The 46,172-nt window shown below is 59.2% G+C and carries 47 protein-coding genes, 1 tRNA gene and 1 pseudogene (1 of these 49 cut by a window edge); 34 read left to right on the forward strand and 15 right to left on the reverse strand.

The annotated features are described in order from the left end of the window. The 12 genes from bamC to JQF37_RS04365 all read left to right on the forward strand — a co-directional run. Window positions 1–161: the 3' portion of an outer membrane protein assembly factor BamC gene (gene bamC / locus JQF37_RS04310; RefSeq protein ID WP_130208594.1), read on the forward strand. Its footprint begins 955 nt before the window's first position; the window shows 161 of its 1,116 coding nt (coding positions 956–1,116); the start codon falls outside the window, past its left edge; its stop codon occupies window positions 159–161. Window positions 162–165: 4 nt separating this feature from the next. After that, the gene (locus JQF37_RS04315) at window positions 166–924 is read left to right on the forward strand and encodes an MBL fold metallo-hydrolase (RefSeq protein WP_047526792.1); all 759 of its coding nucleotides are present in this window, start codon (window positions 166–168) and stop codon (window positions 922–924) included. Between the two features lie 28 nt (window positions 925–952). After that, a complete protein-coding gene (gene purC / locus JQF37_RS04320) occupies window positions 953–1,666 on the forward strand; it encodes a phosphoribosylaminoimidazolesuccinocarboxamide synthase (protein WP_090467683.1) in 714 nt (237 codons plus the stop codon). Window positions 1,667–1,749: 83 nt separating this feature from the next. Further along, window positions 1,750–1,839, forward strand: a tRNA-Ser gene (locus JQF37_RS04325). Window positions 1,840–2,180: 341 nt separating this feature from the next. Next, on the forward strand, window positions 2,181–2,492 hold the full coding sequence (locus tag JQF37_RS04330; protein ID WP_130208592.1) for a hypothetical protein: 312 nt from the start codon (window positions 2,181–2,183) through the stop codon (window positions 2,490–2,492). 169 nt (window positions 2,493–2,661) lie between these two features. Continuing rightward, window positions 2,662–4,881 (forward strand): EAL domain-containing protein, encoded by a 2,220-nt coding sequence (locus JQF37_RS04335; protein ID WP_130208590.1) that lies wholly within the window; start codon window positions 2,662–2,664, stop codon window positions 4,879–4,881. A gap of 45 nt (window positions 4,882–4,926) precedes the next feature. Continuing rightward, window positions 4,927–6,504, forward strand: a complete 1,578-nt coding sequence (locus tag JQF37_RS04340) for a PAS domain-containing methyl-accepting chemotaxis protein (protein WP_130208588.1) — start codon at window positions 4,927–4,929, stop codon at window positions 6,502–6,504. A gap of 167 nt (window positions 6,505–6,671) precedes the next feature. Further along, window positions 6,672–7,709, forward strand: coding sequence for an extracellular solute-binding protein (locus JQF37_RS04345; RefSeq protein ID WP_130208586.1), 1,038 nt, complete (start codon window positions 6,672–6,674; stop codon window positions 7,707–7,709). Next, on the forward strand, window positions 7,706–9,430 hold the full coding sequence (locus JQF37_RS04350; RefSeq protein WP_130208584.1) for a diguanylate cyclase: 1,725 nt from the start codon (window positions 7,706–7,708) through the stop codon (window positions 9,428–9,430). Before JQF37_RS04345 ends, JQF37_RS04350 begins: the two co-directional genes overlap by 4 nt. A gap of 244 nt (window positions 9,431–9,674) precedes the next feature. Next, window positions 9,675–9,866 (forward strand): DUF1508 domain-containing protein, encoded by a 192-nt coding sequence (locus JQF37_RS04355; RefSeq protein ID WP_130208582.1) that lies wholly within the window; start codon window positions 9,675–9,677, stop codon window positions 9,864–9,866. Between the two features lie 190 nt (window positions 9,867–10,056). Further along, entirely contained in the window at window positions 10,057–10,983 is a 927-nt protein-coding gene (locus JQF37_RS04360) for a LysR substrate-binding domain-containing protein (RefSeq protein WP_130208580.1), read from the forward strand. Between the two features lie 57 nt (window positions 10,984–11,040). Next, window positions 11,041–11,406, forward strand: coding sequence for a 5-carboxymethyl-2-hydroxymuconate Delta-isomerase (locus JQF37_RS04365; RefSeq protein ID WP_130208578.1), 366 nt, complete (start codon window positions 11,041–11,043; stop codon window positions 11,404–11,406). A gap of 3 nt (window positions 11,407–11,409) precedes the next feature. Here JQF37_RS04365 and JQF37_RS04370 read toward each other — a convergent pair whose 3' ends face one another. The 3 genes and pseudogenes from JQF37_RS04370 to JQF37_RS04380 form a co-directional block, all read right to left on the reverse strand. Further along, window positions 11,410–12,345 (reverse strand): LysR family transcriptional regulator, encoded by a 936-nt coding sequence (locus JQF37_RS04370; RefSeq protein WP_130208576.1) that lies wholly within the window; start codon window positions 12,343–12,345, stop codon window positions 11,410–11,412. A gap of 97 nt (window positions 12,346–12,442) precedes the next feature. Continuing rightward, on the reverse strand, window positions 12,443–13,360 hold the full coding sequence (locus tag JQF37_RS04375) for a DMT family transporter (protein WP_130208574.1): 918 nt from the start codon (window positions 13,358–13,360) through the stop codon (window positions 12,443–12,445). Between the two features lie 66 nt (window positions 13,361–13,426). After that, a pseudogene (locus JQF37_RS04380) lies at window positions 13,427–13,567 on the reverse strand (MFS transporter); the annotation flags it as partial. 389 nt (window positions 13,568–13,956) lie between these two features. Between JQF37_RS04380 and JQF37_RS04385 the strand changes: the two are divergent. The 5 genes from JQF37_RS04385 to JQF37_RS04405 all read left to right on the forward strand — a co-directional run bounded on the left by JQF37_RS04385 (window position 13,957) and on the right by JQF37_RS04405 (window position 18,925). Next, the gene (locus JQF37_RS04385) at window positions 13,957–15,606 is read left to right on the forward strand and encodes a phosphoethanolamine--lipid A transferase (protein WP_130208572.1); all 1,650 of its coding nucleotides are present in this window, start codon (window positions 13,957–13,959) and stop codon (window positions 15,604–15,606) included. Window positions 15,607–15,661: 55 nt separating this feature from the next. Next, on the forward strand, window positions 15,662–16,324 hold the full coding sequence (locus tag JQF37_RS04390; protein ID WP_130208570.1) for a class I SAM-dependent methyltransferase: 663 nt from the start codon (window positions 15,662–15,664) through the stop codon (window positions 16,322–16,324). Between the two features lie 123 nt (window positions 16,325–16,447). Further along, window positions 16,448–17,581 (forward strand): ribonuclease D, encoded by a 1,134-nt coding sequence (gene rnd, locus JQF37_RS04395; protein WP_130208568.1) that lies wholly within the window; start codon window positions 16,448–16,450, stop codon window positions 17,579–17,581. Further along, window positions 17,578–17,871: a YcgL domain-containing protein gene (locus tag JQF37_RS04400; RefSeq protein ID WP_130208566.1), complete on the forward strand. Its 294-nt coding sequence runs from the start codon at window positions 17,578–17,580 to the stop codon at window positions 17,869–17,871. Before rnd ends, JQF37_RS04400 begins: the two co-directional genes overlap by 4 nt. A 121-nt stretch (window positions 17,872–17,992) precedes the next feature. Next, on the forward strand, window positions 17,993–18,925 hold the full coding sequence (locus JQF37_RS04405; RefSeq protein ID WP_130208564.1) for a D-2-hydroxyacid dehydrogenase: 933 nt from the start codon (window positions 17,993–17,995) through the stop codon (window positions 18,923–18,925). Window positions 18,926–18,998: 73 nt separating this feature from the next. Here JQF37_RS04405 and JQF37_RS04410 read toward each other — a convergent pair whose 3' ends face one another. Beyond that, entirely contained in the window at window positions 18,999–19,592 is a 594-nt protein-coding gene (locus tag JQF37_RS04410) for a nitroreductase family protein (RefSeq protein ID WP_047526820.1), read from the reverse strand. 165 nt (window positions 19,593–19,757) lie between these two features. On the opposite strand from JQF37_RS04410, the gene JQF37_RS04415 reads away from it, so the two are divergent. Together JQF37_RS04415 and JQF37_RS04420 are read left to right on the forward strand one after the other, a co-directional pair. After that, the gene (locus tag JQF37_RS04415; protein WP_047526821.1) at window positions 19,758–20,207 is read left to right on the forward strand and encodes a YcgN family cysteine cluster protein; all 450 of its coding nucleotides are present in this window, start codon (window positions 19,758–19,760) and stop codon (window positions 20,205–20,207) included. A 125-nt stretch (window positions 20,208–20,332) separates the two neighbouring features. Continuing rightward, a complete protein-coding gene (locus JQF37_RS04420; RefSeq protein WP_204149544.1) occupies window positions 20,333–21,565 on the forward strand; it encodes a hypothetical protein in 1,233 nt (410 codons plus the stop codon). Between the two features lie 127 nt (window positions 21,566–21,692). Here the strand turns inward: JQF37_RS04420 and JQF37_RS04425 are convergent, their stop codons facing one another. From JQF37_RS04425 to JQF37_RS04445, 5 genes are all read right to left on the reverse strand, one after another. Then, window positions 21,693–22,058, reverse strand: coding sequence for a DUF2892 domain-containing protein (locus JQF37_RS04425; RefSeq protein ID WP_130208560.1), 366 nt, complete (start codon window positions 22,056–22,058; stop codon window positions 21,693–21,695). Between the two features lie 83 nt (window positions 22,059–22,141). Then, window positions 22,142–22,612, reverse strand: coding sequence for an RNA methyltransferase (locus tag JQF37_RS04430; RefSeq protein ID WP_007911337.1), 471 nt, complete (start codon window positions 22,610–22,612; stop codon window positions 22,142–22,144). A gap of 73 nt (window positions 22,613–22,685) precedes the next feature. Further along, a complete protein-coding gene (locus JQF37_RS04435; RefSeq protein ID WP_189340431.1) occupies window positions 22,686–23,549 on the reverse strand; it encodes a hypothetical protein in 864 nt (287 codons plus the stop codon). A 284-nt stretch (window positions 23,550–23,833) separates the two neighbouring features. Further along, window positions 23,834–24,205 (reverse strand): YajD family HNH nuclease, encoded by a 372-nt coding sequence (locus JQF37_RS04440; protein WP_007898702.1) that lies wholly within the window; start codon window positions 24,203–24,205, stop codon window positions 23,834–23,836. 48 nt (window positions 24,206–24,253) lie between these two features. After that, window positions 24,254–24,940 (reverse strand): hypothetical protein, encoded by a 687-nt coding sequence (locus JQF37_RS04445; RefSeq protein WP_130208558.1) that lies wholly within the window; start codon window positions 24,938–24,940, stop codon window positions 24,254–24,256. Between the two features lie 94 nt (window positions 24,941–25,034). On the opposite strand from JQF37_RS04445, the gene JQF37_RS04450 reads away from it, so the two are divergent. Beyond that, entirely contained in the window at window positions 25,035–25,325 is a 291-nt protein-coding gene (locus JQF37_RS04450) for a hypothetical protein (protein WP_130208556.1), read from the forward strand. Here the strand turns inward: JQF37_RS04450 and JQF37_RS04455 are convergent. Both JQF37_RS04455 and JQF37_RS04460 read right to left on the reverse strand, forming a co-directional pair. After that, complete coding sequence (locus tag JQF37_RS04455; protein WP_103405204.1) at window positions 25,322–25,795, reverse strand: cyclic nucleotide-binding domain-containing protein; 474 nt, start codon at window positions 25,793–25,795, stop codon at window positions 25,322–25,324. The genes JQF37_RS04450 and JQF37_RS04455 overlap by 4 nt on opposite strands. 209 nt (window positions 25,796–26,004) lie before the next feature. Next, a complete protein-coding gene (locus JQF37_RS04460) occupies window positions 26,005–28,059 on the reverse strand; it encodes a S9 family peptidase (protein ID WP_130208554.1) in 2,055 nt (684 codons plus the stop codon). A 228-nt stretch (window positions 28,060–28,287) separates the two neighbouring features. Between JQF37_RS04460 and JQF37_RS04465 the strand changes: the two genes are divergently transcribed. The 3 genes from JQF37_RS04465 to JQF37_RS04475 are packed head-to-tail and all read left to right on the forward strand — an operon-like array spanning window position 28,288 to window position 30,149. Further along, window positions 28,288–28,785, forward strand: a complete 498-nt coding sequence (locus JQF37_RS04465; RefSeq protein WP_130208552.1) for an MFS transporter — start codon at window positions 28,288–28,290, stop codon at window positions 28,783–28,785. Window positions 28,786–28,817: 32 nt separating this feature from the next. Continuing rightward, window positions 28,818–29,594 (forward strand): class II glutamine amidotransferase, encoded by a 777-nt coding sequence (locus tag JQF37_RS04470; protein WP_130208550.1) that lies wholly within the window; start codon window positions 28,818–28,820, stop codon window positions 29,592–29,594. Window positions 29,595–29,606: 12 nt separating this feature from the next. Further along, the gene (locus JQF37_RS04475) at window positions 29,607–30,149 is read left to right on the forward strand and encodes a DUF2937 family protein (protein ID WP_047526869.1); all 543 of its coding nucleotides are present in this window, start codon (window positions 29,607–29,609) and stop codon (window positions 30,147–30,149) included. Window positions 30,150–30,196: 47 nt separating this feature from the next. On the opposite strand, the gene JQF37_RS04480 is transcribed toward JQF37_RS04475, so the two are convergent. Then, window positions 30,197–31,111: a LysR family transcriptional regulator gene (locus JQF37_RS04480; RefSeq protein ID WP_130208548.1), complete on the reverse strand. Its 915-nt coding sequence runs from the start codon at window positions 31,109–31,111 to the stop codon at window positions 30,197–30,199. A 160-nt stretch (window positions 31,112–31,271) separates the two neighbouring features. Between JQF37_RS04480 and JQF37_RS04485 the strand changes: the two genes are divergently transcribed. The 4 genes from JQF37_RS04485 to JQF37_RS04500 all read left to right on the forward strand — a co-directional run bounded on the left by JQF37_RS04485 (window position 31,272) and on the right by JQF37_RS04500 (window position 35,002). Then, the gene (locus JQF37_RS04485; protein WP_130208546.1) at window positions 31,272–32,558 is read left to right on the forward strand and encodes an MFS transporter; all 1,287 of its coding nucleotides are present in this window, start codon (window positions 31,272–31,274) and stop codon (window positions 32,556–32,558) included. 73 nt (window positions 32,559–32,631) lie between these two features. Further along, window positions 32,632–33,384 carry a 5-oxoprolinase subunit PxpA gene (locus JQF37_RS04490; RefSeq protein WP_130208544.1) on the forward strand — a complete coding sequence of 251 codons (753 nt, stop codon included), beginning with the start codon at window positions 32,632–32,634 and terminating at the stop codon, window positions 33,382–33,384. Continuing rightward, complete coding sequence (locus tag JQF37_RS04495) at window positions 33,381–34,085, forward strand: allophanate hydrolase subunit 1 (protein ID WP_130208542.1); 705 nt, start codon at window positions 33,381–33,383, stop codon at window positions 34,083–34,085. The genes JQF37_RS04490 and JQF37_RS04495 overlap by 4 nt, the downstream gene beginning before the upstream one ends. After that, on the forward strand, window positions 34,082–35,002 hold the full coding sequence (locus JQF37_RS04500; RefSeq protein ID WP_130208540.1) for a biotin-dependent carboxyltransferase family protein: 921 nt from the start codon (window positions 34,082–34,084) through the stop codon (window positions 35,000–35,002). Before JQF37_RS04495 ends, JQF37_RS04500 begins: the two co-directional genes overlap by 4 nt. Window positions 35,003–35,101: 99 nt before the next feature. Here JQF37_RS04500 and JQF37_RS04505 read toward each other — a convergent pair whose 3' ends face one another. From JQF37_RS04505 to JQF37_RS04515, 3 genes are all read right to left on the reverse strand, one after another. Further along, window positions 35,102–36,280 carry a VWA domain-containing protein gene (locus JQF37_RS04505; RefSeq protein ID WP_130208538.1) on the reverse strand — a complete coding sequence of 393 codons (1,179 nt, stop codon included), beginning with the start codon at window positions 36,278–36,280 and terminating at the stop codon, window positions 35,102–35,104. An 18-nt stretch (window positions 36,281–36,298) separates the two neighbouring features. Beyond that, complete coding sequence (locus JQF37_RS04510) at window positions 36,299–37,144, reverse strand: MoxR family ATPase (protein WP_130208536.1); 846 nt, start codon at window positions 37,142–37,144, stop codon at window positions 36,299–36,301. 196 nt (window positions 37,145–37,340) lie between these two features. Further along, window positions 37,341–38,417 carry a DUF748 domain-containing protein gene (locus tag JQF37_RS04515; RefSeq protein ID WP_130208534.1) on the reverse strand — a complete coding sequence of 359 codons (1,077 nt, stop codon included), beginning with the start codon at window positions 38,415–38,417 and terminating at the stop codon, window positions 37,341–37,343. A 127-nt stretch (window positions 38,418–38,544) separates the two neighbouring features. Here JQF37_RS04515 and cysK point away from each other — a divergent pair, with 127 nt between their 5' ends. From cysK to JQF37_RS04550, 7 genes are all read left to right on the forward strand, one after another. After that, on the forward strand, window positions 38,545–39,519 hold the full coding sequence (gene cysK, locus JQF37_RS04520; protein WP_047526884.1) for a cysteine synthase A: 975 nt from the start codon (window positions 38,545–38,547) through the stop codon (window positions 39,517–39,519). Between the two features lie 234 nt (window positions 39,520–39,753). After that, window positions 39,754–40,692, forward strand: a complete 939-nt coding sequence (locus JQF37_RS04525; protein WP_130208532.1) for an aspartyl/asparaginyl beta-hydroxylase domain-containing protein — start codon at window positions 39,754–39,756, stop codon at window positions 40,690–40,692. Between the two features lie 346 nt (window positions 40,693–41,038). Then, a complete protein-coding gene (locus JQF37_RS04530) occupies window positions 41,039–41,203 on the forward strand; it encodes a hypothetical protein (protein ID WP_177329315.1) in 165 nt (54 codons plus the stop codon). A 100-nt stretch (window positions 41,204–41,303) separates the two neighbouring features. Further along, a complete protein-coding gene (locus JQF37_RS04535; RefSeq protein ID WP_130208530.1) occupies window positions 41,304–42,167 on the forward strand; it encodes a DMT family transporter in 864 nt (287 codons plus the stop codon). A 231-nt stretch (window positions 42,168–42,398) separates the two neighbouring features. Next, window positions 42,399–44,417, forward strand: a complete 2,019-nt coding sequence (locus tag JQF37_RS04540) for a type VI secretion system tip protein VgrG (protein ID WP_130208528.1) — start codon at window positions 42,399–42,401, stop codon at window positions 44,415–44,417. Continuing rightward, entirely contained in the window at window positions 44,414–45,247 is an 834-nt protein-coding gene (locus tag JQF37_RS04545; RefSeq protein WP_130208526.1) for a DUF4123 domain-containing protein, read from the forward strand. Before JQF37_RS04540 ends, JQF37_RS04545 begins: the two co-directional genes overlap by 4 nt. Continuing rightward, a partial coding sequence (locus JQF37_RS04550) for a toxin VasX (RefSeq protein ID WP_343227663.1) occupies window positions 45,244–46,172 on the forward strand: 929 nt, incomplete at its 3' end. The genes JQF37_RS04545 and JQF37_RS04550, both read left to right, overlap by 4 nt.

Consider the following 46,172-nt stretch of genomic DNA (forward strand, 5'->3'; position numbering starts at 1 on the left):
CAGACAAGGAACAGCTTGAAGCCCGTGCCGAGCGTTATCAGGTTCGCCTGAGCAAGGTGGGCGACAGTGTTCAGGTCACCGTCGAGAAAAACATCAATACTGTGGCGCCTGCTGATGTAGCGCGCAAAGTGTTGAGCGTGATTCAGGACAACCTGGGCTGATCACATGCGTTTTGCCGTTCTCGGCAGCGGTAGCCAAGGGAACGGCACGCTGATAGCCAGTGCTGATACGTACGTGCTGGTGGATTGTGGTTTCTCCCTGCGGGAAACCGAAAAACGCCTGCTGCGCCTGGGTGTGAACCCTGCGCAGCTGAGCGCGATACTCGTGACCCACGAACATGCCGACCACGTGCATGGCGTGGGTTTGCTGTCTCGGCGCTACAATCTGCCTGTCTACCTCAGTCGCGGGACCTTGCGCGGGATGCGCAAGCCGATTGAACCCGCGGGCTTCCTGGCGGATGGCGAACAACTGCAAGTCGGCGACTTGAGCATCGGTGTCATTGCCGTGGCCCATGATGCGCAGGAACCGACGCAATACGTGTTCAGCGACGGTCAGCGACGCTTCGGCCTGTTGACCGACCTGGGCTCGTACTGCAACAAGGTGCTGGACGGCTATCGGGATCTCGATGCGTTGATGATCGAGGCCAACCACTGCCGTGACATGCTGGCTCGCGGTCACTACCCGTACTTTCTGAAGCAGCGGGTAGGCGGCGAACTGGGACATTTGAACAACCATCAGGCGGCATTTCTGGTGGCCGAGTTGGGCTGGAAAGACCTGCAACACCTGGTCCTGGCCCACCTGAGCAGCAAGAACAACTTGCCGCAGCTGGCCCGGCAATGTTTTGTCGACACCCTTGGGTGCGACCCGGACTGGCTGCAACTGGCCGATCAAGATTCAGGGCTCGACTGGCGACACATCGCCTAGCCCATCTACTTACCAAGCGGAGCCCATCATGGAAAAACGTGAAGAACTCTACCGCGGCAAAGCCAAGTCGGTTTACAAGACCGACGACGCTAACCGTTTGATCCTGCTGTTTCGCAACGACACTTCGGCGTTCGACGGCAAGCGCATCGAGCAGCTCGACCGCAAAGGCATGGTGAACAACAAGTTCAACGCCTTCATCATGCAGAAACTCGAAGCAGCCGGCGTGCCGACCCAGTTCGACAAACTGCTGAGCGACAACGAGTGCCTGGTCAAGAAGCTGGACATGATCCCGGTCGAGTGCGTCGTGCGTAACTACGCCGCTGGCAGCCTGGTCAAGCGCCTGGGCGTGGAAGAGGGCATGAAGCTCAACCCTTACACCTTCGAACTGTTCCTGAAGGACGACGCCAAGGGCGACCCGTTCATCAACGAATCCCACGTCGTGGCGTTCGGTTGGGGGACGGCTGAGCAACTGGTTCGGATGAAAGAACTGTCGCTCAAGGTCAACGAAGTGCTGAGCAAGTTGTTCGACGACGCAGGTCTGCTGCTGGTCGACTTCAAACTCGAATTCGGCGTGTTCCACGACGGCACCATCGTCCTGGGCGACGAATTCAGCCCGGACGGCTGCCGTCTGTGGGACAAGGCGACCGGCAAGAAAATGGACAAGGACCGCTTCCGTCAGGGCCTCGGTGACGTCATCGAAGCCTACGAAGAAGTCGCCAATCGTCTGGGTGTACCGCTTTAATCGACGCAAGCATCTGATAGCACGGAAAAATTTCGCTTAGGGGGTTCGCTTCCGGCGAAAGTGTTGTTATGATGCGCGCCGTTGGAGAGATGCCAGAGTGGCCGAATGGGACGGATTCGAAATCCGTTGTACCTTCACCGGTACCTAGGGTTCGAATCCCTATCTCTCCGCCATACCTTTACGAAAAAGCCCTGATTATTCAGGGCTTTTTCGTTTCTGCGTTTCTGAAAAAAATCTCGGCCCATTACCCTGGATGGCGCAGTGTTTTTCGATCAAAGGCGGATGTCTGTTGTCGCCGACACCAAATTGATCCAGTCACCGAGATGCCACTGACCCTGTCCTATTTTTACGAATTCTGCAGTCTCCCCTCCAGGCATCCGAGACGGGAAGGAATAGTGATGAGTTTCATGGCAGGTGGAAAATCCATGGGATCGGTTTCGCCATTGATTTGAATCAATAAAACGCCAAGGACTGTGTTGTAAACAGCGCATCAACCTTGTGGGGATGCAGTTTGATGAACGATTCCAGCCAGACAACCCGAATTATCTGCAACGACCTTGAACTAGCCGATCAATTGCGCCAATTGCTGGTTCATATAGCACCGGATTGCGAAGTGCTGAGCGCTCCGAGTCATTGCAGTGCCGTGCCGTTTTGCCGCTGGCTCGGTGAGGCGCAATTGGCGTCAGCCGGGCTGGTTCAGGCTGCTTTGTTGGATGCGACCGAGGTTTTGGAGCAGACTCGACACGCCTTCAAATCTCGCGAACTGGGGCTGCTACGGCGGCGCCTGGTTGCATTGCTGGATAAATTGTCAGACAGTACAGAATGATGTAAATATGCCATTAGTAGGTTCCGCCTAATGCGGGAACCGGCTTTGCCGTGCAGGACAATGGGCCTGAAAGACGAAGCGCCGTGACACCCGTTCTTGACCAGAACTCGGTGTCGCGGCGTTTTTTTTTGTTAACAGAAAGGAATCTTTACAACACAGGGGTCTGCGAATGAAGGTGACAAAAGATCTGGAGGAGTTGCTCAGGCGTATCCGTCTCGATCACGAAGAAGTTGTCGAACGCTTTCGCTTTCTCGACTGGAGTGCCGAAGATGCCGAGCGACTCGGTGCAGCAGCTCAGCACATGGCCCCGGCTCAGCAGGCTTTCGTCGATCATTTGTACCGTCACCTGGCGAACTTCTCCACGCCGTCTGCGTTACTTCGTGCGCCGGAGGTCACCGCACGTTTGAAGCTCAGCCAGGTCGAGTATTACCAGTGTTTGTGGGGCGGGCCCTACGATGACACCTACGTCAACGGCCGTCTGCGCATCGGCGTGATTCACCAACAAGTCGGCCTGGAGTTGAAGTGGTACCTCGGTAGCTACCGTCTTTACCTGGACGACATGCTTAAAAGCGTGTTCGGCGACAGTCAAAACGCCACGCTCTATTCGAGTCTGTTGAAGGCGGTGTTCTTCGACATGACCTTGGCCATCGACACCTACAGCGCGGCTCAGCACAAGGCTCTGGAGGATAGTGAGGCTCGCTTCGCCCGTGCGCTGCGCGGTGCCAACGACGGAATCTGGGATTGGCATGTCGATCAGGATCGGCTGTACGTTTCAGAGCGCTGGGCCAGCATGCTCGACCTCAGCCGCGACAGCATCGGCGAGAGCAGTGCCAGTTGGTTCGGTCGCGTGCATCCGGACGACCTGCCGGAGTTTCGCCAGGCCATCGATGCCCACATACAAGGGCAGACACCTTCTCTCCATCACGAGTACCGCATCCGCCAAAACAACGGTGGCTATATTTGGGTACTGGTGCGAGGGGTCGCCGAAGTCACGACAGCAGGCCAGCTACGCATGGCTGGCTCACAGTCGGATATCAGTGCACGCAAGGACGCCGAGCAGCGGCTCAATCATGCCGCCCACCATGATCCGCTGACCGGCCTTGCCAACCGTATGCGCCTTGACGAGCAAATGCAGAAAACCTTCATGACGCGGCGCAAGGGAGGTGCTCACGAGGCGCTGCTGTTCATCGACCTCGACCGCTTCAAGTTGATCAACGATAGCCTCGGTCACAACGTCGGTGATCGTGTGCTGGTAGAAGTGGCACAGCGCTTGAGAGACGCTCTGCGCCCCAGCGATCAGCTATTCCGCTTCGGCGGAGATGAATTCATCGTATTGCTTCATGAACTCTCCTGCGAACGCGACGCCGAGCAAATATCCCAACGCATTCTCGACAACCTGCATCAGCCGCTGCACATGGACGGTCGTGTCCTGGTGGTCAGCGCCAGTATCGGCATCGCCCCATTGCACGATCACGGCAAAGCGCTGGATGTCTTGCAGGCCGCCGACCTTGCCCTCTACAGAGCCAAGTCTGCCGGCAAGGCGCGGTTCGCCCACTACAGCGAAGCGTTGCAAGACACCGCACAGCACCATCTGGAACTGGAGTCCGCCCTGGGCCAGGCGCTGCAACACAATGAATTCGAACTGCACTACCAGCCGATCTATCGTCTTGAGCAGGGGGCGCCCCTCATGTCCGGGGTCGAAGCGCTGGTGCGGTGGCGTCATGGCGAACGCTTGATCTCGCCACTGGAGTTCATCCCGGCGCTGGAAGAGTCGGGGGAAATCATCCGCGTCGGCGAATGGGTATTGCGCCAGGCCTGCCAACAGACCCGCCTGTGGCAACTGGCCGGACATGGCCATCTGCGCTGTTCGGTGAACATTTCCAGCCTTCAGTTGCAACAGGCCGACTTCATCCTCCGGGTGATCGACATCCTGCGTGAAAGCGGCCTGCCACCGGCCAGCCTGATCCTGGAGATTACTGAAAGCCAACTGATGCATGACGATCTGGACACATTGGCCTGTCTGAACGAATTGGCCAGCCTTGGCGTGTTGTTGGCGCTGGACGATTTTGGCACCGGTTACTCCTCGCTCGGTTATCTCACCCGCTTTCCACTGCACATCCTCAAGCTGGATAAAAGCTTCATCGGCGGCATCCCGTCCGACAACAAACAGAGCTCGATCAGTCAGGCGATCATCGGCCTCGGCCGTAGTCTTGGCCTGGAGGTCGTGGCCGAGGGCATCGAGAGCCCGGCACAACTCGACTTTGTGGTCAGTGAAGGCTGCCACTACGCCCAAGGCTACTGGTTTAGCCGACCACGACCTGCTGCGCAGATGCAACGGTTGTTCAGCGGGGAAGACTGTTTCGAGGGGCTTGGATGTCCATTGCTGTAAGCACGGCAGGCACCCAGCGTTATCCATCAGCTAAGGAGGCAAATAATGAAAATCAATCTTCCGGTCAGTGGTCGTGCTGTCGAGTTCAGCGTCAATGCGAACATTCTTTCAACAACCAACCCCAAGGGCGCCATCACATACGTCAATCAGGATTTCATCAACATCAGCGGTTTCAGTGAGGCCGAGTTGCTCGGCGTCAATCACAACATCGTGCGTCACCCGGATATGCCGCCAGAGGCTTTTGAACACCTTTGGCAAACCCTCAAGGCCGGACGCTCGTGGATGGGCCTTGTAAAAAATCGCTGTAAGAATGGTGATCACTACTGGGTCAGCGCCTACGTCACGCCGATGCAGCGCAATGGTGAAACAGTGGAATACCAATCGGTCCGTACGCGCCCACCGAAAGCACTGGCAGACGCCGCCGAACAACTCTATGCGCAGTTACGCCGCGGTAAAAAAACACACTGCCTGTCTCCGTCACGACTGTCCGTTGGCATGCGCCTGGCGCTTGCTGGCACTGCGCTGAATCTGCTCGGTTTTACCGTTCTAGGCTGGTTGGGCGCCCTGTCCTGGAACCATGCAGCAATCGCAGCGCCGTTATTCAGCTTGCTGATCGGCGGCATGCTGGGCTATGGCCTGCGTCCCCTCGACGTCCTTGCCCGAAAAGCCAGAAATATCGCCAGTAATCCACTAAGCCAGATGCTGTACACCGGCCGTCGCGACCAATTTGGACAGATCGATTTCACCTTGCAAATGCTCGAAGCCGAGACGCGGGCAGTGGTCGGACGCATTGCCGACTCGGCCCATCAGTTGAACAAAGAAGCCGAAGAGCTCGTCGCCGCAGTGGACAATAACAACAGCGTGACCTTACTGCAGCAAGGGGAAACTGCCCAAGTGGCCAGCGCCATAACCCAGATGGCCAGCAGTGTGCAGGAAGTGGCGCGCAACGCTCAGCTCACCGCCAGCGCGGCGAGCCTGGCCAATCAAGAAACCGACCGAGGTCGAGAACTGGTCGAGCAAACCTGCCAACACATCGATAGCCTCGCCAGCGAGGTGCAGCAGACCAGTGCGGTGATTTACCAATTGGAACAACATAGCCAGGAAATCAACCGCGTCCTCGAGGTCATCCAAAGCATCGCCGAACAGACAAACCTGCTCGCCCTCAACGCCGCTATCGAGGCCGCTCGCGCCGGCGAGGCCGGGCGCGGTTTCGCCGTGGTCGCCGACGAGGTGCGCGGGCTGGCTTCGCGCACCCAGCAATCCACCGCGCAAATCCAGGGAACCATCGATACCCTGCGGCGCTCCACGGGTGACGCCGTGGTCGCGATGCAACGCAGCCACAGCAAGGCCGAAACCAGTGTTGAACAGGCACTGTTTGCCGCCCGGGCGCTGGATGGAATCACCCAGCGAGTCGGTGAAATCAGCGACATGAGCGTGCAAATAGCCGCCGCCGTGGAAGAGCAGAGCTCGGTGGGTGACAGTATCCAGTGCAACCTGACAGGTATCAGTCAAGCCACTCAAAGCAACGTGCTTGCCAGTAACCAGAGTCGAACGACTGCTGCCCATGTCGCCCAACTGGCCGAGCGCCTTCAGTTGCTGGCGGCGCAATTCTGGGGGCGTTAACGTAATGAATGACGGGTTCGAGAAGCGCGATCCGGTTTCAAGCTGAATAGGCGGTCGTGATCAGCCCAGCGTTTCCGACCGAAGGCGCAGCCCATTCGAAAAGGTTGCCAAGCATCGGCACATTGCCATATGTATAGTGGCCATATTGGATCCTCTGGGCAGTCTTCATGAGTTACCGGTGCCCATTCTGGGTAATACCTTTCATCTTTTTGCTATCACTGCAGGTCAAGGCTGATACGCCAACATTGCGTGTGCTTGCCTGGCCTGGGTATGCCGACGGTGACATCGTTGCTGCCTTCGAAAAGCGCTATGGCGTTAAAGTCGAAGTCACCATGGTGGGCAGCGATGAAGTGCTTCGAAGCAAGATGACGGAAAACCGGGGCGGTGATTTCGATGTGATTGCTGCCAATACGGCGGAAGTCCATTACTACGCCGACCAAGGGTTACTGCAACCACTTCGCCCGGAGCGGATTGCCAATACTGTTCGCCAGCTCCCGCGGTTTCGCGATTATTCAAGAATCCCCGATGTAGTGGTCGACGGTCGCATCTACGCCGTTCCCTATGTCTGGTCGGACATGGGCCTGATCTATGATCGAAAGCAGTTCAGTCAGCCACCCGACTCGATCACCAGCATGTGGGACCCGAAGTTTCAGGGCAGTGTGCTGGCATTCAATACAAGCAACCATAATTTTTCCCTGGCCAGCCTGTCTTTGGGTGGCGATCCGTTTCGGATAAAGGCTGCCGATTTTGCCCGTGTGTCCGAGCATTTGGTTGCTCTGCGCCGCAATGTCCTGACGTTCTATTCGCTACCGGAGGAGGCTGCCGAACTTTTTCGTTCGCATAACGTGGCACTTTTGTTTGCCAACTACGGGCGTCAGCAACTCAAGCAGCTACGAGATGCGGGGATCGACGTGGGTTATGCGATCCCGCGTGAAGGCGCGCTGGCCTGGCTCGACTGCTGGGCAATCAGTCGTGGTGCGCGGGATCCGGTACTGGCCAGCGTCTGGATCAATTACATGCTCGAGCCTGAGGTCAGTCACCTCCTCACTGAACGTCAGGGGCTCCCTAATACACTGCAGGAGCCGAACGAGGGCGGCTCCACATACCGCTTGATCTGGCTGCGTCCCGTTGAGAACGACAATCGCCGCGCCGAGCTTTGGCAACGTATCGTGTCGGGCGAACGTCCGCCGTTGGAGCCGCGATGAGGTTCGGTATCGCCTTTAAACTTGGCTGCCTGATGGCTGTTTTTGGCATGTTGCCCACGGCTCTCGCGGGGTACTACATCTATAACAGCAGTCGCGAGTTACTGCTTCAGGCTGCCGAGCGCGATTTGCAAACCGCGGTTCAAGTGCTCGGGCGTAATCTTCAGGGCAGTTTGCACAATATCTCTCTGGATGCCGCTGTGTTGACTCATGGTCCGCAGGTTCGCCAGTTGGCGAATATCAACGACCCTGCGCAACGTAGTCACGTGCAGGATGACCTGGCTGCATTGTTCCGCGCGATGTTGCTGGCGCATCCTGACTACATGCAGATTCGTTTGATCAGCGCCTCCGACCATGGACTGGAATGGGTGCGCCAGGATCGGGACGGCAGTCGTATCGTCAGGGTCAGTGGTGCCGATCTGCAAGAGAAGGGGCATTTTGCCTATGTGTTCGAGGCGTTGAAGTTGGCTCCGGGCGATGTACGCATTTCGCCTATTGTCATCAATCGCGAGCAAGGCGCGCATTCCGGGCTGGGCAAACCGACGTTGCATGTTTCGACGCCTGTGGCGGACCCCGACGGAAAAGTCTTCGCACTGCTGGTCATCAATGTCGATCTCGACCAGCTGTTCAGCCAACTGCAAAGCGATTTGCCGGATGAATATCAGGTCTATCTCAGTAATCGTTGGGGCGATTTATTGATTCATCCCGATCATCGGCGGACGTTCGGTTTCGACCAGGGCCGCCGGCTGTTTCTGCAAGATGAGTTTTCTGAAGTGTCCCGGCTTCTCGATACGAGCGGCCCCAATAGCTTGATCAGTCGTAGCGTCGAACAACATCAACAAGATGGTTTGGTTGCGGCTTTTGTGCGGCTTGCCAACAACGGCAAAACCTCTGAGCCTTTTATTATTCTTGGCTTGGGGCAACTGCAGAGTCATGTGCTGGCGCAAGCCTCGCGTGCCGGTGGCTATATCGCTCAAATTGCCGTGTTTTTCAGTCTGCTGGCACTGCTGGTAGCGTTCATTGTGTCCCGGGCGCTGATTCGTCCGCTGCGCAACATGACCGAAGCGGTCGAGTTGTTTTCCCGGGAACGGAAGATCAGCGAGCTGCCGCCTCGACAAGACGAGTTGGGTGTATTGGCGCGCAGTTTCCGTGCGATGAAACAGGAAATTCTCACCCAGCTCGAGGACCTCACCCACAGTCGCGCTGCGTTCGAACACCTGGCCCGCCATGATTCGCTGACTGGGCTGCCCAATCGGCGGATGTGTTTCGAACGATTGGAGCAGGCCTTGATCAGTGCACGACAGAGCGGTCAGAAAATGGCTTTGCTGTTTGTCGATCTGGATCATTTCAAGGAGGTGAATGATCAGTGGGGTCACCGCTTTGGCGACCAGGTCCTGCAGGCGGTGGCCAAGCTGCTCGGTTCAGTCAGTGAGGCCCGCGACAACGTCGCACGCTTGGGAGGAGACGAGTTCGTGATGTTCTTTGAGGATGTTCAGGATCCTCGGAAAATAGTCGCGTTACTGGAAAAACTGCATGTCTGCTTTCAGCTGCCGCTTTTGATCGATGGAAAAGGGGTGAACGTCCATGCCAGCATGGGCGTGAGCATGTTTCCACGCGACGGCAACGACATTGGGACTCTGATCCAGCATGCCGATCATGCGATGTATAAAGCAAAGAGTGCGGGCAAAAACAGGTACTCCTTTGAAGTGATGGGTGAAAACTGACAGAGAAGTGGGTGCCTGGGCAGGGTCGCTGTTTTTCTGTATGAATAAGCCATTTAGACGTCTGAAAGTTTACCGAGCCTGGTCGTTGTTATTCCCCGCATCCGTGTGATTTTTATCGATAGAAGGTCACCCGTTTCTTCGCAATATTTACTGGCTTTTGTTTGCCTTTATATCCTGGATCGCTCCTCTACTCTGTCGGCGCAGGTCAGTTTCCTGTCGTCATTAATAACCGCAAGGAGCGAGTATGTATTTTGAGATTTACAGGCAAACCCGTGGCACCGTTCTGACTGGCAAAGGCCAATGGCGCTGGCGTTTGAGGGCGGGTAATCATGAAACGATTGCCAGCGGGGAGGCTTACATCAACAAGTCGGATTGTCTGCATGCCATCGGTTTGATCAAAGGCACCTGCGAACAGACGCCGGTCAAGGAGATCTAGACGTCAAACATGAAGCTGCCCATGCAGGGCAGCTTCGTTTCAGCCGGGCGATTTAACCCCGGACTGTAAGACAAGACCGTGAAGGCCTTTATATTTAACGCAAGTAGTCAGGTGATTCTCTCTAGTCGCATAGACGCCGATTGTGGCATCTCCCTAAACTGTCGACAGTGTATGGGCGCAGGGGCAATGGATGAATCGCAACGAACTACGCAAGGCCGACATCAATCTGATGGTGGTGTTTGAAACGCTGATGATCGAACGCAATGTCACCAAGGTGGCGAAGAAGCTGTTTCTCGGCCAGCCAACCATCAGTTCGGCGCTCAACCGCTTGCGTGCGATGTTCAACGATCCGTTGTTCATTCGTGTCGGTCATCGCATGGAGCCGACCGCGCGGGCTGAAGAGATCTTTCAATACCTGTCGCCAGCGCTGGATTCGTTGTCGGTGGCGTTGAGTCTGACCCACGATTTCGACCCTGGCAGCAGCACCATGACCTTTCGGATCGGCATGTCGGACGATGTCGAGTTCGGTCTGCTGCCGTCGCTTCTACGCGCGTTGCGTCAGGAAGCGCCGAAAGTGGTGTTCGTGGTGCAGAATGTCGATGCCTGGCGAATTCCCGATTTGCTGGCGTCCGGCGATGTCACGGTCGGTATCACTCAGACGCGTGGCTTGCCGGCCAATGCCAAACGCAAGCTGCTGCGGCGCATCCAACCCTGCGTGTTGCGTGCCGATGCTTCCGATACGCCTCTGACCCTCGACGAATACTGTTCGCGTCCCCATGTGCTGGTGTCCCCCGTCGCCAACGTCAGTGGCTTCGCCGATGAGTGGCTGGCGCAAATCGGTCGCACGCGCCAAGTGGTGCTTTCGGTGCCGCAATACAGCTCCTTGCCTGCGTTGCTCGCCGGGACCGACCTGATTACCAGTCTGCCCGATTACGCCGCGCAGGCCATGGCAGCGACCGGGCAGTTGTTCAAGGAACCCTTTCCGTTCAACACCCCGACCCTGGAACTGTCCATGGTTTGGCTCAGTCATGCCGACACCGACCCCGCCGAACGCTGGTTGCGCTCGCGTCTGGAGTCGTTCATGGGCGAACGCAATACGTTGTCGCTACCGCAGTGAACAAGCCCGCTCTGTGTTATATCTACGTCCTTTGCGCCGACCTACAGGAGTAACGTCATGCCTCATCTGCACCTGGAATACACCGCCAACCTGCCCGAGCTGAACGCCGATGTGGCATTGATTCGGCTTAACAATGCGCTGGTGGCGTCCGGTCAGTTCGGTGCCGAGTTCGACATCAAGAGTCGCGCGGTGAAGGTCGAGACATTCAAGGTCGGTACTGCCATGGCCGAGCGGGCGTTCGTGCATGTGAAGCTGGCACTCTTGAGCGGGCGCTCGCCGCAGATCAAGCAGCAACTGTCCGAAAGCCTGCTCGCAGTGGTGAAAGATCTATGCGAATGGCCGGCGGGCGTTGAAGTCCAGTTATGTGTGGAAATCCTCGACATCGACCGCGAGTCCTACGCGAAGACCGCCATCGGCGTCTGAGTTTCAGGCCCCTTGCGGATCGGTGCAGGCCATGATCACTTGTTCGCGCAACCAGGCGTTGGCGCTGTCCTGATCGACCCTTTGACTCCACTGCATGTCGAGCGTGAAGCCCGGTAGACCCTGCGGCGCTTCACGGTGATTGAAGGCTGCTTCATCGGCCAGCAGTCGCTGGATGCGCCGGGGCAACGTCAGGATGAGGTCAGTGCCTGTGATCATTTTCAGTGCCGCGCTGTAGCTGTTGGCCCGCGCCACAATATGTCGTTTCCGCGCCTGCTGCGCCAGCCAGCCATCGACCATATTGGTGGTGGACGTCCATGGCGTCGGGAACACATGGCGACGCTGGACGAACGCTTGCAGGCTCAAGCGCGGTTCCACTGGCGTGGCGCAGGTGTCGAAGACGCAAACCAGATCATCTTCCAGTAGCGTGCGCGCATTCAAGTCGCCGTGGCTGCGATGAAAGTTCGGGCCGAAACCAATCACCAGATCAAGGCTGCCATCGCGCAGTGCCTCGGCCGGGATATCGGTTTCGAACTTGTGCATGTTGATCATCACCGGAAGGTCGGCGAAAGCGAAGTTCTTCAACAGACGCGGCAGGATCAACTGCTCGAAATATTCCGGTGCGCAAATGTTGAAGGTCGCCGGTTGCAAGGCTGGATTGAACGCGGGTGCCCCGGCGTGACACAGATTGATGCTTTCGAGGATCTTCAGCACATGAGGGTACATGTGGCTGGCCTTGAATGTGGGAAGCATGCCGCTACGGGTATTGATGAACAACTCGTCGGCGAACCCGGTGCGCAGTTTTTTCAGGCAATAACTGACGGTGGACTGGCTGACACACAAGGCCTCGGACACCCCGGTGACGCTGTTTTGCTCGTATACGGCGACGAACACCATGAGGTCCTGCATGTCGAGCTTTCTTAGCACGTTGCTGTTGAGCATTCCTTGCCTCTCGCGGCTCGTCGGGCGCTGCGGGTGCGCAAACCGGTGCGAGCGATCCTAGCGCAACGAACGAGTAAGGAGAACGTCCGGCAAGTATTCAACGGCCAGCGCTTACAGGTGTCGTGCGTCGGCTGGACCTTAATAAGGCAAGCATGCCTGCCCCGACCATCACTGCGCCCAGTGCTTCCAGGGGCAACGGTGACTGACGCCCCCAGAGCCAGTGAAACAGGGTAATGAACAGCGTGCTCAGATAAATGTAGGCAATGACCGAGGACGGAGCGATCACGCCAATGGCTCGATGCAATAACCAGAATGTCGCCAGGGTGGCAAACAGTGCCAGGTACATCAGCCAGTAGAAATCCGTCGTCGTCAGCAATGACATTGAACGCCAGCCGCCGCTGAACCCACAGAACGTCAACAGGAACAGCGCGCCGAACAGCATGTTCCAGAAAGTCATGGCCACGGGGCCGCGCCCCTTGAGGCTACGGGTTTTGAGTCGCTGGCTGAGGGGCGAGTAGAGCGCCATTGCCAGGCAACCGACGCCATACACCGACAGCGCGTACAGCGAAGGCAGCTCGCCGGGGCCCGTGCCTTTCATCACCAGGAGCGCGGCGCCGGAAGCGGCGATCAGCATTGGCCACAGTCGTTGTTTGAGGTTGCTGTCGGGCATGAGCATCGCCTCGAAACCCAGGGTCAGCAGCGGCACCAGGGTAAACATCGTTCCGGTGTTGACGGCCGAGGTATAACGCAGCGCCTCGAACAGCGAACCGAAATACACCGCCAGCAACAAGCCGAGTACGCAGTGGCCAAACAGCCCGCGAGCGGTCATCACGCTATCGCCCTTGAACAGCAGCAGGGGGAGAAATGCCAGTGCACAAAACAACAGGCGCAAACCGGTGAGCAGGATCGGGTCTATGGCCTGGCTGACCTGCGCCGCAGCGGAAAACGACGCGGCGATCAACACCGCCCAAAACAGCATGCCGGCATGAGCGAAAGCGAATCCGGAGGGTTTCATGATGGGCTCCGAGTCAATCAAAGTGTTGGCTGTAGTGCAGTGGATTGAAGCGCCAGACCATCAGCGCCATGACAGCGGGATGTCGCCGCGAATGGCCGTCAACAGCGGGCCCACAGCGGCCATGGAGGGGCGCAGATTGAGGGCGATGAACATGATGCCGAGCATCAGCCACAGGGCGGGACGGGTGGTTGAGCGAACGTTTTCCATAAGCGGACCTTGATTGGCAGTGGGCCGATTAGGCGCGTGCGATCTGCAGGCCGCAAATCAGAAAGTCCGGAGATGTATTTAGAAGTTAAATACTGCTAGCGGCGATGTTGTGCCAATGAGGGCGAGCGGCCTTCGATACCGACGGTCCATCGGCGCAACCGGCGAAGGTGACAGGCGATGGCGGTTGACCCTGGCCTGAACGGAACTGAATGAAAGCTGAACAATTCTCAAATAATTCGAAAGTTTCTGTCTGTCACCTGAAGCCAACCATTAATTGGCTTCTTTTTCACAAAAAATTGATGGGCGACGGCCTAAAGTTCTCGCCGTCGCGGTAAACGGAACATTTTCGCATTTGCCGAGGCCTTTCTTTTCAGGAACAACCGACCCCCATGTTGAAGATAAAAGCCGTGCGCCCTGAGTGGGTGACATTGATTGCCAGTGCCTTTTTGTTGGTCGCCTTCAATTTTGTTTTGTGGCAGCACCTGTTCGACATTACCGCGGCTGACGGCAAGGGCATCGTCATGCGAGTTGCCTTCGGGGCGATGATTCTCGCGGCCTTCAATATTATCCTGACCTTGCTGGCTTTCCGCCCTGTCCTTAAGCCGATTCTGACCCTGCTGTTCATGGTCAGTGCAGGCGTCGCTTATTTCATGAGTCAGTATGGTGTCTTGATTGACGCCGGCATGTTCCGCAATTTCGCGGAGACGAATGCCACGGAAGTGCGTGACTTACTGTCGATAAAGTTGCTGGTTTATATAGTGCTGCTGGGTGTTTTGCCCTCGGTCCTTTTGTGGAAAACCCCTATCAGCTACCGCCGCTGGCACCGCGAACTGCTCAGTAAGGTGTTGGTGAGTGTGGCGTCGGTAGCGGTTATCGGTGGTGTTGCGCTGGTCAACTATCAAGGCCTGTCGTCGTTGTTTCGCAATCACCATGAGTTGCGCCTGATGATGGTGCCGAGCAACTACATCGGTGCTTCGTTCGGTTACTTGCGTGAGCAGGTCGTGTCCGCCCATCAACCCTTTGTCAAAATCGGTGAAGATGCCCAGCGAAATCCGGCCTGGCAAACCCACAACCGTAAATCCCTGACGGTTCTGGTGGTGGGTGAAAGTGCCCGGGCGGAGAACTTCGGCATTCTTGGTTACAACCGCGACACGACCCCCAAGCTTAATAAAGAAGCGGGTTTGATCGCATTTACCAATGTGCATTCCTGCGGGACTGAAACCGCAGTCTCGGTGCCTTGCATGTTCTCCAACCTGGGGCGCAATCATTACAGCGCCAGCAAGGCGAAGAATGAAGAAGGCCTGCTGGACGTACTCAAGCGTGCGGGGCTGGATGTGATCTGGCGCGACAACCAGTCCGGTTGTAAAGGTACTTGCGATCGGGTCACGCTCGATGATGTCAGTAACCTGAAGGACCCGGTGTTGTGCGCCAACAGCGAATGCCGAGATGAAATCCTGCTCCAAGGTTTGCAGCACTTCATCGATACCTTGAGCAAAGACACTGTATTGGTCCTGCACCAGATGGGCAGCCACGGTCCGGAATACTTCAAGCGTTACCCGAAAGAGTTCGAACGCTTCACGCCCGTCTGTGAAAGCAATGCACTGGACAACTGCAGCCGTGAAAGTATCGTCAATGGCTATGACAACACGCTGGTGTATACCGACCATGTGTTGTCGACCTTGATCGATCTGCTGCGCAGCAATCAGCAAAAAGTCGATACCGCAATGCTCTATTTGTCGGATCACGGCGAATCCCTGGGGGAATACAATTTGTTTCTCCACGGCACGCCTTACATGTTGGCGCCGGAACAACAGAAGCATGTTGCGATGCTGGCCTGGTTTTCCGATAGCTATCAGAAGTCGTTCTCGGTAGACACCGGTTGCCTGCAACAGGGGCGTGAAAAACCCCTGAGCCAGGACAACCTGTTCCATTCGATGTTGGGTCTGCTGCAGGTCAACAGCAAGACCTATGACCAGGGTCTGGATATGTTTGCCGGATGCCGTGGTGCGGTGAAAGACGGTGTGTTGGCCAAAAAGTAACTGGATCTTTTTTTCATACGGCGACCGCTAAAACTACGATCAAGAGTCATTGCACATGTCCGCTCAGTCCCCATCCGCCATCGAACTCGAGTTCGCCCGGCGCTACGATCAGGAGCACGCCCGCGTCTGTCTGCAGCCGCGGGCGCAGGGCTTGGTCGAGCGTCTGGCGTTCTGGCGTGAAGAGCGACTGGTACGCAATGCGCTCAAGGTCGCTGGCGAGCCAGGCCTGATCCTCGACGTGGCATGTGGCGTCGGGCGCTTCTGGAAAGTGCTGGCCGAGCATGGGAATCGGGTGATCCTTGCCTCCGATCCGTCCCAGGACATTCTCGATCATGCCCGGACCCACCATCCGCAGGGTCTGTTGAAACGGATAAGGACCTTTCAAAGCTCAGCGTTCAACATCGGCTTGTCGGAAAATGCGGTCGACTGCATTTGTTGCATGCATCTGTTTCAGCACATTGCCTGCTCCGAGCATCGTTTGGCGCTGCTGCGCGAGTGTCATCGGGTCGGTCGCGATACCGTGATTGTCGCCGTACGGGTCAGCGGGCGGTTCAAGGGGCGCCGTACGGACGAGGAGGGGCATGCAGCCTGTCCGCTGGTCAGCAAGGCCGAAGTGGAAGCCGAGTTCAAGCAGGCGGGTTTCTGCGTACTCAGCCATCAGGACTTCCTGCCAGGCTTCGCGCCGATGCGGGTTTATGTACTGCGCAAGGCCGGCTAACCCCTCGCTGTCGGACTATTCTTTCTATCCGTCAGGTGTTTTCGCTAATGCTCTTGTTCAGTGGATGCGCGGAAATCGCCGGGGGCGATATATACTGCGCGCCATTCTTCAAGGGAGAGCCGTGTGGCCATCGATATTCACTGGATTCGCGACAACGATAGCCTCGGTCGGTTTTGTACCGAGTGGCAGCAGTTGCCCTACGTTGCCCTCGACACCGAATTCATGCGGGTCGACACCTTCTATCCCATCGCGGGCCTGTTGCAGGTGGGCGATGGCGTACGCGCTTACCTGATCGATCCGCTGACCATCGACAACTGGCAGCCCTTGGCCGCACTGCTGGAGAACCCGGCGGTGGTCAAGGTCGTCCATGCCTGCAGCGAAGACCTCGAGGTCCTGCTGCGCCTGACGGGCAGCCTGCCGGCGCCATTGTTCGATACCCAGCTGGCTGCCGCTTACCTGAACCTGGGCTTCTCCATGGGGTATTCGCGTCTGGTGCAGGAAGTGCTCGGTATCGACCTGCCCAAGGGCGAGACCCGTTCCGACTGGTTGCAACGTCCGCTTTCCGAAACCCAGATCAGCTACGCCGCCGAAGATGCCGTGCACCTGGCCGAAGTGTTCGTGAAGCTTCGGCCGAAGCTTTCCGACGACAAATACGCCTGGGTCCTGGAAGACGGTGCCGAACTGGTGGCCAACCTGCGCCGCGAGATCGACCCGTACGAGGTCTATCGCGACGCCAAGCTGGCCTGGAAACTGTCCCGCGCCCAACTTGCCGTACTGCGCGAGCTCTGCGCCTGGCGTGAGAAAGAAGCCCGCGCCCGTGACCTGCCGCGCAACCGGATCATCCGCGAGCATTCGCTGTGGCCACTGGCCAGGACGCAGCCGGACAACCTCGGCGCGTTGGCGAAAATCGAAGACATGCACCCGCGTACCGTGCGTCAGGACGGCGAATTTCTGCTTGATCTGATCAAGCGCTCTGGCAGTGTGTCGCCGGATCAATGGCCGCCCGCCGTGCCGGAGCCCTTGCCGGTGGACGCCGCCGCGTTGCTCAAGCAAATGAAAGCCATCGGCCAGGCCGAGGGCGAGCGCCTGAACATCGCGCCGGAACTGATGCTGCGCAAGAAAACCCTGGAAGCGCTGCTCAAAAGCGGCTTCCCCAATGGTCCCTACCAATTGCCTGATTCGTTGCGTGGCTGGCGCCGCGAATTGATGGGCCAGGCACTGCTCGACAGCCTGGCCACCGCCGGAGAACAGCCTTGAAACGTATTTGCTCCATCTACCGCAGTTCGAAAAGAAACGAAATGTACCTGTATGTGCTCAAGAGCGATGCTCTGGAGCGTGTGCCCGAGCCCTTGATGATTGCCTTTGGCAAGCCCATCCACGCCTTCGACCTGGTGCTGAGCCCGGAGCGCAAACTGTCGCGCGAAGACATCACCGTTGTGCTGGAAAACCTCGAAAAACAAGGCTATCACCTGCAAATGCCGCCGGCCGAGGATGAGTACATCGAGCACTTGCCGGAAGAGTTGCTGCGCCGCAACGACCCTATGTAATCGGCGGACAGGCTCTGTTCAGAGCCTTTGTGACCCATTGGAATGATTTTGGCGATGGCCATGCTGACGGAGCGAAACGCTGTCGGCGGTCGTCTGCAGCGTTTTTTTGAAAGGTTGAAGCATGCGCGTTCTGATTGCTGAACACGACCACCCTGTGTACGCCCAACTGTTGCGTGAAGCAGCGCCCGACCTGGAAGTGCTGACCAGCGGTGATTCCGCCGAGCTGGCCCGCCAGGCGGCCGACTGTCCGGTCTGGCTCGGACAGCCCGACCTGCTGGCGACGCTGCTGCGTCAAGGCCATCAGCCGCAATGGCTGCAATCGACCTGGGCCGGCATCACGCCGCTATTGGTCGACGGTTTGCCAAGGCACTATCGCCTGACACGTGCAGTGGGGATTTTTGGTCAGGTCATGGCTGAATACGTACTCACCTACATGCTTGGGCACGAACGGGAAGTGCTGGCGCGGTTGGTCAGCCAGGTCGAGCGCAAGTGGGACAGTCGCCATGGGCAAAGCCTGGCGGGACGCAAGGTGTTGATTGTCGGCACCGGTGACATCGGCCAGACCGTGGCGCAGTTTCTTCAACCCTTTGGCGTCGAACTGTACGGTATCGCCAGTTCGGCCCGCGAGCAGGCCCCGTTTATCGAGGTCGGTTCGCTCGACGATTTGCCGCGTCTGGTCGGTGAAGTCGATTACGTGATCAACCTGCTGCCCAATACACCGAATACCCACGATATTTACAACGCCGCGTTGTTCAAACAGTTCAAGCCGACCGGTTTGTTCATCAACGTCGGGCGCGGTGTGGCAGTGGTCGATGCGGACCTGGTGGAAGCCTTGAAAGAAGGGCACCTGGTGGGCGCCGTGATCGACGTCTGCCGTCAGGAACCATTGCCGCAACGTCATCCTTTCTGGACGGCCTGGGGCTTGCTGCTGACCGGTCACAGCTCGGCACCGACCTCGCCATCGTTGATGGTGAAGCTGTTTGTCGAGAACCTGCGGGCTTATCAGGCCGGTGAGGCGTTACGCGGGGAAGTGGATTTCAATCGCGGGTATTGAGTCCACCGCGGACTTGAATATTGGGCAAAACCTGTGGGAGCAAGCTCGCTCCCACTAGGCGTTTCGCTATTGCTTAGAGGGTGAAATCACCTTCAGCCGCCAGCTCGCTCAACGGACGACGCGGGCTCGGCTCTTCACGGGCTTGCAGGTAGTCGGCCAGTGTCGACTTGTCGCCCAGTTTGCCGATCGCCACGGCGGCGTGCAGGGCGTAGCCTTCAGGAATCTTCAACTCTTTGCGCGTCAGCGCTTGATCGAAGCCGGCCATGCCGTGGGTATGCCAGCCGCTGATGCTTGCCTGCAGCGCCAGATGACCCCAGGCCGCACCGGTGTCAAAGGTGTGCCACAGGGCCGGGGTTTCTTCGGTGGCGCCGGGCACGGCGAAGGTGGTTTTCGATACCACGATCACCAGGGCCGAGGCATGTTGCGCCCAACTGCGGTTGAATTCGTTCAGCAGACCCAGATAACGCTCCCAGTTCGGCGTATCCCGACGCGCGTAGAGAAAGCGCCAAGGCTGCGAGTTGTACGCCGACGGTGCCCAGCGCGCGGCTTCGAAAAAGCTCAGCAGCGTTTCTTCGGGAATGGCTTCGCCGGTGAAGGCGCGCGGCGACCAGCGATGGGTGAATTGAGGGTGGATGGCATAGTCGGCAACGCGTGGGTTGGCACTCATCAACAGATTCCTTGCTAGGTTTTAAAGTGTGGGGCGAGGCAAAACCCTACTTGGCGGCGCAAAAACTGACAAGCGCGTTCTACCGACAGTCGCCAACGCTTGGCCGACGGGCCTTGCGGCACTAGACTGGCGGCCTTTTCACCACCTGATGTTGATGCTTGAGCCATGGCCGCCAAAGTTGAACCGTTCTGGATACGCAAAACCCTCGATCAACTGGATCACGAGGAATGGGAATCGCTGTGCGACGGCTGCGGCCTGTGCTGCCTGCAAAAGCTCGAGGATGAAGACGACAACAGCGTCTATTACACGCGCATCGCCTGCAAACTGCTGGACCTGAAAACCTGCCAGTGCACTGACTATCCCAACCGCCGTGACTTCGTGCCGGACTGCATCCAGCTCACGCCGGGCAAGGCGGACGAGTTCAAATGGCTGCCGCCGACCTGCGGTTATCGGCTGGTCAGCGAAGGCAAGGACCTGCCGCTGTGGCATCACCTGGTGTGCGGGGATCGTGACGCGGTGCATCACGAACGCATTTCCCAGTCCGGGCGCATGCTTGCCGAAGGCAGCGTGGCCGAAGAGGATTGGGAAGATCACCTGATTTTCCGTGCCGGTTGATCGTGGCGAGGGAGCTTGCTCCCGCTTGAGTGCGTAGCGCTCATAACCTGGGCAGTGATAACAAAAAAACGGGGCTGTTTTGCAGCCCGGCGCGAGCAAGCTCGCTCGCCACACTGGGAGTCTGTATGGCTGTGCGATGGCGGCGGGCGTTGATCATTGGGTTACTGACCCTGAGCTCGCCAGCGTGGGCGGCAGGCAAGAAAGTCGATCTGGATTACCACGTGCGCCTGTTGCCCCAGAGTGATCAGGCCGAGGTGAGACTGACCCTGGCCCAGGGCTCGGCGGTTCGCAGTCTGGATTTCGATCTCGGCGACGGCAGCCTTTACAGCGATTTCAAGGCCGATGGCCAATGGCAGCTGACGCCGGGCAAGCAAGCCCGTGGCGTTTGGCGCCCCGCGGCCGACAAGGCCAGCCTGACCTATCGCGTACGCATCAGCCACGGGCGCAAGAACGGCAGTTTTGATACGCGCATGACCCCGTCCTGGGCGCTGATGCGCGGCGACGACCTGGTGCCCGCCGCCAAACTCGATCAACAGGATGGCATCGAGCTGATTTCACGCCTCGAGTTCGAGTTGCCCAGCGGTTGGAAAAGCGTTGAAACCGCCTGGCCACGGATCGGCAAGAACAAGTTCCGCATCGACAATGTTTCCCGACTGTTCGACCGGCCTACCGGCTGGATGCTTGCCGGGCACCTCGGCAGCCGTCGCACTCGACTCGGGGAAACCGAAGTCACCGTGGCCTCACCCCGAGGCCAGGGCATGCGCCGCATGGATGTGCTGACGTTGCTGACGTTTGTCTGGCCGCAAGTGCAAGCCGTGTACCCACGTCATCCCACCAAACTGCTGATTGTCGGCGCCAACGATCCGATGTGGCGCGGTGGCTCGGCGGCGCACGAGTCGATCTACCTGAACAGCCGTTTGCCATTGGTCAGCGAGAGTGGCTCCAGTACCTTGGTGCGTGAATTGGCCCAGGTGTTCGGACGGATCAACGATACGCAGCGCAGTGACTGGATCGGCGAAGGGTTTGCCGAGTACTACGCCATCGAACTGGTACGCCGTGCCGGTGGTATGAGTGACGAGCGTTATCAGAGCCTGCAGGAGCGGTTGAGCAAGGGCAGTCAGAACGTCACGACCTTGCGTGGTGAGCAGGTCAGCCCGGCGCAGGTTTCAAAAGCGGTGGTGTTGATGCAGGAACTGGATCGCGAAATTCGCCTGAAGACGCGCAACAAGCGTTCGCTGGATGACGTATTGCGCGGTGCGATGCGCTTGGAGAGCGTTGACACCAAGGCGTTCGTGCAGCTCAGCGAGAGCGTGCTTGGCGAGTCTTCCAACGTGTTGGATACCGCGCTGATCCAGTAAATCCGCCCTCGCTGGCAAGCCAGCTACAGCGGATTCTTGTCAGTCACACCCGTTGTGAGCGAAACCGATCAACTGTGGGAGCTGGCTTGCCACTGAAGAGGCCATGAGCCTCACCGCCAATCTCGGATCAAACCCCGGTTTTCGGCGACTTCAACGAGTCATTCCCGGTCACGGTCGCCGCTTCGGCATTGGCCTTCAGCCGACTCAAGTCCTCACCGGCACGCTGAATCTTCGCTCGCACGTTGTCCATGTCCTGGCGGCTTTTTTCCAGCAGGCTTTTCGCCGAGCTGTGGCCAGTGATGCCGCGAGCCAGGGCAACGCCGCCGATCGCCACTTGAATCAAACCGAAGATGCCGCCGCGACGCAGGCCCTTGCCCACCATCACCACGCCACCGGCCAGGGAACCGATGCGCTCCCAACCCTGCACATTCTGTTCGGTGTGCGTCTGGAACGGGGTGGATTCGATACGCTCAACGCGTTTGAGTTCGCTCATGATCTGTCTCCAGGCAGGATCGGGAATGGATAGTTAAGCTGACTGCCGGGGCGGTCAGCTCGTTCCATCGGATGTGCGGCGATTCAGCGGAATTTCGGCCCCGAACGGGTGTTGAGCCCCTTGGCCATGCGGTCGTAAAGCACAACGTTGACCGTAGCGGCCAGGTTCATGCAACCGGTGGTCGGGATGTAGACCACGTCTTCGCACCAGTCGCGAATCTCTTTATCCAGCGAGCCGTCTTCCGGACCGAAGATGTACAGCGCGCGGTCCGGGTGCGTGTATTCCGGCAGCGGGCGAGCGCCTTCCACCAGCTCCACGGCAACGGGAACACAATTGAGGGGCAGGATTTTTTTCAGGTCGTCGATGCCGATCAGCGGGATGTCGTAGTGCACGCGCTTGGTGTCGGTGACGAAATCGGCGGCGCGCTCATAGCGCTTGCCGGTGTAGAACACCGACGCCACGCCGTAGCAGCCAGCGGCGCGCATCACCGAACCGACGTTCTCCGGTGATTTGGGGTTATACAAACCAATGCAGCTGTACCGTTTGTCTGCCACGAGCGAAGCGCCTTTCAGGAAAAAAGCGCGATTATACGGGGTTTGCGGGCGGGCCGCTGATTCGGCGACAGGCTCACTGTGTCGCCGGCGTCAGCGCCTTGATCCTGTCCATCATGGCATTCCCGGCCTTGTCGATCTGGTCGTTTTCCGGGGTTTTGCTGGCGGACCCGTCGGTATCGACGCCGGCCAGGATTTCGGCAAGATTGTTGAAGTGACCGGTTTTCTTCTCGGTGTCTGCGGAATCCTTGCTGCCATTGGCATACTGATTCAATGCGTCTGCCAACGTCATGTGCTGAGACAGCCACTGCGGTGTGTTTTTCTCTTCTGGACTCATGTTTTCGAGGAAGTTCAACGCCGCCTTGGCCCGACCGACCGGGTCATTGGCGAAAGGGTCTTTCCAGTTTTTCTTCTGATCATCGGGGCCGCTGTAGTGGCCAGACGCCAGTCGAGCCTGCTGTTGCATCAGCCCTCTGGCCGTATCCTGTTCGTCCTTCGAAAACAGTCCGCCTTCATTCGTCGCGACGGCATTGAGTGAACGACGATCCAGGTCACCCATCAGCGCATTGCGGTCTTCGACGCTGCCGCTGTAGGGCTTGTCGCCGGCATTCATTTGCGCGTATTTCTGATCCATGCGTTTGCGCGCATCGGTGGCCACTTCTTCGAATGTCTTGCCCGCTGAGCTGGAAACCGCGCCCGGTCGGGTGACACCCAGCACCAGGGCATCAGCGTTCATGCCAGCACGCACCGGAAAAAACGGTGCATTGTTGGCAATCGAGCCGCTGTAATCGGCGGCTGTTTTAGAGAGGCTCAGCGAGTCTTCATTCCTTGTTTTGCTGGCCGTCTGCTCGCTGTCACGGGCGATGGATCTGGCCTTCGCCTCGGACGTGTTGTTGTAGGCCACGATAGCGGCGCTGTTGAAGGTAGAAGTGACGTTCATAAAACGGGCCTGTCCATGTATGACGCGGTTCAGAGGCAACGTGAGCGTTCAGGGGCTTTGTTGGCGCTCAATGTATTGAACCTGATACATGGCAAGAACAGTGCCATCATGGGGTGGTGGCCATGTGATGGGCGCTTTGTAATGGTCTGGACACATTGCAGCTTGGGAAGGGGCGGGAAGTTTTTTGCCGTTAGCGGCAGGTTGTCGCCGGCTGCCGTCAGGTTTTGCCGGGTTATTGACACGATCCCTGCAGGAGCGAGCAATCTCGCTCCTGCAGGTGGTTTTCAGTCTTCTTTTTTCATCAGGCCCGCCAAAGCGGCAAACGGGTTATGGGTGGCCTTGGCGATTTTCGGCGTGCTCAGCGAGCCTTCGTCGAAATACTGCTGGTCGGTGTAGCGCGAATGTTCGTTGTCGTGGCAATACAGGCACAACAATTCCCAGTTCGAACCATCCTGAGGGTTGTTGTCGTGGTTATGGTCACGGTGGTGCACGGTCAGTTCGCTCAAGCGCTTGCCGGAGAACTCACGGGCGCAGCGGCCGCATACGTGCGGGTACATCTTCAGGGCCTTGTCGCGGTAACCCATTTCCTTGTCGCGCTGGTTGTCGGCGAGGATGCGATCCAGCTTCGAGGTATTGGTCGGGGTGGACGAACTCATGGGTTCACCTTTGTAAAAGACTAATGACGGTTATGACGTAAGTTTAGCTTAGCCCTTGAGCTTCTCGGCAATCCAGATGGTGTGCCGGGTGCCCTTGTTGCCATGGGCGAAGACTTGCACTTCCTCGGCCTTGAAACCGGCCTTTTTCAGCTTGTCGGAAAATTGCCGGTCGGCGCTGGCCGACCAGACCGCCAGCACGCCCTTGGGCCGCAGGGCCTTGGCGCAGGCGCTCAAGCCGCCAGCGGAGTACAGCCAGCTGTTGGCCCTCTGGGTCAGGCCTTCGGGGCCGTTGTCGACATCGAGCATGATCGCATCGAAGCCCTGCGGCTCGGCTTGCAGCACTTTGGCCACGTCTTCCATGCGGATGACCGTGCGCGGGTCGAGCAGCGGGTTGCCGGACTTTTCGCCCAACGGCCCGCGATTCCACTCGACCACGCCGGGCACCAGTTCCGCGACCACCACTTCGGCGGTCTTGCCCAGATGCTTGAGCGCCGAGGCCAGGGTAAAACCCATGCCCAGGCCGCCGATCAGCACCCGTGAATTCGGGCGGCCGGCGACCTTGCGGCAGGGGATTTCGGCCAGCGCATCCTCGGAGCCGTGCATGCGCGTGTTCATCAGTTGCCCGCCGTCACCCCCCTGGATCTTGATGACGAAATCCTCGCCGTACTCGAACAGGCACAGGGCTCCGCCATTTTCAGGGATTGGCGCGGTGTCGAGCAGTACGAAACGTTTCATGGGGTTCTCTTGAGAAGAATTGGCAAGACGGGGAGGGCAAACGCGCGCAGTTGGGAGTAGCCTGCACATGACAACAAGGCCAACGGAGCCATTGATGAAGCGCACCATTCTAACGGTCATTGCCCTGGCCGCGCTCTCGATTACTGCAGTGCAGGCCCAACAGCAGCAAACCACGCCCGTCACTCCCGCGCCGCTGCCCGGCTCGCCTGGCACCGCGACGCCCACACCCTATCCGCAAATCAGCCCGGCGCCCATGCCGAAAGTCGGCCCCGGCAGTGGTGGTCCGCCATTGGTGCCGATCGAGATGCCCAGCCCGCCGACCAAGGACCAACCGGTGCCCGGGATTGAGCCCAACCCGCCGAAAACCAAATCGCCCGGGGGTTAGACCTGCTGTAAAAGCAGTTGCCCGTCGGCCATGCGCAAGCGTTTGGAGAGCGAAACGGCGAGGGCCCGGATGATCTTGGCGGCGATTTTTGGCGCGTCGTTGAGCATCTTTTCCAGGGAGTCCTTGCCCAGGTTGAGCAACTGACAGTTGCTCGCGGCCACACAACTGGCCGAGCGACGTTCGCCGTCAAGCACCGCCATTTCGCCGAAGGAGCGTCCGCTGCGCAGGGTTGCGATGGTCACCAGTTGTCCGTCGCCGGTGGTCTTCTGTACCGCCACTTGCCCGGTGTGGATGATGCACATGAAGCTGCCGGCATCGCCCTCATGGAAAATCTCTTCGCCCTGGGCAATGGTGCTGATGCTGAAATAGCCCGAGGCGGCGGCGAAGTCCGCTGGCAGCAATTGGTTGAACAGGCCGCAGTCCATCAGCCAGTCGCGGATTTCGTTGTTGAGCAAGGTCGGTTCTGACATGTCGTGCGGTCTTTTTGTTGTGTCTGATGGCGGCTTTTTGAGTATCCCCAATCCCTTGTGGGAGCGAGCCTGCTCGCGAAGGGGTCTGCACATTCAAGATCAATGTTGACTGATTCGACGCTTTCGCGAGCAGGCTCGCTCCCACAGGGATCTTCGTTGTATCGGGTCCGGTGTGCTGGTCTTGAGACCGGTTCGTCGGGCCAAGTTCCTCAGGCGATCCCCAAAACCTTAAACAAAAATGCGTATTCGAGTGCTGCGTCACGCAATCCCTGATACCGACCACTCATCCCGCCGTGCCCGGCGCCCAATTCGGTCTTGAGCAGCAGGGCGTTGGAGTCGGTTTTGGTCGCACGCAATTTGGCCACCCACTTGGCGGCTTCCCAGTACTGCACGCGGCTGTCGTTGTAGCCGGCAATCACCAGCGTCGCCGGATACGCTTGGGCAGAGACGTTTTCGTACGGGGCGTAGGCCTTGATCCGATCATAGACGTCCGGTTCTTCGGGGTTGCCCCATTCGTCGTATTCAGTGACGGTCAGCGGCAGGTCCGGGTCGAGCATGGTGTTGAGCACGTCGACGAACGGCACTTCGGCAATCGCCGCGCCGAACAACTCCGGTCGCTGGTTGAGCACCGCGCCGATCAGCAGGCCACCGGCACTGCCACCGCTGATCGCCAGTTGCGCGGCACTGGTAAAGCCATTGGCGATCAAGTGTTCGGCGCAGGCGATGAAGTCACTGAACGTGTTGTGTTTGTGTTCCTGCTTGCCGGCGCGATACCAGGCTTCACCCAGTTCACCGCCGCCACGCACGTGAGCGATGGCAAACGCCATGCCGCGATCAAGCAGGCTGAGGCGTGCGTGGGAGAACCACGGGTCGAGGCTTTCACCATAGGCGCCGTAGCCGTACAGATACAACGGTACCGGTTGGCCGAGCGCTTCGCGTTTGACCACCAGGCTGATCGGCACCTGCGTACCGTCTGGCGCGGTGGCCCACAGGCGCTGGCTGACATAGGCGTCGGCGTCGAACGGGCCGAGCACCGGGGTTTGCTTGAGGACTTTTTGATCGCCCGTGTTCAGTTCCAACTGGCGGATTTGCGCCGGACGGTTCAACGCTTCGTAGCGCAGTCGAATCCGCTCGCTGACGAACTCCAGGCTGTTTTGCACATGCAGGCTGTAGGCCGCGTCCGGCAGTTGCACCCGGTAGCTCGGCAGGTCTTGCGGGTGCACTTCGATGATCGGCAAGCCGCCTTCGCGCAGGCTGAGCGTCATGGCCCCGGCGTTCAGGCTCATGCCGTCGATCATCACGGAGTCGCTATGGGGGATCAGGCTCTGCCAATCGGCTTCGTTCGGTGCCACACCACTGTCAACCGCGGTGTACAAGGCGAAGTTGATGCCGTCGCGGTTGCTGCGGATGAACCAGGTCCATTGGCCGTCGCGTGCGCCGTGATCGACGTCGTACTCGTGATCCTCGACCCGTGGCGCGATGCAGCTGAAGGCTTGCTGCGGCTGGTTGGCGTCCAGCACCCAGACTTCGCTGGTGGTCTTGCTGCCCAGGGACAGCAGCAATTGCTGTTCGGAACTCGCGCGGTAGCAATGCATGAAGAACCGGCCGTCCGGCTCATGAAACACTTCTTCGGCCGCCGTGCCGTCGAGGCGATAGCGGTACAGCTTGTGCGGACGATGGGTGTCGTCCAGCTCGCCGAAAAACAGGGTCAGGCTGTCGTTGGCCCAGGTCATGCTGCCGTCGCAGTCCTGGAACTCCAGTTCGCTGACGCGGCCGTCGGACAATTCCTTCACGAACAGCGTGTAAATCTCATCGCCCGTTGAGTCGACGCTGTAGGCCAGGCGCTGATGGTCCGGGCTGATGCTGAATGCACCCAGGGAGAAAAAGCCGCCATTGGCCAACAGGTTCGGGTCAAGCAGCAGTTGTTCCCGGCTTTCATCGAGTTGCAGGCTGTCGTCGGCCGGGCGCGGGCAGCGATAGTGGCGGGAATATTCGTCACCCGCGGTGGTGCGCGTGTAATACAGGTAAGGTCCCCACGGGGAGGGCAGGGACAGGTCGGTTTCGAGAATCCGGCCCTTGATCTCTTCGAACAGGGTTTCACGCAGCCCGGCCTGATCGGCGGTTTGCGCCTCCTGATAGCTGTTTTCAGCCTTGAGGTAGTCGAGCACTGCATCGGTATCGCGCTCTTGCAGCCAGGCATACGGGTCGGAACCTTCGGCCTTGTGGGCAACCGGAGCGTCGCAAAGGGTGGCGGATAGCGGCATGGAGGACTCTCGAACTGAATACGGAATAGGGTTTTAAACCTGTGGGAGCGAGTTTGCTCCGGGCGGCGTTCCGACGATAGCGTTCTGACAGTCAGTATGGATGCTGGATGTGCTGGCCTCATCGCGAGCAAGCTCGCTCCCACAGGTACTGTGTCCCGACCGGCTGCCATTGATGCAGCCTGAAGGACGAAAAGTCGTTATCATAAGCGCCTCTTTGCCTGCCTTGCCATGGACACCATGACCGAGAACGACTATCTGATCGCTTGGGGCCTCTACGCCTTTGCCGCTTTGGGCTGCCTGTTGGTGTGGATGCGTATCACCCGCTGGATGTGGCGTTGGCTGCGTGAGCCGCTGCGGTTGCTGGTGGCGGTGCTGCTGTTTTCCCCGACCATCATCGACCCCGTGAAGGAAAAGGTTGCCCCGGCCATCGCCATTACAGCCCTTGATCTGTTGTTCAAGGTCGGCAACAACGCGTGGCGGGCGATCTCCGATCTGTTCATGTACGGCATGATCGCGTTCGGCATTTACCTGGTGTTCGTGGCGATTCGCTTCCCGATCGAGCGCGCTTCCAATGCGCGCAAGGAAAGGGCCGCCGCCGCCAAAGCGGCCGCGCTTGCCGAGGAACCGGAAGAGGAGCGTGCCTTTGGCGGCGCTGGCGACGATCGCCATGGTCGTCCCCCTGTTCCGAGCAATCCCCAGCGTATGCGGGTTGAACCCCGTCTGTAACGTCGCCCCTGGCTTGAAGCGAGAGTCCGAGCATGTGTGAATTATTGGGCATGAGCGCCAATGTGCCGACCGATATTGTGTTCAGCTTCACCGGGTTGATGCAGCGTGGCGGCCGTACCGGGCCGCATCGCGACGGCTGGGGCATCGCCTTCTATGAAGGTCGGGGCTTGCGTTTGTTCCAGGACCCGGCGGCGAGCTGCGAGTCGGAAGTCGCGAACCTGGTTCAGCGCTACCCGATCAAGAGCGAGGTGGTGATCGGGCATATCCGCCAGGCCAACGTCGGCAAGGTCTGCCTCTCCAATACCCACCCTTTCGTACGCGAGTTGTGGGGCCGTAACTGGTGTTTCGCCCATAACGGCCAACTGGCGGACTTTAAACCCGGCGCCAGTTTCTATCGTCCGGTGGGCGATACCGACAGCGAAGCGGCGTTCTGCGATTTGCTCAACCGCGTGCGTGCGGCGTTCCCCGAGCCGGTCGAGGTCGAGGAACTGCTGCCGGACTTGGTGGCCGCGTGTGCCGAATACCGTAGTAAAGGCGTGTTCAACTGCCTGCTCAGCGACGGCGACTGGCTGTTCTGCTATTGCTCGACCAAGCTGGCGCAGATCACCCGCCGAGCCCCGTTCGGCCCGGCCCGCCTGAAGGACGTCGATGTCATCGTCGACTTTCAGGCTGAAACCACCCCCAACGACGTGGTGACGGTGATCGCCACCGAACCCTTGACCGAAAACGAAACCTGGACCCGCTACGAACCGGGCCAATGGAGCCTGTGGCGACGCGGCGAATGCGTCAGCCAGGGCAGGACCGAATAAGGATTCTTCCCCATGTTGCTCAGTTACCTACGGCTGGTGTTGTTCGCGGCGGGCCTGTTGATCGGTGTCCAGGTGCCGGGGTTCATCAATGATTACGCCAAACGGGTCGAGGCCCACCTGATCGAAGCGCAGGCCAGCTTGAGCGGTTTTCAGGGCACGGCCAATCAGTTCTTCAAAGGCGATATGCAGGCCCTGGTGGCCCATTATCGTGCCAGCGAAGACCCGATTTTCCGCAGCGACGCCGACAGCCTGAGCAACCTGCTGACCCGTCAGCTGGCGCTGGACAAGCAGTTCCAGGCGATGCAGGGCCCTTGGTACATCCGTTTCCTGCAAGTGGTACTGGCCGCCGATCCGGATATTCGCAAGGAAACCTGGAATGGTTACAGCTACCAGATCCTGTTGACGCCGGAAGCGATGATCTGGGGCATGAGCGGCGCGATGTTGCTGTCGTTCGGCCTGGAATGCCTGTTCCGACTGATTGACTGGGTGGTGCTGGGCGGCAAGCGCTTGCGCCAGAGCCGGCCGATCGAAGAGCGGGATCTGCGGGGCTTGTAAACAAGGCCGTTGTGGCGAGGGAGCGTGCCCCCTCGCCACAAGGTTTGCTAGTCCGCCAGTACGATGTAGCTTTCTCCCACCCTGCGCGCATACCCCTCCAGCACCTGCTGACACAACGCCACAATCTCCTCGACCCACTCCGCGCCCACCCGCCACGACACCACCACTTGCAGATTCGGCGGACGCTGGTCGATGGCCAGCAAGGTCAATTCCCCGCGCGCCAGTTCCTCGGCCACCAGCACGGGCGGCAACGCACCAATCCCGAAGCCATCGCGCAACAATCGGGTAATCGCCGATACCGAGTTCACACAATTGAGGCGCGGCGCCATGACGCCGTTGGCCTGCATCAGCGCGAGCACTTCCTGGTGTGGATGAGAGTTTTTCGAGTAAGTGATGATCCGTTCATTCGCCAGATCGGCGATGCCTGAATACTCACGGTTGTAGAGGGAATTGCTGGCGACGATCCAGCCCATCGGATGGCTGGCCAGTTCCAGGCTGCGGACGCTTTCCTGGCGCAACAGGTCGGTTTGCAGGATCACATCGAGAAAACCTGTTTGCAGCTGATCGCAGAGGTTCAGCGAGGTATCGGCCACCAGCTCGATTTCCACCAGCGGATAGTGATCGGTCATCTGTGCCACCAGCGGGCTGAGCCAGGTGTGGATGACCGTGTCCATCACACCGATGCGCACGCGCCCGGCCTTGCTCGAACGGTTCTCGATCGACTGCCGCAACGCTTGCATGGTGTCCATCATCTGCTCGGCATAATCGAGCACCTTCAAGCCCTCCGGCGTCAGGCTCACGCCACGGGAATCCCGCAGAAACAGCTTCACCCCAAGTTCACCTTCGAGCACGGCGATGCGGCTGGAGATCGACGCCTGGGTGGTGAAGAGTTTGTCTGCGGTGAGGCGAAAGCTCTTGAGTCGGGCGACCCAGACGAAGGTCTCGAGAAACTTCAGGTTCATGGGATTGGCTCGGGGGGATAAAGATTTCTTATGTCTAGGGCGGGTTTTTATTAGTTGGACGCAGCAGGGCAAGCGGCCCAAAAATCGATGCATCCGGTTCCCACGATAGGCGTCGTCGGGGCTCAGAACAATACCAATAAAATCAGCGCGGAGATTTGCCATGAGTGCGCCCGACACCCCCTTCACCCCGAAAGCCGTGGCTCGTCCGGGACCTTTCGACTGGTATCGCAACATCAATCAGCAGGAACGCCGCACCTTCTGGAGCTGCAAGATCGGCTATGGCCTGGATGGCATGGACACCCAGATGCTCAGCTTCGTGGTGCCGACCCTGATTGCCATGTGGGGCATCACCACCGGGCAGGCCGGGCTGATCCACACCAGTACCCTGATCGCTTCGGCCATCGGCGGTTGGGTGGCGGGCATTCTCTCCGACCGCATCGGCCGCGTGCGTACCTTGCAGCTGACGGTGTTGTGGTTTGCCTTCTTCACCTTCCTCTGCGGTTTTGCCCAGAACTACGAACAGCTGTTGATCGCCCGCACTCTGATGGGCTTCGGTTTCGGTGGCGAGTGGACGGCTGGCGCGGTTCTGATGGGCGAAGTCATCCGCGCCCAGGATCGCGGCAAGGCCGTCGGCATGGTGCAATCCGGCTGGGCGCTGGGGTGGGGGCTGACGGCCATTCTCTATGCGCTGTTGTTCTCGGTGTTGCCGGCAGAAGATGCCTGGCGCGCGCTGTTCATTCTCGGCATTGTGCCGGCGATTTTCGTGATCTTCGTCCGTCGCCTGGTCAAGGACCCGGAAATCTACCGCGAGGCCAAAGCCAGGCAGGAGCCGAGCAACCCGTCGAAGTTCTACGAGATCTTCGCCCCCGGCATGCTCTTCACCACGTTTCGCGCTTCACTGCTGACCACCGGCGCGTTGGGTGGCTACTACGCGATCACGTCCTGGTTGCCGACCTTCTTGAAGAACGAACGCGGTTTGAGCGTACTCAATACGAGCGGTTATCTGGCGATGGTGATCGTTGGGTCCTACGTGGGGTACGTCATCAGTGCCTATTTGACTGACATCCTCGGCCGCAAAAAGAACTTCATCCTGTTCGCCGTCGGCTCGTTCACCATTGTGCTGCTCTACACCCAACTGCCGGTCAGCAACGGTGTGATGCTCTGGCTGGGCTTTCCGCTGGGTTTCTTCGCCTCAGGCATCTTCAGCGGCATGGGCGCGTTCCTGACCGAGTTGTTTCCGACGCGGATTCGCGGTTCAGGCCAGGGCTTTTGCTACAACATCGGCCGGGCGCTGGCGGCGTTGTTCCCGCTGCTGATCGGTTTGCTCAGCCAGAAAGTGCCGCTGAGTGTGGGAATCGGTGCCTTTGCGGCGGTTTCCTACGGCGTGGTGATCCTCGCGGCCCTGAGTTTGCCGGAAACCCGTGGCAAGCAACTCGACGCCCAGTAACTGATAATCTGCGGGCCTGTCTTACAGATATGTCCCGCAGCAAAAAAGAATAATGCCTACAGGAGTGTTCACCGTGAGCCGCCTGCTATTGAACTGCGACATCGGCGAGAGTTTCGGCAACTGGACCATGGGTCTCGACGCCGAGGTCATGCCCTTTATCGATTGCGCCAACATCGCCTGCGGCTTCCATGCCGGCGACCCGAGCATCATGCGCAAGACCGTCAGCCTGGCCCTCAGCCATGGCGTACAGATTGGCGCCCATCCCGCCTATCAGGATCTGGTGGGCTTCGGCCGCCGCTCCATGGCTTACGCCGCCCAGGAACTCCAGGACATTCTGCATTACCAGATCGGCGCCCTCGATGGCATTTGCCGGGCCCAGGGTGGTCGGGTCAGTTACGTCAAACCCCACGGCGCGATGTACAACGACATGATGGCCAACCCGGCGCAATTGCGTGCGGTGTTGCAGGCCGTGGCCAGTTATGACCGCAGCTTGCCGTTGATGTTGATGGCCACCCGCGACAACAGCGCCGCGCAGCGGATGGGCGATGAATACGGCGTGACCCTGTGGTTCGAAGCCTTTGCCGATCGCGCTTACGACAGCGCCGGCATGCTGGTATCACGGCAACTGCCGGGCGCTGTGCATCATGATCCGGAGAGAATCATCGAGCAGGCGCTGATCATTGCCCGTGGCGACCATCTCACCGCCAGCGACGGCAGCGCCTTGCATTTGCAGGCCAACACCCTGTGCGTACACGGCGACAACGCCAGTTCGGTGGCCGCCGTGCAGCGCATTCGCGAGGCCTTGAATCAGCAGCGCGCGTCATGAAACTGCGGGTGGAAGTGGTCGCGCTGGATTGTCTGATGGTGCGTCTGTTCGATGAAATCGCCGAAGCCAACATGCCATGGATGCTCGCCGCCAGCGAAAGTCTGCGCAGCGCTTTCGGTGAACATCTGATCGATCTGGTGCCGTCCTACACCACGTTGATGGTGCATTACGACCTTGTCGCGATGAGCCCGGCCCAGGCACGGGAGTTGATTGCCGCAGCCTTGATCGATCTGTCGCCCAACGCGCGTACCCGCGGTACCTGCCATGTCCTGCCAGTCTGGTACGACTTGAGCGTCGGCCCGGAGCTGAGCCTGTTGGCACAGCGCAGCGGGTTGACGGTGGCAGAGGTGATCCGTCGGCACAGCGGGCGTGAATATCAGGTGTTCGCCCTGGGTTTCGCGCCGGGCTTCGCTTTCATGGGGCTGGTGGAAGAGGTGCTGGCCGCGCCGCGCCTGGACACCCCGCGCAAGAGAGTCGCCGCTGGCAGTGTCGGCATCGCCGAACGGCAAACGGCGGCCTATCCGGTGGTGTCGCCGGGGGGCTGGAACCTGATCGGTCGCACCCCGGCCAAGCTGTTCGACCGTCACCGCGACGGCTACAGCCTGATGCAGCCGGGCGACACCGTGCGTTTCGAAGCGGTGGATCACGCTGAGTTCATCAACCTGGGCGGTGATGACACGCCACTGGAGGGCCAGGTATGAGCCATCTGACGATTGAAGCCAGTACACCGCTGTGCCTGTTGCAGGACGCCGGGCGCTTTGGCGTGCGGCACCTGGGCGTGACTCAGGGCGGAGGGCTGGATTGGCGTTCGCTGTCCTGGGCCAACTGGCTGCTGGGCAACCGGCTGGATGCACCGGTGATCGAAATCACCCTCGGCGGGTTCACCGTGGTGGCCGAGGATGATTGCGTGCTGGCGCTGGCCGGGGCCGATCTTGGCGCGCAGGTGGACGGTGAGGCGCTGGCGCCGTGGCGCAGCTTCAGATTGCACAAAGGTCAACGGCTGCAATTCACCCAACCGTTACTCGGTGCCCGGGCCTATCTGGCCGCGCCGGGCGGGTTTGACGCGCCGAAGGTGTTGGGTAGCAGCGCGACGGTGGTACGCGAAGCACTCGGTGGCCTGGATGGCATGGGTCGCCCGTTGGGCAAGGATGACTCGCTCGGTTATTCGGGCAACTCGGTGATGCTGCTGCGGGAGTTGCCGGCGGACCTGCGACCGGATCTGAACCCCGATACGCCGTTGGACCTGGTGCTGGGAGCGCAAATCGGTGAGTTCAGCGGTCAGAGCCTGTTCGATGCGTTCAACAACCCATGGCACCTCGACAGTCGCGCCGACCGGATGGGCATTCGCCTGTTGGGCACGGCGTTGCAGTACCAGGGCAAGCCGATGATTTCCGAAGGCATCCCGCTGGGCGCCGTTCAGGTGCCACCGGACGGGCACCCGATCGTGCTGCTCAATGATCGGCAGACCATTGGCGGCTATCCACGATTGGGGGCGTTGACGCCATTGGCGCTGGCGCGGCTGGCGCAGTGTTTGCCGGGGGCACAGGTGCGGTTGCGGCCAGTGGTGCAGGATGTGGCGCATCGCGAGCAGGTCGAGTATTTGAGCCGGTTCAGTTGACCCTTGTGGGAGCTGGCTTGCCAGCGAAAGCGATCTTGAGCCTTGCAACGACAGATCGGACGCCTTCGCTGGCAAGCCAGCTCCTACAGGACAACGGGATTACTTGGAAAGAAACCGCATCCCTTCTTCCAACCCGCGAAGGGTCAGCGGATACATCTGGTCCTCGACCAAGTCCCGCACAATGTTGGTCGAGGAGGTGTAGCCCCAGGTGTCTTTCGGATACGGGTTGATCCAGATGAGCTTCTTGAACTTCTCCTTGAAACGCTGCATCCACACGTAGCCGGCTTCTTCGTTCCAGTGCTCGACGCTGCCGCCGGGTTGGGTGATTTCGTAGGGCGCCATGGCGGCGTCACCGATGAAGATCACTTTGTAGTCGGCACCGTACTTGTGCAGCAGGTCCTGGGTCGACGTGCGCTCGGACGTGCGGCGCATGTTGTTCTTCCACACCGATTCATAAATGAAGTTGTGGAAGTAGTAGTACTCCAGGTGCTTGAACTCGGTCTTGCAGGCCGAGAACAGCTCTTCGCAGATTTTCACGTGGGCGTCCATCGAGCCGCCGATGTCGAACAGCAGCAACAACTTCACCGTGTTGCGTCGCTCTGGACGCATCTGGATGTTCAGCAGGCCGGCGTCCTTGGCGGTGTGATCGATCGTGCCATCGATGTCCAGTTCTTCGGCCGCCCCTTGGCGGGCAAACTTGCGCAGGCGGCGCAGGGCAACCTTGATGTTGCGCGTGCCCAGTTCCACCGAGTCGTCGAGGTTCTTGTATTCGCGTTGGTCCCAGACCTTGACCGCCTTGCCCTGGCGCTTGCCGGCATCGCCGACCCGGATGCCTTCCGGATTGAACCCGCCTGAGCCGAACGGGCTGGTGCCGCCAGTGCCGATCCACTTGTTGCCGCCGGCATGACGTTCCTTCTGTTCTTCCAGGCGCTTCTTGAACTCTTCGATCAGCTTGTCCAGACCGCCGAGGGACTGAATCGCCGCCCGCTCTTCATCGGTCAGGGAGCGTTCGAATTCCTTGCGCAGCCAGTCCTCGGGGATCAGGGCCTGCAAATGGTCGTCGAGCTTTTCCAGGCCGTTGAAGTACGCCCCGAAAGCCCGGTCGAACTTGTCGAAATGCTTTTCGTCCTTCACCAGGATCGCCCTGGACAAGTAATAGAACTCGTCCATGTCGGCGAAGGTCACGCGCTGTTTCAGCGCGTTGATCAGGTCCAGCAGTTCGCGCACCGAGACCGGGACCTTGGCGGCGCGCATTTCATTGAACAGATTGAGCAGCATGGCATTTGCCCCGGATGATCAACGACTGCCGCGACGGCTCATGAATGCCAGGCGCTCAAGCAGTTGCACGTCCTGTTCGTTTTTCACCAAGGCGCCGGCCAGCGGCGGTATGGCCTTGGTCGGATCGCGTTCGCGCAGCACGGCTTCACCGATATTGTCGGCCATCAGCAGTTTCAGCCAGTCCACCAGTTCGGAGGTCGAGGGTTTCTTCTTCAGGCCCGGCACCTTGCGCACGTCGAAGAACACATCGAGGGCTTCGCTGACCAGGTCTTTCTTGATGTCCGGGTAGTGCACGTCGACGATTTTCTGCAGCGTGACGCGGTCGGGGAAAGCGATGTAGTGGAAGAAGCAGCGGCGCAGGAAGGCGTCCGGCAGTTCTTTTTCGTTGTTGGAGGTAATGATGATGATCGGGCGTTTCCTGGCCTTGATCGTCTCGTCGATCTCGTAAACGTAGAACTCCATCTTGTCGAGTTCTTGCAGCAGGTCGTTAGGGAACTCGATGTCGGCCTTGTCGATTTCGTCGATCAGCAGGATCACTCGCTCTTCGGACTCGAAGGCTTCCCAGAGCTTGCCTTTTTTCAGGTAGTTGCGTACGTCGTGCACCTTGTCCACGCCCAGTTGCGAGTCACGCAGGCGGCTGACCGCGTCGTACTCGTAGAGGCCCTGGTGGGCCTTGGTGGTGGACTTGATGTGCCAGGTAATCAGCTTGGCGCCAAAGGATTCGGCCAGTTGCTCGGCGAGCATGGTCTTGCCGGTGCCCGGTTCGCCCTTGACCAGCAACGGCCGCTCCAGGGTGATGGCGGCATTGACCGCCAGCTTCAGGTCATCGGTGGCGACGTAGGCCTGGGTGCCTTCGAACTTCATCTGCTAATCCTCGAACGGTAACGCCGACCTGAACGAGGCAGGGCGGGGCGCAATAAAATAGTCAGCCCCGACTATAACGCGGGGCCCGGTCGACTGTGAACGCAGACGGCTTATTCAGTCTCTGAATGGAGCGTCACATCCTGACTGGGTCGCGGCGGTTGCCGGGCAGCGTCTATTCACTGTCGATTTCTGGCTATCAACCGGCATCCGGCTTGGGTCTTTCATAGCGGGCGTTGAATGCCTCAATGAATCCATTGCGTAAAATCTGCAAAAACGCCTGGAACGCGCTGATATCTTGGCGATGTACGTTGCCACTGAGTTCCACTCGGGTGGCAAACTGGTTCTTGCCCTGGTTTTTCAGCACGGTCTCGGAGCCACCGACAATGGCCTCCCAGATGGAGCGGAAAATCCCTTTGTCCTTGTTTTCGACGTCCTGCTGCCAGTTGAACACGTCGACATCCCTGAGCAGCGGTTTGATATAGCCCGTCAATTTGGCGTTTTTGGCCTGCGCTTCGATGACCACATCGCCATGGCCGGCATTGAAATCGAACTTGCCGTAGGCCGAAGCAAAGTCGTTCATGCGTTTGAGTTCGATGTCCTTGGCCCGCAGGCGAAACTCGAAGTCTTCGAAATTGCTCAACGGGTCGAAGGTCGCGGTGGTTTCCAGCGGCGCATGCCCCAGCAACAGGGCTTTCCCTTCGAAGCGGGCGTCGCGTTTGCCTTGGGTATCAACCACGTTGGTCAGGTTGTAGAGGCTGGCGTTGACCTTGGTGGCGTTCATGTTCACCGGTGGTTTGGAATTGAAGTTGCGGAAGCTGATCTTGCCATCGTCAATTCGCACTTCGTTCAGTGTGATCGGCAGCAGTTTGCCCAGTTGCGCGCGCCAGTCGGTGCCCCGACCCGTCTGGGAGTTCTGCTTGTTGGCCCCACCATCGACGAAGTTCACCTCGGGGTTGATGAACTGCACCTGTGCCACCACTGCATGGTCGTACCAGAGCGAGTGCCAACTGACCGAGAGGTCGATCAGCGGTGCATTGACGAACGGCACTGGCACCTTGCCGTCGACCTTGACGATTTTCAGGCCGTTGATTTTGTAGGCGCCACGCCATAAGGCCAGGTCGACGTCAGTGACCTGACCACGGTAATCGCCCATGTCCGCCAACTTATCGTTGAGGTAATTGCGCACCAGGTAGGGCAGGGCGATATGTAGGGCAACCAGCAGCACGACGAGGCCTGCGAAGGTCCACAAGGGCCAGCTGTATCGACGTTTCATGATGGCAATTCTCTGGCGAACTATAGCGATTGACTGCGGTGGCCCGCGGACGTTCGCCTGACTGGACGCCCACGACCAACAGGCATACCTTTGTGCGCTTATCAAATGCTGTAGTAAGGACCCAGTCATGAGCCGCATTTTCGCTGACAACGCCCATTCCATCGGCAATACGCCGCTGGTACAGATCAACCGTATCGCCCCGCGCGGTGTGACCATCCTGGCCAAGATCGAAGGGCGCAACCCCGGTTATTCGGTCAAGTGCCGCATCGGCGCGAACATGATCTGGGACGCCGAAAGCACCGGCAAACTCAAGCCTGGCATGACCATTGTCGAACCGACCTCGGGTAATACAGGCATCGGCCTGGCCTTCGTCGCCGCCGCTCGTGGCTATAAATTGATGCTGACCATGCCAGCGTCCATGAGTATCGAGCGACGCAAGGTGCTCAAGGCCCTGGGTGCCGAACTGGTACTGACTGAACCGGCCAAGGGCATGAAAGGCGCGATCGAAAAAGCTGGCGAAATTGTGGCCAGCGATCCGTCGAAATATTTCATGCCGGCGCAATTCGAAAACCCGGCCAACCCGGCCATCCACGAAAAAACCACCGGCCCGGAAATCTGGAACGACACCGACGGCGCTGTCGATGTGTTGGTGGCAGGCGTCGGAACGGGCGGAACCATTACCGGCGTTTCGCGGTATATCAAGAATACCCAGGGCAAACCGATCATCTCGGTCGCGGTGGAACCCGCGGTATCGCCGGTGATCAGCCAGGCAATGGCCGGTGAAGAGATCAAGCCGAGCCCGCACAAGATCCAGGGCATCGGTGCCGGTTTCGTGCCGAAGAACCTGGATCTGTCGATCGTCGACCGGGTGGAGCTGGTCAGCGACGAGGAGTCCAAGGCCATGGCCCTGCGCTTGATGCAGGAGGAGGGGATTTTGTGCGGCATTTCCTGCGGGGCCGCGATGGCGGTGGCGGTACGGCTGGCCGAAACCCCGGAAATGCAGGGCAAGACCATTGTGGTGATCCTGCCGGATTCCGGTGAGCGTTACCTGTCGAGCATGCTGTTCAGCGATCTGTTCACCGAGCAGGAGACTCAGCAGTAACACCCGGGCGCCGGACGGTGCTGCCGCAGGGACGCGTGCCCTTACATCGCGGGAGGCTGATTCAGATCAGCGGATGTTCAAGAGTCTTATGCTAAATAGGCATTTATTGCGCAATCCTCAACACTGAATGTTGAATCCCGCGGGTGTTTACTGAGGCCGGTAGTGTTTATCATGCCGGCTGCCGCGCCGGGTGAATGGCGTTGTGCAGAAGTGTCTATTTCCAAGGAGTTGTTGATGACCTTTTCCTTTGCCGCGAAAGCGTCATTGTTGCTGCTGTTTGTGGGCAGCACCCTCTATGTGCATTTGCGTGGCAAGGCACGGTTGCCGGTGCTGCGACAGTTCGTCAATCATTCGGCGCTGTTCGCACCCTACAATGCCCTGATGTACCTGTTCTCCGGCGTGCCGTCGAAACCCTACCTGGATCGCAGCAAGTTCCCTGAACTGGATGTGCTCAAGGACAACTGGGAAGTCATTCGCGACGAGGCGATGCACCTGTTCGACGAGGGCTACATTCGCGCCGCCGAGAAGAACAACGACGCCGGTTTCGGCTCGTTTTTCAAGAAAGGCTGGAAGCGCTTCTACCTCAAGTGGTACGACAAACCCTTGCCGTCGGCCGAGCTCCTGTGCCCGAAAACCGTGGAGCTGGTCAGCCGCATTCCCAACGTCAAGGGCGCGATGTTTGCGCTGTTGCCGGGCGGCAGCCACCTCAATCCGCATCGCGACCCGTTCGCCGGTTCCCTGCGTTATCACCTCGGCCTGTCCACGCCGAACTCCGACGATTGCCGCATTTTCGTTGACGGTCAGGTCTACGCCTGGCGCGACGGTGAAGACGTGATGTTCGATGAAACCTACGTGCACTGGGTCAAGAACGAAACCGAGAAGACTCGCGTCATCCTGTTCTGCGACATCGAGCGACCGCTGAGCAACCGTCTGATGACCCGTATCAACCGCTCGGTCAGCGGCCTGCTGGGGCGTGCAACCGCGCCGCAGAACCTTGACGACGAGCGCGTCGGCGGGATCAACCAGGCCTATGCCTGGAGCAAGCGCTTCAGCGACAAACTCAGCGGTGGGATCAAGCAGTGGAAGCGTCGCAACCCCAAGGCCTACCGAGTGCTGCGCCCGGTGTTGGCAGTGGTGGTGCTGACATTGTTGGGGTATTGGTTGTTTGGTTGAATAACTGGTCGGCACCGGCAAGCCAGCTCCTACAAGGGACCGTGTCGGTCACCTGATACCTGTAGGAGCCAGCCTGCTGGCGATGCGCTTAAGGGCGCTGCGTTTATCCAGACCACACGCGTTATCGTTGACGACCTTCGCTGCGATGCGGCGACCCGACAAGCCAGCTCCTACATTGATCGCTTGTCCTGCCAATCCCTGGTGGAAAAATCAAAGAAGTTCGCACGACAACCTCGACGCTTTACCTTCAACGCAACTTATTGCAATTGATGTCTCGCGCTGGTTATAGTCGGCGCACCGTGAGTTTCAGTACTCACTTTTTCATTCCTCGAGAAAAGATCAGCCCATGCCTGCATCCCTCATCAACGCGGTAGTCGATTCAGCGGTCAACGCTGGCGTCGTGCCGTGCGGGAATCAGCAGCCGGGGCAGATCAGTCATTACCCCCCTCCTGTCAGTCGCACGCCAGTGTGCGCGGTGGTCTCGCCGCCAGGTGTTGGCGTTTCGGGCTGATCAGCGTTTTCTGCTGCTCCCCGGTGCCTGCCTGAAAAAAAACACGACTGAATTTCAGCTACGGCTGAGTTGGCTTCTTGCCTGACTACAGGTGGTATTCATGTTTGTCCTTTCGAAAAAGTCCGCGCTCGCGGCGGCTTCCACGAGTCTGTTCGTCCTGCTGTGGAGCAGTGGGGCGATCTTCTCCAAATGGGGGCTGGCTCATGCGTCGCCCTTTGCCTTTCTGTTCATTCGCTTTGGCATTGCCTTGTGCGGCTTGATCCTGCTGGTGCCCTTGCTCAAGCTGAAATTGCCCAAGGGCGGCAAACCGATGCTGTATGCCATGGCCACCGGGGTGGTGTTGCTGGGGACTTATCAGATTTTCTATCTGCTGGCCCTGGACCTGAAAGTCACCCCCGGCGTGATGGCGACGATCATGGGCGTGCAACCCATTCTCACCGTGGTGATCATGGAGCGTCAGCGATCAGCCAGCCGGATGTTCGGCCTGTCGCTCGGTCTGGCCGGGTTGATCATGGTGGTCTATCAGGGCATCGGCCTGGCCGGCATGTCGCTGGCCGGCATGCTCTTCGGGTTGCTGGCGCTGGTGAGCATGACCTTCGGCTCGATCATGCAAAAACGCATCACCGACAATCCCCTCGGCACGTTGCCGGTGCAGTACCTCGCCGGGTTGCTGTTGTGCGGGATATTCGTGCCGTTCCAGCCGTTCCACTTCGAGCACGGCAGCGGTTTTATCGTGCCGGTGTTGTGGATGGGCCTGGTGGTATCGGTATTGGCGACGCTGTTGCTCTACCGCTTGATCGCCCGGGGCAATCTGGTGAACGTCACCAGTCTGTTTTACCTGGTGCCGGCGGTGACCGCAGTGATGGACTATCTGTTTTTCGGCAACCGCTTGGCACTGCTGAGCCTGCTCGGCATGTTGCTGATCATTGTCGGTCTGGTGTTTGTGTTCCGTAAGACGGCGTAAATATGAACAGGCCCGGCGTGTTGCGCCGGGCCTGTCATGCCGTGACTTGGCCAGTCCAGATCATTCACCCCCTGATGAAGTGACTCAGCCTCTAGCAAGGCGGAACGGTCTGACCGCATTCCAGGACCCTTCCTACATCAATCTGTTTGCCCCGTTGTTAACGTGCCCGCCAAATTTTTGCGTGCACAACCAGGGACGGTTTGCACATCGCGCTTGATAAGGGATAAGCGTATGTTCAGGTCGGCCAATACGGCGCATTTCGCGCTGCACATTCCCGCTGTTCGTAATGATTTCAAGGTCCTCGCCTTTGACGGTGTAGAGGCCATCAGCGCCTTGTACGCGATCCAGGTTGAACTGGTCAGCGAAAACCCGAATGTCGATCCGGAGAGTCTGCTCGGTCAGCCCGCATTCCTTCAGTTCGGTCTCAACGGCGAAGGTCTTCATGGCCATATCGAAGAGGTGGTCGTCGGTGAAACCGGCAAGCGTCTGACCCATTACCACCTGTGCCTCGTCCCGGCGCTGCACTACTTGCAGTTCAGCCACGACCAACGGATTTTCCAGAAGCTGACGGTGCCGCAAATCATCGCTCAGGTGCTCAAGGGGCACGGCATTCAGGCCGATGCGTTCACCTTCCATGTCAGCACCAGCCCGGAGCGCGAATACTGCACTCAATACGGGGAAAATAATTATGAGTTCCTCCAGCGTCTGTGCGCCGAGGACGGTATCGCGTGGCATTTTCAGTATTCGCCGAACGGTCATGTGCTGGTGTTCACCGACGATCAGACCTGGTTCCCGACACTGGCCGATACACCCTATCTACAAGATTCCGGCATGGTGGCGGATCACCCCGTGGTCAACCAGTTCTCCATGAGGTATCGCAGCCGCACCAGCACCACGACGCGTAGGCACTATGACTTCCAGCGCCCGAGTGTGATGCAGGAAAGCCGCTTCGCTGCCGAGTTCAGTCCCGTGCTCGAAGACTATCGCTACCCCGCACTGATCAAGAACGAGAAGCACGGCGACCAACTCGCTCGCCAGGCCCTGGAGCGGCACCGTGTCGATTACCGGCTGTTCGAGGGCCAGAGCGATCAGGCGACGCTGCGCAGTGGTCACTTTTTTACCCTGACCGAGCATCCGCGCGAACGCTGCAACGGTCTGTGGCTGTTGCTTAGCGTGACACACGCTGGAAAACAGCCACAGTCTCTGGAAGAGGCGATCACCAGCGACGTCCAATCCGAGGACGGCTTTACCCAAGGCTATCGCAACAGCTTCAGCGTCATTCCATGGGATGTGTTTTACCGACCGCCGATACGTACGCGAAAAATGCCACTGGTGAGTCAGACCGCCCGGGTGACCGGACCTGCCAGCGAGGAGATCTATTGCGATGAGTATGGTCGGGTCAAAGTCGAGTTCCATTGGGACCGGGCCGGACTCAACAGTGAAAGAAGCAGTTGCTGGTTGCGGGTATCCAGTAACTGGGCAGGTGAGAATTTCGGCTCTGTGACCATTCCGCGTGTCGGCATGGAAGTGGTCGTGACCTTCCTGGAGGGCAATCCCGATCATCCGCTCATTACCGGTTGCGTGATGAACAAGGTCAACTCGGCGCCCTACCCACTGCCCGAGCACAAAACCAAAACCGTATTGCGCAGCCACAGCTCCCCGCACACCGGGGGGTACAACGAGCTGTCGCTCGAAGACCGCGCCGGGCAGGAAAAAATCTACCTGCGGGCGCAGCGTGACTTCGAACAATTGGTTCTCAATGACAGCGACACCCGGATTGGCCGCGACCGTTTCGAGCAGGTGGATAATCACAGTACCTGCCTGATCAAGGGCGACGAGTCGCATACCACCCAAGGCGCGCGCAATACGGTGATCGGCGGCGATGAGCTGATCAACATCACCCGCAACAGCAGCACGACCGCAGAGGGCGCCTGGGTGATTCAGGCCGGGCCGCAGGCCCGTGTCACTGCCAACAACGTGGTGATTGATGCGGGGGCCAGCCTGACGCTCACGGCTGGCGGCCATCACCTGGTCATCAACTCCGCGGGGATTTTCAACAGCGTAGCCCTTGTCGAAGGCGGGGTGCCGGTACCCGGGATAGCACCGCAGGCGGCTGGCTCATTACTCCCCGTAGCGTCGCAACAGCTTGCGCTATCACTGGCCGCGCAAAAACGGGCATTGGCTCAGGCGGCTCAGATGGCCGCACCGATTTGCGCCGTGTGTCAAAAGCTAGCGGAGAAACGGACATGAGTCAGGCGTATCTGCTGCTGGATCGAACCCGCATTGAACGTCTGTCCGAGCGGCTGTTTGAGCTGGGGAGCACGACGTTCCGGTCACTCTACCGCAACACCGCTTATGGCCCATTGGAGGAAGTCGGGCCGGTCCTGGTGCCTGTTTCTCCCGATAGCCCGCTGGCCCAGCACTTTTTCCAGGAGTGGAGCACGACCTGCGGCATCTGGCTGGAGTCAGAGGCGCAGGAAGAGGTCGTGCTTGGGCATTTACGCAGCCTGATTCACGTGCGTGTCGAAGGGGATGTCACGGTCCTGTTCCGTTACCACGACCTTCGAATCGCGGCCTTGTGGCTAACCTCGCTGCCCGCTTTCGAGCGTGATCGCTTGATGGGACCTGTGCGACTGATCCGGCTCCCGGAACTGGAGATCCACCAGGAAAATCCCGATCAACCCGCTGCACTCTATGCGCATGAGCCCTGGCTGTTGCTGTCCGCGCATCAGCTGGAGCACTTGGGCAGCGCCCAGCGTCAGCACTTCGCTCAGCAGTTGATCGAACACGGTCAGCACTACTTTCCCCAATACCTGCAAGGGCTGGACGCCGGGGCATTGCAACAGTGGGCGTTGCACTGCCAGCAGCATGCCGGCCGTCACGGGTACAGCGCCATCGATGAGGTCCTGTTCTGGGCTCGCTTCCAGGCTTTGCTGGGCACCGACTTTCCCGATGCGCCGGCTCACGCCAGTTACCGAAACATGTTGACCGAGCCCGGCCTGTCGCCCAGGCAACGGCTGGATAACCTGAACGCCGAACTGACGCGGCGGCAGGTCACCGACAAGGAGTTCTCCCTATGAGCGCAGAGCAACTGGCCTGGATTGATCGAGCCGCCCAGGCCGAGCGCGCCGCCAAGGCGCAGCCTCACATCGATATCAACTGTACGCTGATGCCGTGCCCCGCCAGCCAGGCGGAGCTTTTCGTCGTGCCCGTGCGTTATGCCCTGGCCGAGGAAAAGGCCGAAAACCCCTGCTGCGCCCCCGGCGTGTCCACCCAGGGCCGGCCCATGGCGGTGCGACGCCTGCGTGCCGGGTTTGTTTATCTGTGGCAGGACCAGGGGCCGCTCAAGCGTTATGGCGTCTCGCGCTCTGGCCAGTTCAAGGAACAGGCACTGGACGAGGATGAAACGCTGCTGCTCAACGCTCCCCTGTCGGGGTTGGCGTTGGAAAAAATCCACGATGCCTGGATGCTCTACAGCGAATTCCCCTTGAACCCCGAGTACTGCAAGGCGCTGAGTGACAGCAGCGCCAAGCGCCATGAACACATGCGCCATATCGCCCTGCGTACCGTGGCCAACGAACTGCAAGCCAAGCATTGCCCGCCGCTGGAACAAGCCGCCGAGGTGATGGCTGAATTGCTCCCCGACACCTTCGCCCGCGCCCTGAAAGCGGACCTGAAGCGGGGCGCCGAGGACACCGACGCACTGGGCGAGGCCGTGATGAAGGACCCGACGCCACGCAACATTAAGGCCTACACCGACGCCATGCACCGTGCTCGCGAGCGCGAGCGCGTCCTGGCCCTGCACCCCGACGTCAGCGACCAGCCGCCGGGCCAGTGGAGCGCCGAGCCGTGGGAGGGGCAGGGCACTCAGGACTGGCTGGACGGCGCCAATGCACAAACCGAGGGGCTGTTCGCCGTCTTCGCCTGCCTCGACGACGACCTGGGTGTGCTGCGTGACATCAATCACGAACAGGAATGGCTGGAGGCGAACCACGAAAAATGGCT

The sequence above is a fragment of the Pseudomonas sp. MIL9 genome, from assembly GCF_016887925.1.
In the GTDB taxonomy this organism is placed as follows: Bacteria; Pseudomonadota; Gammaproteobacteria; order Pseudomonadales; family Pseudomonadaceae; genus Aquipseudomonas; species Aquipseudomonas mohnii.

What these genes read in the sequence shown, in the direction of transcription:
- JQF37_RS04365 (WP_130208578.1), top strand. Translation starts at nt 11,041, where the DNA reads ATGCCTCATCTGCACCTGGAATACACCGCCAACCTGCCCGAGCTGAAC.
- JQF37_RS04340 (WP_130208588.1), top strand. Translation starts at nt 4,927, where the DNA reads ATGAAAATCAATCTTCCGGTCAGTGGTCGTGCTGTCGAGTTCAGCGTC.
- JQF37_RS04420 (WP_204149544.1), top strand. Translation starts at nt 20,333, where the DNA reads ATGGCTGTGCGATGGCGGCGGGCGTTGATCATTGGGTTACTGACCCTG.
- JQF37_RS04315 (WP_047526792.1), top strand. Translation starts at nt 166, where the DNA reads ATGCGTTTTGCCGTTCTCGGCAGCGGTAGCCAAGGGAACGGCACGCTG.
- purC (WP_090467683.1), top strand. Translation starts at nt 953, where the DNA reads ATGGAAAAACGTGAAGAACTCTACCGCGGCAAAGCCAAGTCGGTTTAC.
- JQF37_RS04350 (WP_130208584.1), top strand. Translation starts at nt 7,706, where the DNA reads ATGAGGTTCGGTATCGCCTTTAAACTTGGCTGCCTGATGGCTGTTTTT.
- JQF37_RS04450 (WP_130208556.1), top strand. Translation starts at nt 25,035, where the DNA reads ATGAAGCGCACCATTCTAACGGTCATTGCCCTGGCCGCGCTCTCGATT.
- JQF37_RS04345 (WP_130208586.1), top strand. Translation starts at nt 6,672, where the DNA reads ATGAGTTACCGGTGCCCATTCTGGGTAATACCTTTCATCTTTTTGCTA.
- JQF37_RS04330 (WP_130208592.1), top strand. Translation starts at nt 2,181, where the DNA reads ATGAACGATTCCAGCCAGACAACCCGAATTATCTGCAACGACCTTGAA.
- JQF37_RS04415 (WP_047526821.1), top strand. Translation starts at nt 19,758, where the DNA reads ATGGCCGCCAAAGTTGAACCGTTCTGGATACGCAAAACCCTCGATCAA.
- cysK (WP_047526884.1), top strand. Translation starts at nt 38,545, where the DNA reads ATGAGCCGCATTTTCGCTGACAACGCCCATTCCATCGGCAATACGCCG.
- JQF37_RS04465 (WP_130208552.1), top strand. Translation starts at nt 28,288, where the DNA reads ATGGACACCATGACCGAGAACGACTATCTGATCGCTTGGGGCCTCTAC.
- JQF37_RS04500 (WP_130208540.1), top strand. Translation starts at nt 34,082, where the DNA reads ATGAGCCATCTGACGATTGAAGCCAGTACACCGCTGTGCCTGTTGCAG.
- JQF37_RS04445 (WP_130208558.1), bottom strand. Translation starts at nt 24,940, where the DNA reads ATGAAACGTTTCGTACTGCTCGACACCGCGCCAATCCCTGAAAATGGC.
- JQF37_RS04460 (WP_130208554.1), bottom strand. Translation starts at nt 28,059, where the DNA reads ATGCCGCTATCCGCCACCCTTTGCGACGCTCCGGTTGCCCACAAGGCC.
- JQF37_RS04385 (WP_130208572.1), top strand. Translation starts at nt 13,957, where the DNA reads ATGTTGAAGATAAAAGCCGTGCGCCCTGAGTGGGTGACATTGATTGCC.
- JQF37_RS04540 (WP_130208528.1), top strand. Translation starts at nt 42,399, where the DNA reads ATGTTCAGGTCGGCCAATACGGCGCATTTCGCGCTGCACATTCCCGCT.
- JQF37_RS04485 (WP_130208546.1), top strand. Translation starts at nt 31,272, where the DNA reads ATGAGTGCGCCCGACACCCCCTTCACCCCGAAAGCCGTGGCTCGTCCG.
- JQF37_RS04355 (WP_130208582.1), top strand. Translation starts at nt 9,675, where the DNA reads ATGTATTTTGAGATTTACAGGCAAACCCGTGGCACCGTTCTGACTGGC.
- JQF37_RS04535 (WP_130208530.1), top strand. Translation starts at nt 41,304, where the DNA reads ATGTTTGTCCTTTCGAAAAAGTCCGCGCTCGCGGCGGCTTCCACGAGT.
- JQF37_RS04530 (WP_177329315.1), top strand. Translation starts at nt 41,039, where the DNA reads ATGCCTGCATCCCTCATCAACGCGGTAGTCGATTCAGCGGTCAACGCT.
- JQF37_RS04510 (WP_130208536.1), bottom strand. Translation starts at nt 37,144, where the DNA reads ATGAAGTTCGAAGGCACCCAGGCCTACGTCGCCACCGATGACCTGAAG.
- JQF37_RS04370 (WP_130208576.1), bottom strand. Translation starts at nt 12,345, where the DNA reads ATGCTCAACAGCAACGTGCTAAGAAAGCTCGACATGCAGGACCTCATG.
- JQF37_RS04440 (WP_007898702.1), bottom strand. Translation starts at nt 24,205, where the DNA reads ATGAGTTCGTCCACCCCGACCAATACCTCGAAGCTGGATCGCATCCTC.
- JQF37_RS04475 (WP_047526869.1), top strand. Translation starts at nt 29,607, where the DNA reads ATGTTGCTCAGTTACCTACGGCTGGTGTTGTTCGCGGCGGGCCTGTTG.
- JQF37_RS04470 (WP_130208550.1), top strand. Translation starts at nt 28,818, where the DNA reads ATGTGTGAATTATTGGGCATGAGCGCCAATGTGCCGACCGATATTGTG.
- JQF37_RS04455 (WP_103405204.1), bottom strand. Translation starts at nt 25,795, where the DNA reads ATGTCAGAACCGACCTTGCTCAACAACGAAATCCGCGACTGGCTGATG.
- JQF37_RS04545 (WP_130208526.1), top strand. Translation starts at nt 44,414, where the DNA reads ATGAGTCAGGCGTATCTGCTGCTGGATCGAACCCGCATTGAACGTCTG.
- JQF37_RS04425 (WP_130208560.1), bottom strand. Translation starts at nt 22,058, where the DNA reads ATGAGCGAACTCAAACGCGTTGAGCGTATCGAATCCACCCCGTTCCAG.
- JQF37_RS04410 (WP_047526820.1), bottom strand. Translation starts at nt 19,592, where the DNA reads ATGAGTGCCAACCCACGCGTTGCCGACTATGCCATCCACCCTCAATTC.
- JQF37_RS04405 (WP_130208564.1), top strand. Translation starts at nt 17,993, where the DNA reads ATGCGCGTTCTGATTGCTGAACACGACCACCCTGTGTACGCCCAACTG.
- JQF37_RS04480 (WP_130208548.1), bottom strand. Translation starts at nt 31,111, where the DNA reads ATGAACCTGAAGTTTCTCGAGACCTTCGTCTGGGTCGCCCGACTCAAG.
- JQF37_RS04505 (WP_130208538.1), bottom strand. Translation starts at nt 36,280, where the DNA reads ATGCTGCTCAATCTGTTCAATGAAATGCGCGCCGCCAAGGTCCCGGTC.
- JQF37_RS04435 (WP_189340431.1), bottom strand. Translation starts at nt 23,549, where the DNA reads ATGAACGTCACTTCTACCTTCAACAGCGCCGCTATCGTGGCCTACAAC.
- JQF37_RS04375 (WP_130208574.1), bottom strand. Translation starts at nt 13,360, where the DNA reads ATGAAACCCTCCGGATTCGCTTTCGCTCATGCCGGCATGCTGTTTTGG.
- JQF37_RS04525 (WP_130208532.1), top strand. Translation starts at nt 39,754, where the DNA reads ATGACCTTTTCCTTTGCCGCGAAAGCGTCATTGTTGCTGCTGTTTGTG.
- JQF37_RS04495 (WP_130208542.1), top strand. Translation starts at nt 33,381, where the DNA reads ATGAAACTGCGGGTGGAAGTGGTCGCGCTGGATTGTCTGATGGTGCGT.
- JQF37_RS04335 (WP_130208590.1), top strand. Translation starts at nt 2,662, where the DNA reads ATGAAGGTGACAAAAGATCTGGAGGAGTTGCTCAGGCGTATCCGTCTC.
- JQF37_RS04515 (WP_130208534.1), bottom strand. Translation starts at nt 38,417, where the DNA reads ATGAAACGTCGATACAGCTGGCCCTTGTGGACCTTCGCAGGCCTCGTC.
- JQF37_RS04360 (WP_130208580.1), top strand. Translation starts at nt 10,057, where the DNA reads ATGAATCGCAACGAACTACGCAAGGCCGACATCAATCTGATGGTGGTG.
- JQF37_RS04390 (WP_130208570.1), top strand. Translation starts at nt 15,662, where the DNA reads ATGTCCGCTCAGTCCCCATCCGCCATCGAACTCGAGTTCGCCCGGCGC.